Raw genomic sequence first — 57671 nt, forward strand, 5'->3', positions numbered from 1 at the left:
GCTCCATTGTTTAACTCATCGTTTACATCGAAGCCATCGTTGTTGTTCGCTCCTTCGAATCCGTCGTCTAATCCGTCTCCATCAGTGTCTGTTCCACTATAACTTCCTACTCCTGCTTCTGCTTCGTCTGTTAAGCCATCATTGTCACTGTCTAGATCTATATAGTCTGGATTATCTGTCCCATCTGTGTTCTCTGGTACGATCGCTGTTCCTCCATTATCGGTATCATAGCTATCGTCTAATCCATCTCCGTCGGTATCTGTTCCACTTGGGGCTACATAACCTGCTGTGCTCTGTCCTTCTACATTGTCTGGAATTCCGTCATCGTCTGCATCTATGTCTAAGTAGTCTACTCCGCCTGTCCCATCTGTGTTTGGTACTGCTAATGGGCTTCCGCTGGTTACTTCGCCTACGCCACTTCCGCTATCGATATTATCTACATCATCTGATAGTCCGTCTCCATCTGCATCGGTAATCGCTCCTGTTCCTATTACTCCATCTCCGTCTGGGTCTGTCCCCCCTGCTTCGATCACATCTACGATTCCGTCATTATCACTATCTATATCTAAGTGGTTCGCTACTCCGTCTCCATCATAATCATAGATTGATTCTACTGCATTGTTATCGTCTCCAACTCCTGCATCTCCATCGTCATCGTCTAGGTATAATGGTACTCCGTCTCCGTCTGCATCTGTCGTTGGGTCTATTCCACCTGTCTCTACTGTATCTGGTATCCCGTCATTGTCATCGTCTAAGTCTACATTATCGGCTATCCCGTCTAAGTCACTGTCAAAGCCTTCTCTGAAGTCTACTTCTGATGTTGCTGTATTATCGTCATTATTGGTATCATCGGCTCCATTGTTTAACTCATCGTTTACATCGAAGCCATCGTTGTTGTTCGCTCCTTCGAATCCGTCGTCTAATCCGTCTCCATCAGTGTCTGTTCCACTATAACTTCCTACTCCTGCTTCTTCCTCATCTGTTAAACCATCATTGTCACTGTCTAGATCGATATAGTCTGGATTATCTGTCCCATCGGTATTCTCTGGTACGATTGCTGTTCCTCCATTATCGGTATCATAGTTGTCATCTAATCCATCTCCATCCGTATCTGTTCCGCTTGGGGCTACATAGCCTGCTGTGCTCTGTCCTTCTACATTGTCTGGGATTCCGTCATCGTCTGCATCTATGTCTAAATAGTCTACTCCTCCTGTCCCATCTGTGTTTGGTACGCTTAATGGGCTTCCGCTGGTTACTTCGCCTACGCCGCTTCCGCTATCGATATTATCTACATCATCTGATAATCCATCGCCATCTGCATCGGTAATCGCTCCTGTGCCTATTACTCCGTCTCCATCTGGGTCTGTCCCCCCTGCTTCGATCACATCTACAATTCCGTCATTATCACTGTCTATATCTAAGTGATTCGCTACTCCGTCTCCATCATAATCATAGATTGATTCCACTGCATTGTTATCATCGCCAACTCCTGCATCTCCATCGTCATCGTCTAGGTATAATGGAACACCGTCTCCGTCTGCATCTGTCGTTGGGTCTACTCCACCTGTCTCTACTGTATCTGGTATCCCGTCATTGTCATCGTCTAAGTCTACATTGTCCGCTATCCCATCTAAGTCACTGTCGAAGCCTTCTCTGAAGTCTACTTCTGATGTCGCTGCGTTATCGTCATTGTTCGTATCATCGGCTCCATTGTTTAATTCATCGTTTACATCGAAGCCATCGTTATTGTTCGCTCCTTCGAATCCGTCGTCTAATCCGTCTCCGTCAGTGTCTGTTCCACTATAACTTCCTACTCCTGCTTCTGCTTCGTCTGTTAAGCCATCATTGTCACTGTCTAGATCGATATAGTCTGGATTATCTGTCCCATCTGTGTTCTCTGGTACGATCGCTGTTCCTCCATTATCGGTATCATAGCTATCGTCTAATCCATCTCCATCCGTATCTGTTCCGCTTGGGGCTACATAGCCTGCTGTGCTCTGTCCTTCTACATTGTCTGGGATTCCGTCATCGTCTGCATCTATGTCTAAATAGTCTACTCCTCCTGTCCCATCTGTGTTTGGTACGCTTAATGGGCTTCCGCTGGTTACTTCGCCTACGCCGCTTCCGCTATCGATATTATCTACATCATCTGATAACCCATCGCCATCTGCATCCGTAATCGCTCCTGTACCTATCTCTCCGTCTCCATCTGGATCTGTCCCGCCTGCTTCGATTACATCTACGATTCCGTCATTATCACTATCTATGTCTAAGTGATTCGCTACTCCGTCTCCATCATAATCATAGATTGATTCTACTGCATTGTTATCGTCTCCAACTCCTGCATCTCCATCGTCATCGTCTAGGTATAATGGTACTCCGTCTCCGTCTGCATCTGTCGTTGGGTCTACTCCCCCTGTCTCTACTGTATCTGGTATCCCGTCATTGTCATCGTCTAAGTCTACATTATCGGCTATCCCGTCTAAGTCACTGTCAAAGCCTTCTCTGAAGTCTACCTCTGTTGTTGCTGCGTTATCATCATTGTTTGTATCATCTGCTCCATTGTTTAACTCATCGTTTACATCGAAGCCATCGTTATTGTTCGCTCCTTCGAATCCGTCGTCTAATCCGTCTCCGTCAGTGTCTGTTGCACTATAGCTTCCTACTCCTGCTTCTGCTTCGTCTGTTAAGCCATCATTGTCACTGTCTAGATCGATATAATCTGGATTATCTGTCCCATCGGTGTTCTCTGGTACGATCGCTGTTCCTCCATTATCGGTATCATAGCTATCGTCTAATCCGTCTCCGTCGGTATCTGTTCCACTTGGGGCTACATAGCCTGCTGTGCTCTGTCCTTCTACATTGTCTGGAATTCCGTCATCGTCTGCATCTATGTCTAAGTAGTCTACTCCTCCTGTCCCATCTGTGTTTGGTACTGCTAATGGGCTTCCGCTGGTTACTTCGCCTACGCCACTTCCGCTATCGATATTATCTACATCATCTGATAGTCCGTCTCCATCTGCATCGGTAATCGCTCCTGTACCTATTACTCCGTCTCCATCTGGGTCTGTTCCGCCTGCTTCAATCACATCTACGATTCCGTCATTATCACTGTCTATATCTAAGTGATTCGCTACTCCGTCTCCATCATAATCATAGATTGATTCTACTGCATTGTTATCGTCTCCAACTCCTGCATCTCCATCGTCATCGTCTAGGTATAATGGTACTCCGTCTCCGTCTGCATCTGTTGTTGGGTCTACTCCGCCTGTCTCTACTGTATCTGGGATCCCGTCATTGTCATCGTCTAAGTCTACATTGTCCGCTATCCCATCTAAGTCACTGTCGAAGCCTTCTCTGAAGTCTACTTCTGATGTTGCTGCGTTATCATCATTGTCTGTATCACTTGCTCCATTGTTTAACTCATCGTTTACATCGAAGCCATCGTTGTTGTTCGCTCCTTCGAAGCCGTCGTCTAATCCGTCTCCATCTGTGTCTGTTCCGCTATAGCTTCCTACTCCTGCTTCTTCCTCATCTGTTAAACCATCATTGTCACTGTCTAGATCGATATAGTCTAGATTATCTGTCCCATCGGTATTCTCTGGTACGATTGCTGTTCCTCCATTATCGGTATCATAGTTGTCATCTAATCCATCTCCATCGGTATCTGTTCCGCTTGGGGCTACATAGCCTGCCGTGCTCTGTCCTTCTACATTGTCTGGGATTCCGTCATCGTCTGCATCTATGTCTAAGTAGTCTACTCCTCCTGTCCCATCTGTGTTTGGTACTGCTAATGGGCTTCCGCTGGTTACTTCGCCTACGCCACTTCCGCTATCGATATTATCTACATCATCTGATAGTCCGTCGCCATCTGCATCCGTAATCGCTCCTGTGCCTATTACTCCGTCTCCATCTGGGTCTGTTCCCCCTGCTTCAATCACATCTACAATTCCGTCATTATCACTGTCTATGTCTAAGTGATTCGCTACTCCATCTCCATCATAATCATAGATTGATTCTACTGCATTGTTATCATCGCCAACTCCTGCATCTCCATCGTTATCGTCTAGGTATAATGGAACACCGTCTCCGTCTGCATCTGTTGTTGGGTCTACTCCGCCTGTCTCTACTGTATCTGGGATCCCGTCATTGTCATCGTCTAAGTCTACATTATCGGCTATCCCATCTAAGTCACTGTCGAAGCCTTCTCTGAAGTCTACCTCTGTTGTTGCTGCGTTATCATCATTGTTTGTATCATCTGCTCCATTGTTTAACTCATCGTTTACATCGAAACCATCGTTATTGTTCGCTCCTTCGAAGCCGTCGTCTAATCCGTCTCCGTCAGTGTCTGTTCCACTATAACTTCCTACTCCTGCTTCTTCCTCGTCTGTTAAGCCATCATTGTCACTGTCTAGATCGATATAATCTGGATTATCCACTCCATCGGTGTTCTCTGGTGTAAGTCCACCTAAATACGCTGTGTTTACTCCATCATTAACCATATATGTTAATGGATCATCAGGATTAGGTGGAATATATCCTGCTGTTGTTTGAGCTTCTACATTATCAGGTATTCCATCATTATCACTATCTATATCTAAATGGTTTGCTATTCCATCTCCATCAGTATCATAAATTGATTCTACTGCATTATTATCATCTCCTACTCCTGCATCTCCATCGTCATCATCTAGGTATAATGGTACACCATCTCCGTCTGCATCTGTAGATGGATCTACACTACCTGTCTCTACTGTATCTAAAATCCCATCATTATCATCATCTAGATCAGTTATATCATCTACTCCGTCATTATCTGTATCTAATGCTTCTCTAAAATCTACTTCTACACTAAAACTATTATCATCGTTATCGGTGTCGCTCGCTCCATTGTTTAACTCATCGTTTACATCGAAGCCATCGTTATTGTTCGCTCCTTCGAAGCCGTCGTCTAATCCGTCTCCGTCAGTGTCTGTTCCACTATAACTTCCTACTCCTGCTTCTTCCTCGTCTGTTAAGCCATCATTGTCACTGTCTAGATCGATATAATCTGGATTATCCACTCCATCGGTGTTCTCTGGTGTAAGTCCACCTAAATACGCTGTGTTTACTCCATCATTAACCATATATGTTAATGGATCATCAGGATTAGGTGGAATATATCCTGCTGTTGTTTGAGCTTCTACATTATCAGGTATTCCATCATTATCACTATCTATATCTAAATGGTTTGCTATTCCATCTCCATCAGTATCATAAATTGATTCTACTGCATTATTATCATCTCCTACTCCTGCATCTCCATCGTCATCATCTAGGTATAATGGTACACCATCTCCGTCTGCATCTGTAGATGGATCTACACTACCTGTCTCTACTGTATCTAAAATCCCATCATTATCATCATCTAGATCAGTTATATCATCTACTCCGTCATTATCTGTATCTAATGCTTCTCTAAAATCTACTTCTACACTAAAACTATTATCATCGTTATCGGTGTCGCTCGCTCCATTGTTTAACTCATCGTTTACATCGAAGCCATCGTTATTGTTCGCTCCTTCGAAGCCGTCGTCTAATCCGTCTCCGTCAGTGTCTGTTCCACTATAACTTCCTACTCCTGCTTCTTCCTCATCACTAAACGTGTCATTATCACTGTCTAGGTCTATATAGTCTGGATCATCTGTCCCATCGGTGTTTTCTGGTATGATCGCTGTTCCTCCATTATCGGTATCATAACTATCATCTAATCCGTCTCCGTCGGTATCTGTCCCACTTGGTGCTACATAGCCTGCTGTACTTTGACCTTCTACATTGTCTGGGATTCCATCATCGTCTGCATCTATGTCTAAGTAGTCTACTCCGCCTGTCCCATCTGTATTTGGTACTGCTAATGGGCTTCCGCTGGTTACTTCGCCTACTCCACTTCCGCTATCGATATTATCTACATCGTCTGATAGTCCATCGCCATCTGCATCGGTAATCGCTCCTGTGCCTATTATTCCGTCCCCGTCTGGGTCGCTTCCCCCTGCTTCAATTACATCTACGATTCCGTCATTATCACTGTCTATATCTAAGTGATTCGCTACCCCGTCTCCATCATAATCATAAATTGATTCTACCGCATTGTTATTGTCGCCTACTCCTGCATCTCCATCGTCATCGTCTAGGTATAATGGTACTCCGTCTCCGTCTGCATCTGTCGTTGGGTCTACTCCGCCTGTCTCTACTGTATCTGGTATCCCGTCATTGTCATCGTCTAAGTCTACATTGTCCGCTATCCCATCTAAGTCACTGTCGAAACCTTCTCTGAAGTCTACTTCTGATGTTGCTGTATTATCGTCATTGTTCGTATCTGCTGCTCCATTGTTTAACTCATCGTTTACATCGAAGCCATCGTTGTTATTAGCTCCTTCGAAGCCGTCGTCTAATCCGTCTCCGTCAGTATCTGTTCCGCTATAACTTCCTACTCCTGCTTCTTCCTCATCTGTTAAGCCATCATTGTCACTGTCCAAATCGATATAGTCTGGATTATCCACTCCATCTGTGTTCTCTGGTACGATCGCTGTTCCTCCATTATCGGTATCATAACTATCATCTAATCCATCTCCATCGGTATCTGTTCCACTTGGGGCTACATAGCCTGCTGTGCTCTGTCCCTCTACATTGTCTGGGATTCCGTCATCGTCTGCATCTATGTCTAAGTAGTCTACTCCTCCTGTCCCATCTGTATTTGGTACGTTTAATGGGCTTCCGTTGGTTACTTCACCTACGCCACTTCCGCTATCGATATTATCTACATCATCTGATAATCCGTCGCCATCTGCATCGGTAATCGCTCCTGTGCCTATTACTCCGTCTCCGTCTGGATCTGTTCCCCCTGCTTCGATTACATCTACGATTCCGTCATTATCACTGTCTATATCTAAGTGATTCGCTACTCCGTCTCCATCGTAATCATATGCTGACTCTACCGCATTGTTATTGTCTCCTACTCCTGCATCTCCATCGTCATCGTCTAAGTATAATGGTACTCCGTCTCCGTCTGCATCTGTCGTTGGGTCTACTCCCCCTGTCTCTACTGTATCTGGTATCCCGTCATTGTCATCGTCTAAGTCAAATATATCCTCTACTCCGTCATTATCTGTATCTGGTTCACAGACAATGTCTGTATTATCAACTACATCTGCTAGCTGACTGGCATTTGTTGTATAGGTTAATCCTGTTATAGCTCCATTGGCGGTTACTCCTGTATTATTTACTACACCTCCATAAGTCCCATCATTATTACTATCTGCTGGTGATGCTATATAATCTGCATGATTTGTATTATATGCTTCATTGGCATCATTACAATTATCATCATCACTATCTATATTAATATAATCTGGATTAGTACTTCCTACTGTATTTGTTGGTGTAGTTCCTGTATCTGCTCCATTTATAATTTCTACTCCATCTGATAGTCCATCGTTATCGGCGTCGTTTGCTGTAGGATTTAAAGTTATATCATCTATTAATCCGTCATTATTTGTATCTAAACCACCAGCTCCAGATTCTACTACATCATAAATCCCGTCATTATCTGAATCTACGTCTAAATGATTTGGGATTCCATCATTATCACAATCTAAACTTGCTTGAATTACTGCGAAATTAAATTGGGTATTATCCCCTCCTCCTGCATTTGTGTTTGAAATATTTTCGTGTGTAACTGTTAATACCGAGACTGGATCAGAAATGAATGAAAATGTTCCTGCTCCTATAGGTAAATTGCTTCCTGATAAAGTAGGGCTAGCTGGATTTAGTCTTACTCGAATAGATTGTGCTGTATATGTTGTTATTCCGCTTACATAACCGCTTCCTGTATCTATTAATAATTGATCATCTGGATCGCTTAATGTAATTCTTTGTCCTAATGGCACTGAAAATATATATCCCTCATCTAACGTAAAAAATTGACCATTAGGTACTACTCCGTTTGCTGGGGTAGCATATGTTACATTAACTATTGTAGGATTCGAAAATTGTAATTCAAATACATTAACATCATCAAATGGTGGAGTAGGCATAAATCTTGATCGTAACGAGCCTAAGGCGTTACCTGTTAAATTCTGCCCATCATCTGCTGTCACCGATACCAATGAGAATGTTGTTCCGTCACATATTGACCCTATCGCTTGATTTGTTATAACTGCTCCAGTACCATTACCTCCTGTAGAACCTGAAAAATCTAGTGGTCCTGAATATGATTCTACCTCATCTAATATTCCATCATTATCATCATCAAGATCTACAGTATCTACTACACCATCTCCATCTGTATCTGGTACACATACTATTGCTGTAGCATCTATTACATTCCCTAATTGTGTCGTATCGGTTGTATATGTCAGTCCTGTAATTGCTCCGTTAGCTGTTACACCTGTATTATCAACTACACCTCCATAAGTTCCATCACTATTTGTATCTGCTGGTGACGACAAGTAATTTGTATGGTCTGTATTGTATGCTTCGTTAGCATCATTACATCCATCATTATCACTATCTATATTGATATAATCTGGATTGGTACTTCCAATAGTATTTACTGGTGTAGTTCCTGTATCTGCTCCGTTAGTTGTTTCTATCCCATCTGATAATCCATCATTATCTGCATCATTTGCAATAGGGTCTGATGTAATATCATCTACTAATCCGTCATTATTTGTATCCTCTCCTACTGTTCCTACTTCTACTATATCATAAATTCCATCATTATCTGAATCTATATCTAAGTGATTTGGAACACCATCATTATCAAAATCATATGCACTTTCTACTGCATTGTTATTGTTTCCTACTCCTGCATCTCCATCGTCATCGTCTAGATATAATGGTATACCGTCTCCGTCTGCATCTGTCGTTGGATCTACCCCTCCTGTCTCTACTGTATCTAGAATTCCATCATTATCATCATCTAAATCTACATTATCTGCTATCCCGTCTAAATCACTGTCGAAGCCTTCTCTAAAGTCTACTTCTGTTGTTGCTGTATCATCATCATTATCGGTATCACTTGCTCCATTGTTTAACTCATCGTTTACATCGAATCCATCGTTGTTGTTTGCTCCTTCGAAGCCGTCGTCTAATCCGTCTCCATCAGTGTCTGTTCCACTATAACTTCCTACTCCTGCTTCAGCTTCATCTGTTAATCCGTCATTATCACTATCTAAATCGATATAATCTGGATCATCTGCTCCATCTGTGTTCTCTGGTACGATTGCTGTTCCTCCATTATCGGTATCATAGCTATCATCTAATCCGTCTCCGTCGGTATCTGTTCCACTTGGGGCTGTATAACTCGCTGTACTCTGACTTTCTACATTATCTGGAATTCCGTCATCGTCTGCATCAATATCAAAATAGTCTACTCCGCCTGTCCCATCTGTGTTGGGTACACTTAATGGGCTTCCGCTGGTTACTTCGCCTACGCCACTTCCGCTATCGATATTATCTACATCGTCTGATAGTCCATCGCCATCTGCATCGGTAATCGCTCCTGTGCCTATTACTCCGTCTCCGTCTGGATCTGTTCCCCCTGCTTCAATCACATCTACGATTCCGTCATTATCACTGTCTATATCTAAGTGATTCGCTACGCCATCTCCATCATAATCATATGCACTTTCCACTGCATTGTTATCGTCGCCTACTCCTGCATCTCCATCATCATCATCAAGGTATAATGGTACTCCGTCTCCGTCTGCATCTGTCGTTGGGTCTACTCCCCCTGTCTCTACTGTATCTGGGATTCCGTCATTGTCATCGTCTAAATCTAAAATATCCGGAACATTATCATTATCACTATCTGGAGTACATACAATTGCTGCTGCATTGATTACATTTCCTAATTGTGTTGCATTAGTTGTATAAGTCAGTCCTGTAATTGCTCCATTAGTTGTTACTCCTGTATTATCGACAACGCCTCCATAAGTTCCATCTCCATTTGTATCTGCTGGTGATGATTGAAAATCTGCATAGTCAGTATTATACGCTTCATTAGCATCATTACAATTATCATCGTCACTATCTGTATTGATATAATCTGGATCTGTACTTCCTACGGTATTTGTTGGTAGAGTTCCTGTATCTGCTCCGTTAGTCGTCTCTACTCCATCTGATAATCCATCATTATCTGCATCATTTGCAGCAGGATCTGATGTAATATCATCTACTAATCCATCATTATTTGTATCTAATCCTGATGTTCCTGCTTCTACTATATCATAAATTCCATCGTTATCTGAATCTACATCTAAGTGGTTTGGAACACCATCATTATCAAAATCATATCCTGCTTCTATTGCATTATTATCATCTCCTACTCCTGTATCTGTATCGTCATCGTCTAAATATAAAGGTATTCCATCTCCATCTGCGTCGACTGAAGGATCTGTTCCTCCTGTTTCGACTGTATCTAGAATTCCATCATTATCATCGTCCAAATCCAAAGTATCAACTACTCCATCATTATCTGTATCTGGAACACATACTATTGCTGTAGCATCTAGTACATTACTTAATTGTGTTGTGTTGGTTGTATAAGTCAATCCTGTAATTGCTCCGTTAGCTGTTACTCCTGTATTATCGACTACACCTCCATAAGTCCCATCTCCATTTGTATCTGCTGGGGATGATTGATAGTTTGCGTGATCTGTATTGTATGCTTCATTGGCATCATTACATCCATCGTTATCACTATCTGTATTGATATAATCTGGATTTGTACTTCCTATTGTATTTGTCGGTGTAGTTCCTGTATCTGCCCCATTTGTCGTTTCTACTCCATCTGATAATCCATCATTATCTGCATCATTTGCAGCAGGATCTGATGTAATATCATCTACTAACCCATCATTATTTGTATCTAAACTAGCTGTTCCTGCTTCTACAATATCATAGATTCCATCGTTATCGCTATCAATATCTAATCGATTAGGTATTCCATCTCCATCTGTATCTAACAATGCGCCTATTCCAGATATGTTTTCTATACAAACCTCTGATACAGCCGATTGTTGTGCTCCACTTACCACGATATTTCCTCCAACTGCATAAATTAAATATACATCAGTTACAAGGTTTTGTCCAAAACTCCCATTAAATGCACCTGAAGGAGCATCTATAGCTAAATTTCCTCCTTGATCACTTTCTATTACTGGAATTGTTGATAATGGATTTAAAAATCCTGGTGGTGTATTGATTACATTTCTTGTACTTTGTACTAAATCACTTCCAACATTAGTATAAACAGGTGCTACATATGCTCCGTTATTTGCTCCTATTATAGCTGCTATTTCCCAATTATTAGCTGCTCCATCTATATCTGTCATTAAGAATCCATCTTCAACTATAACTGGTTCACTGAAAGTGATACGTTGATAAATGTAATCTGTTAAGTTTGTACTATTTCCATCTATCGTTGATGATCCTGTTGTTTGAATAATTGTATAATCTGGAAATGATGTATTTTGATCTCCATTAGCAGCGTTTAAACTTCCTGTTCCTAGGCCTCCTTCAGAATAAGTTACATCAATTCCATTTATTGTAACTTGATCTCCTACTGCATTTTCTATATCAAAAATATGGGTACATAAAGGATTCATTACAGCTCCTGTTATTAATGCTTCATCTGTATCCAAAATCCCATCATTATCATCATCTAAATCTATATTATCTGCAACTGTATCTCCATCTGAATCTATCGCTGTTCCGTTTATCGTAATGATAATATTTGCTGCATCAGAATTAGATCCATCTGTTAATGTATACGGTATTGTATCTGTAAGTGTATTTCCTAATATTAAGTTTGCTACAGCAGGATTAGTGGTGTCTACTACATAAGTATAAGATCCATCACCATTTACTGTTAATGTCCCATATGTTGTTGCTACTGGCATTCCTACATTAGCTGGTAATCCATTAACCTCTTCTACAGCTACTGCATTACCTCCTTGCCAATAAATATCTGATACTCCTGCAATTTGACCTCCTTGATCTGCATCTGTTGCATGTGGACCGTAATTATATGCTAATTCTAGATGATCTATAGGTTCATCAAAAAATACATTTACATTTCCTGTTGCATCGGATTCTACAGCTCTACCTGTTCCATAAAACGTATTGTTTCCTGCATCAACTACTCCTCCTGTAGTTACATGTTGAAAATGAGCAGGAGCTCCTGCTAAGGTTCCATTAATTCTGATTAAATCTTGCCATGATGTTCCTTGAGAGTAATCTATATCAACAACTAAAAATCCTAAATTATAAACAGGTTCGCTAAAATCTATACTAAGTTTTGTATCTGCGGATGGATTTGTACTAGCATCTACAGAATATCCTAAATATCCTGTATGCCCTCCATTTGTAAATGTTTGATATACTACTAAATTTTGATCAGGTATACCTATATCATCTGGATCATCTTCTGTAAAATTCAAAGTTACACCATCTATAGTTCTCGTCGTACCATCTACTGGTCCTGAAAGACCTACAAAAACTCCACCTGCTGCTGAATACTCGTTTTCCCATATTAATCTAGAAAGAACTCTATCTGCTGCGTCAACTCCATCTCCATCGTCATCTACAATAACATTTCCTGTTGCTGTATTTGTAGTTCCTACTGTTACTGCATTCATATTATTTACAGCATCTGGTGTTTCTGTAATTCCATTAATAGTAATGATTAACATTCCGTAATCAATTATTCCTAGATTATCTACTATCGTATATGAAATAATATCTTCTATTGACTCTCCTCCTTGTAATCCTGTTACTGCTGGATTGTTAGTATCTACTGCATAAGAATACGATCCATCTGATTGTACTGTTATTGATCCAAACAAGGTGGTATATGCTGTTCCTACCGCTGTAGGATATACATCAATTTCACTAACAGCAATACTTGAACCTGTATCGTTTGTTAATATATTTCCTGTAATAGCTACTGTAGCATCTGCATCTATAGTATCTGTATCGTCTGTAGGTACTGGTGGGTTTGTAAAGACACGAATTATAGTTTGTGCACTCCCTGTAGCGTTATTACTATCTGTGATGGTTACATCCATAGTACGTATACCATCTGTATAAGGGCTGGCAAAGTTCCCATAAAAAAAACGAGTCAAAAAAGTCGAGAAGTCTGCATTAGGGATTGGTTGTCCTGTCGCTTCGGTTATATCAAAAACTGTTCCTGCTGTTTGTGTTACTCTAATCGTTGAGCTTCCTATAATATAGTCTGTTGCTGTAGCAATAGTATTAAAACGATAAATATCAAAACTTCCTCCATTATTGATTGCTGCTGCCTCACTAGCCCCACCTGTTAAATCTAATACTCCTGTAAAACTAATCTGAGCACTTATTATATTTCCATCATCTGAAGTTATTGATGGTGATATACTCGTAGTCGTTACTGTAGTTGGTGTAGGTTGCACTTGTAGATCATGATCATTCCCTGCTGTTAAGGTATTTAAGTCAATAGTAGGTGCTGCCATCATCATTCTAGACAACATTGAAGATCTGCCTATATTACTTGTGTTTTCTGTTTCTACTATTGATCCTAACGTTTTATTATTAGGGTTCAACTCATCTTCATTCAAATATCTTTTTTCGTTAAGATCATATATTTGAACTTGATTATTAAAAGGCTCAGTTTGTGCATTTGTGGTCACTATACCTATACATAGAAATACTGTATAGCATATAAGAAGTTGTAACCATTTTTTTGTACAAAAAAATGGTAATAATAGCGGACTTTTTTTCATAAATTCTGGTATTAAACCTTGTAGTCTTAATTAATTTTGAACAGAGTTATTCTTTATAAGATTATCCAGATGTTGATGCCAGATATTCTTATATATAGCAGGCTTGCTTCAAAGCATCTACTTTAATGCAATACTACTTTATGGTTCATTTTAATTTTGCTTATCATACTTGATATGCCCCTTTTAACTTTAGTTATGGTTTGTTGTGTTCTTGTTTTCTCATTCTAGTAGGTTTTTATATTTGGGTGATTTTTTTCTCGTCTTTCGGGGTGATTTTTCAGACGACTTAAATGAGTTTACGTAAAGGGATATTGGGATAATTGTATTGGGGTAAGTATTCTGTAACGCAGGTAGCCCTCCTGCTATAGGAGATTTAATTTTTTTGAAACTGTAGTATGTTAAAGTCATACGTTAGCGATTATCTAATTAAATCTTAATTCTTCTCTTTTATGGTTTGATACCATATCGCTTAACTATATGAATAAATGAGACTTATTTTGTGAGATACAAAGTCTATGGGTATTTTGTTACAGAAATATTCTGTGGTAGGTATTTAAGAGTAAAATGTAATTTTTTGCTATAGTATCTCTTTTTTAATTAATACATCTATTTATTCTGTTAGGCTTTTTTTAACAGTATAAATCTACATATATTTTTTTAAAAAGAGTTTCTATAAACCCGTAAAAAAAATACGTTAAATCCATAAAAAACAAACAGTTACAGATTTAACACATTTCTTAAACGGTGCTTTTGTAATTTTATTTTATATATTATTTTTTAACATTTATTTATGTTTATTTTAATCGAAAACCAAGCCCTATATTATGTGTAATATTATTTAGTTCATTAAGGTTTATTCTATAACTAGCAAACCAATTACTTTTATGATTGTATAACATCCCTATACTAATATTATCAAATTGCGTTTTATTTCCTCCTACTTCTCCAAATGTATATATATGACTTTTGGAAACTGGTGGATAATGAATTGTTTTTCTCTCTGTAATTGTTCTAGGTACTTTGAGCTTATAATTGATTTCACTATCTATCAATTCTCCTTTTATAATGCTTTTTGTATATAGATCAAAATCTTGATTGCTTATAGTATCCTGATATATTCTAGCTTTATCATATAGATATGCATATTGTTCTTCTATGTCTTCTTCTTCATAAACAACTATAGGTTCTTCTTTTTCTACATATTTTGGGATATAAACTGTTTTGTATTTAACCGTTTCAATTTTTATGGTATCTATTTTATTTTGCCAGATAGTATCTCTTATAATTTCAACTTTAGGAGTGGTATCATTTTTTTCTCTTGAACATCTCGTTATACTTAATACATATAATATTAATCCTATAACCAGAATTAATAACACTCTAATAGTATAGTTAGTTTTCATAAGTTATATGTTCGTTTTTTTGATCTTTATTATTAGCATACTGTCCTTTCCCTTTTTAGGAAAGGACAGCTAAAGTTTACCCTATTTTTTTCCATTGATTGCCGTTAAAGCCATAAAAGCTTCCGTTATCAAAAATCATAGTTCCTGCTCCTTGTGATGGCACTGGAGTTGTAGCCCCATCTGTTATTCCTGTATATCCAGAGTTTGTCAATTTAACTGTATTAAAGTTTCCTTCTTCAGCTTCAACAGTTCCTTCTACAATTGCATTTCCTGATTTTACAACTAATTTTGCTTCTGGCTTATAAGCTGCATGTGATCCTATAACAACTCTAGAATTAGGTTTTACCAATTGTACATAAAACTGATCTTCTGAAACTTGACCTGCTTTAAAGAATTCGGTTTGATTTTTATCGTTTAAAGAAAGAAATGATTGTCCGTCTTTTTCTGCATAAAATCTAAAACGTCCTTTATTATTTTGATCTTCTATTCCCAGAAATACAGAGTCTTTTTCATTAAGTACATCCATTGCTGGAAAATCAAAGAAATGTAATAATCGTTGCTGAAAACCATTTTCGTAAGTATCAATGATTCTTCCTAAGGCTAAGCATCCACTATTAAGATTTCGTTCATCATATGAACTCCAACTCTGTGCCTGTGATAAATCTCGATCTATCGCAATTTGAGCATTAAATGTTCCTCCGTCTTTTTTTGATACAAAGCTATCCATAACATTTTCGTATTGATTTTGTGTAGGTTGATCCCCAGTTTCAAAATATGTTTTTAGGGTTTCTATATTTTTCTTCATCTTCTTTTTTTGTTTTTTGATTGAATTGAATTCTTATGCTATGCGCTATTTATCTACCATCACTTCCTGATGTTAAATAATATGTTCCTCTTACTCTTATTGTTCCATTTACGGCACTTAGTTTAGGCATCGTTACATATCTATTATTTGCTTTTACATTAATGTAAAGCACTTCTTGTCCGATTGTCGTCACTCCTGCATAAGCATCAGAAAGATCATAGTTTGTTTCTAATCCTGAGATTTGATCTTGGAATCCTTCTAACTGTACTTGAAATAAAGTTTGATCTACATCTACTATATTTCTCCCAAAGGTTGGTAATCCATAGATGTATAATGATTCTGTAGTTCCTTCTTCTAATGCCAAGCCTGTATACACTATTGAGAAATCCACTCGATTTCCTGTTTTATACGATACTCCTATTCCTTCGACTCCATAAGATGCTCTCCCTGAACTTATTTCTGGTGAAAAACTTTCTCGTTCTGCGATTCCGCTTGTTGTTGTCACCGTTTGTTGAAGACTAATTTGTGTATCATCTGATAAGGTGATGGTTGGTCTTCCTTCTACTTCTTCATATAGTTTAATTACTTTGCCGTCATCTTCATGACGCAAACTATCAATAAGATCTTCATACTGATTTTGTGTAGGTTGATCTCCTGTTTCAAAATACGTTTTAAGTACTTCTTTTGTTCTTTTCATTACTATTGTTTTTTGATTTTTTTATCATTTTTACGGTATCGATACTTTAACAATAGGTCAAAGTATCGATACCGTATTTTATTTATCGGGTACTTGTTTTTTCTTCTTGTGACATGCTTTCTATCACGCCTTTTACTGTTCCTTTTTTAAAATAGCTTATCAATGCTTTAAATGGATTTACTCCATAAATCTTATCAAAGTTTTCTAAAATGGATTTGATTTCTGTAATGGCTATAAATCCTGCTATTACTCGTTGAAACGGAATTTCTTTTACAATAAATTCTTCTAGCAGAAATGCGGATAGAATCACCAGATTATAAATAAAAAATTTTGATACCGTATGTGCTATTCGTGCACTGCGTATGGGGACTTTGTTTTTTACTGAAGCATAGGCTCCTGTAATAAAATCTACCATGATCAAAAATCCTATGGTAAACATTACTGTTTTGATCGGAGATATTAATGTAAGTAACCAAAAGATGTACTGCATGCTTTTATCCATTTTTTAATAGTTTTTTGTAATCTAATACTCGACTCTTAGGATATGCTTTTATACATACGCTATTGTTTTGGTTTCCTCCTAGTATGTATACATATCTAGCAGTTTCTTTAATATAAAACCCTACATGCCCTTTCCAACTTCTTGGAGATTCTCTCCATAATATCACTAGATCTCCTAGTGTAGGCGTATCTGTAGATTGCCCAATAGACAACCAACTACGTGCGTTTAATTTGCCGCTATAAGGATAGTTTGTCGTTTTGGCTACCCAATTGACAAACGCACTACACCATGCAGTTTCGTCATGTAGTTTTGCTCCATCAAAACCAATTTCATCAAAGTATGCTACAATTTGAGGATTATCTTTTGGGCCAATAGTCTCCTTGACGCCATACTGTGTAAGCGCTTTTTGTATTAAATTCATGGGTTGATTTTTTGATGATTTTTTAGTTTTAGAATAGGTAATTATTCTAAAACAAGATTACTGACATTTATTAATGGTTAATTCTAAAGTATTTAACAAATGTCTTTTTGATAATTTCTGTTCGTTTTTTGATTTTCTTTATTTTACATCGTTTATTCGGTATTATGTTTGAATAGAACAATTTATGTTTCTTACTTCGTTTTTTGATTTCTTAACCAGAATGGTTTAAGTTTTGAAAGTAAAATTTCTATCCAACAACGATTGATTATTGTATCATTTCTAACTTAATAGTATTTATCAAAATAGAAATGATGTAAAAACACTGTTTTAAAAAACAAGATTTACTGTGTATTTGAAAGCTTTACAAATATAATATATATTACAGATGTATACAAACATTTTACACAAAAAACATAAATAAAATTGTATTATGTTGCAACTTATGTATTATCACAGTTTTATTTATAAAAAAAACGTTTTATCAGAATAAATGATAAAACGGTTAAGTTCTTTAGTCTACTATAAGATTATTTAAATCGATTCCATTCCTGTTTCTTTAGCTACAATATTGTAATATTCTCTTTGAGAAACCCATCCTTCCGTTATTAATTCACCTTGCTCAGAATATTCTCTAAAAACTACAGAAGTAGCTCCATACATTAACGTTTCTTCCTTTATCATTCCATTAGAAAAATATTCTATTTCCCATCCCATAGTTTGTCCATTAACGTGCTCCTGTTCTAATAATACATTTCCATTATCATAATATTCAAAGATTACAAATCCAGTATATGGTTCTCCTTTATACCAATATTCTTCTCCAATATATTTACCATGACCTTTATCTTCTAGATTTTTATAATATCGTCTTATTATTTCTGGTCTTTTCATTTAAACATCATTCTTAAAAGGAGGTATCCCTATAATCAAAGCACATTCATTATAAAGTTCTTCTGTGGCAACAAGCCCCCCTCTTTCATAATTAATCACTATTAACTTCTTACCCTAGCTAGTCTTAAATCTACACTATCATTAATCATTTCGCTAAAAGTTGGGAAACTTAAGATATCATTATTCCTTTTTTGTCTAAAAATATATCTTTATAATGTTATTCTTTTAAAAATAATTTCCATTCAGTCAAAAGGTTAATAACTTCTCTTAATGGCATTTCTATATCTCTAAAATCAGATACCTTTGATTTTAAATATGCCTTTTTTCTATCACAATTAAAAACACCTATATCTTCACTAATTATCCATTCTGTATTTTCTGTTATTTCATCAATCGTCTTTCTTCCTTGCGCTATTGTTTCCAATTCTTCTATTGTTTCTTCAACATTATATTTCGTATCTGAAATGAAATACGCTAATAAATCATACGATTCATTTATTGCTATAGGCTCTTGTACAATTCTGCCTAGTGAGTCTTTATCTCCAAATCTTATTTTTTTCATGTTTCTAATAAAAAAGTGCCTTAGTAACACTAAGACACTTTCTCTCTTTTATAATTAATCACTATTAACTTCTTACCCTAGCTAGCCTTAAATCTACAAAAGCTTTTATCATTTCACCAAAAGTTGAAAATGGCATTTTCCATATGATTTCTCCATCATCTGAATCATATCCTTTATCTATAGAACAGTTCCATGGTTGTGGATCATCTCCTTCATCTAAATATATTATTCCAAAAATCTTACTATATAATTCTTTTACTATAACTATAGGTCTAGTCATTTCTATTCCTCGTTCTTTTAAATCGTCTTTAAGCATTATAGAAGCTTTTACCAACCATTCATCACTTATTCCTATATCTAATGGAGCATAATTTCCCATTAAAAATAAATATTCCCTAAACGCTTTAGGAAATTGTTTTCCTTCCCCTAAAAGCGCTAACTCCATCTCTTTAATTTTTTCTATGGAAGTAGCTTTTGTTGGTATTCCTTCTTTTTTAATCTCTTCAAAATTCTCTTCTAAATATTTTAAATATTCTATTTGCATGTATACAAACTAATTCAAATGCTTTTCTTTCTTTTTAAGTATTTTTCTACCCAACTATAATCTGTTCCTGTTATAAATCCTAAATGATAATATTGTAAATTCTTCATTTTATTTCTTATCATTTTTTGAGTATCTCTTTCTCTATCTTCATATTCATTATACTCAATATCTAAATGTTCTTCTGGATTATAATTCTCAATACATTCTAAATAAACTATATCTACATATTCTGCATTTAATTCTTTTCCATTATCATAAGTTAAAAAAGTCATATTAATACCATCTTCTGGTACATCATATAATTCTATCTCACAGGTGGGAAACTTTATGATTAATGTATTAAATAACTCATCATCTTCAATAACATCATATGGTAATGGCCATGTAAATTCATTCATTACTTCCTTTACCATCTCTATAGTCATATAACTCTCAGGTATATAATTTTCTTTCTTGTTTATCATTTTATTTTTTAATTTTTGTAGCAATTTCACCTTCTATTTTATATCCATTTTTTAATAAATATTTCACCTCTCTACCAAATATAGTCGGAACTTTTTTTCCGTAAATATCAGTAGCAAACATATCTTTATCTTTCAAAAAAACATATTTAGATTTTTCTAATTTAGGATCTGTAACAAAACGTACATCATCTCCTCTTTTTATTATATCATCTAACCATGGTCTATTAACTTGGTTCCAAAAGTCTTCTGTTACATTTTTCCAATATAATTTAGGGTTAGTTTTTTCAAGGTGTTTATACGTATCTTTTATTTTGAACCAAATAGGAGAAGATAATAAATCTGTACCTCCTATATTTATACCTTGATTCCATAAGTCAGGTGCTTTTTTTCCTAATTCTTTTATTCTTAACACATCATCGACTAAACCAGTTACAGCAACCGTAGCATCAAGCTTTAATCTTATTATTGAATCACCATATATTTTTTTAAAGTTTCTTCCTATTAACTCCAATTCTTTACCTCTTGTAAATTTAGCAATTACTTTTCCTTTAGAGATAATGTTTGTTGTTTTTCCTATACTTGAAACTACTTCATCCAAATACCTCCCTAAATTCCCTTTCTTTAATTCTTCAAGAATCTCTTTAAGCTTTAATTTTGCCTGTGCTTTATCTCCTCTAAAAACCTCTTTTTCTTTAAACAAAAAGACAAACTCATCGTTTTTGTATAAAAACTGTAGTTTATATGTAGCTAATCGACTTAATGTTTCTTTCTTAATAACAAACTTAAAAATACGTGTCAGTTCGCTTAAAGCAATGATCGTAAAACTAGGATAGGCACTTAACAATCGTTGATTTACACTTAATACAGCAGCTACTTGTACGTCTAGAATCTTATCTTGTATCCACAGAAATACATCATCTAAAGCTTTGGGCACATTTTTGGCTATTTTTCGCAATGCTGCAAAAAGGTCTATAATAAGATTTATGCTCAATATAGCTACTTTTCGTGTTGTTTTATAAATTCCGTTTAATAAACTTGTAAACGCATCTGCCATTTTTGTTATGGCTTCGGCTATGGTTTTTGCTCCACCTGTAAGTATACTAAAAATGACTTCTTCTATTAAAAATCCTATAATATAACCATAAGCATAGCCTACTTTATCACTTGTAATTCCTAAAGTTGGATCTTTGGCCAATGCTACTAATATCTTAATTTGAAAATCTAATAGTGCTTTTACATTTTTTAAACTGATCAGATTCCAAACACTATCTAACATGTTTTCTAAGAGTTCTAGAAACAAACTGATCTGTGAAGTCGGACTTGATATGGTTTCTAGTTGTGACTTTCCTATGGCAATAACCAGACGGCATATAAAACTTAGTAACTGAAAAATTCCTGCAACTGCATCTACTAAACTATTGATTATCCCTACCAGAGTAGCATTGATTCTATAATATTGAGCAATGATAAAGTTTACGCCATATTTTAAAACTTGTTTGATAAAGTCTTCTATTAATTGCATCCATTGTTTTAAGGTCTCAAATCGCGCTTTGATCACTGCTTCTAATGATCCTATATTCCAAGCTTCTAAAGCATCATCTATATGTTTCTCGATTTGCTTAAAGATTTCCTGAAATGGCGCAAGCATCTTTGCTTCGTCTATTTCTGCTTTACGTTCTGATGCTTTTTGTGATAACCATTCTTTACCTGGTAATAGTGGATTGTAGTTAGGATCAATATTACCTTCTTCGTTATAAACTTTCCAACGGGTCTCAGGTAATTTTAATGCTTCTGTAATCTCTTTGGCTATAAAATCCATTACATCTGCAACTTCTTCTAATACAAAATGCGAAGGCAAGAGTACTAATCTTAAAGTTTCTGATACTCCTTTTTGTACATAATAATTAAGACTATCGTTATAAGCTATAGCATCTTTTATTAGTTCCTTTAAATCTACTGGAGTGATCTCTACTTCATGGTATTTAAATACTTTGGCTAAATCTTGATACGAAATGTTTACTATTTTAGGTATTTCTGCTCCTATTTTTACTCTAGTAACACTTCCAGCTAAGTTATTTCCTATATCATTTTCTACAAATAATACTATTTCTTTTGCCCGTACCTCATCAATCTGTTGGTATGCTCTTTCGATCTTTGCACCATCATCCGACACGAATGCAAAAATGGAAATGCCTAGCTCGACTAATTGCTCTGGCAATCTAATCAATTCTGGTAGTCGTTTTTGCTTAGCATTCTCTTCTGTATTCTTGTCTATTTTTGAAGTTCCTAAAATGACTACTTCTTCTAGTTCTAATCCTTGCGGAATATAGACTAATTCTTCTTCTCCATAAGAGAATGTCTCATAGTTCCCCGGAACCCCAGGTAATTGTACATTTATATTCTGGGGGATTATTTGTCCTGTAGGGATTAAATAATCTTGTACTATAGCTGCTTTTAAAGGTGTTTTTCTTGTTAATAATTGTACATTATTTCCTTGCTTTTTTATAAAAGCGTAAACACCTTCTGGTAATGGTGGTGTTGTGTGCTGTGTAGCGTTTAATGGGGCTACTATCTCATTAAACACGGTAAGACGTGCTGTATTTTGATACCGTTGCTTAAAGCGCTGCAGCCCATATTCATATGCATGCATAGGCTAATTCGTTTTTTGAAAAATGATTATGAATGGATTGTATTTTATAAGGGCTCATATTTAAGGTATGAGCCCTTATTTCTCTATATTGATACGTATTAATTATCTTATAGAATTGTAGTATCGCCTATAATATCACTACCTACTCCTACAGCGTTAGTATCTGTATCGTTGGTATTTAGGTCTTCTTCTCCTACTTGAGTGATCGGATTATCTCCTGCTCCACCACAATCGGTATTACATGGCAATCCTTCTACATTAAGCCCTATAGTTCCAGCTTGTAAAACAGTTAATGCTGTAGGGATTCTAGATTCCCATGTTTCTTCTACTACACTTTCTGGTTCGCGTAACTCTTCTACAATAGACACAAACTCTGGATCATCTATAGTAGGTACTTGTCCGCCGCTCCAGATTTGTCCTGTAGCCAGATACCAATTTACCATTTCTTCAAAACCAGGTCGTACAGTTACTATAACTCTAGCCATTCCGCTTTGTAAAAAAGCTTTAAACAATGGATCATCGTTTGAAATATTATACTTTGCTACCCAATTGTTTTTATCACTCCAATAGAATGGATAGAAATTATAACTCATGATATCCCATTCAAAAGCTTGTTCAAAAAACTTAACACGAGCTGCATAAGTTTCTAAAGCTTCACTTGTATGATTAGGTACGATTCCAGAAGCTGTAGTTGCTCCATTAAATAAACCAGAAATACCCACTTTTTCGTGTCCTAATAAATAGGTAATGCAATTTTTGCGTAAAACTGTTTTTTCTAATTCTCTATACAATCCAGGATTTACACGTACTTTATCTTTTTGTTCGCTTTCTAATTGACCTTTACGAGCTAAGTAATTTTCTAATTTTTCTTCATAAGCGTCTATGATTGTATTATACGCTTTTAATTTCCATGTTTCTTCTCCTTCTGGAGTTAACTCACATACTACTGAAGTTGTGATATCTCCACTTACGTGATTTCCTAAAGTGTATGAGACAGGAACTTCTGTTGTAAATGGTTTTCTAAAGCTTAAATATTCTCCTCTAGTAGAATATTGTAAGGTATGATGTATTAAACGACCTTTATATGTTTTTACTAAATCTCCTATACTAAGAGATAATAAAACTCCTTGATCATCACCATCTCCCGAAGCATTAAAAACTCCATATGCTTTGGTGGCTTTATATCCTCCTGGAACTTGAATTACACCACTTCCCGAATTAGATTCTGTATGATCCAATGCTCCACCACCACTATGAATAATATGGAATGATTTACCTACGGTAACCATTGCTTCTGGCTTCGCTTCTATTTCTGCGTTATACACACCTGCCCAATACAATAACTGATCTGTAGTTACATTTTTAATTGAATTACTTAAGGTATATCGCTCTGCTTTTCTAGGGTCAATAGGGCGCTCGAGTGTATCTTCTTTGGCAATATTTTGATATTCGCTTTGTGCTAGATTATGAAACATTGCCGGTTCTGGAATCATAAATTCATACATCAAACGCTTTCCATAATTCAGAACTTTATTTTTATACACTTTATCTATCCATCTGTATACTCCAGAAACATGTGTATTCCCTTCTCGATTATCATAACCATGCGCATTATTTTCTTCGTATTCTTCGATGATTTTGGTTACCCTTTCTTCTCGTACTTTTTCTACGATACGTTCTAAGGCTCTTTCTGTCATTTCTTGTGCATGATCTACTGCCTGACTATTAGAGTCTTCTTTACTCGTATTGTTTGCATAACTAGCACTTGTATTAACACTCGTAATCCCATTGGTATATGCAGCGCCTACTCCTGCCCCAAAAGATTGATCTTGGGCTGTTAATGAAGAAATCTCTCTACTCATCTCAAAACGATCTGTAGATGCGGTTTCTGTTAATGACTCTACCTCACGCTCACTAGATATCGTATCTGTAGTATCAGAACGACGTAATCTACGTGTTGATCGTTCTTTATATTCGCGAGCCATAATATTCTCGATATGCGAAACTTCTCCTGGAACATAACAGCATACTTCTTGCTCTACTCTACGATAATCTGCTATCCCTAATCGCTGTAGCCCAAAGGTAACGGATTCATCATCATTAGAAGTTGTTGTTCCTCCACCTTTTATTACTAATTTTCCTAGCGCACATGCTTTTAATGTTAATCCTACAGCATCAAACGTATAGGTTTCTCCATTAGTAAATTTAATTTCGCCTTTAAAACTTTCTATATCACTGTCTATTCTTACACTAGAAGTAAATAATTCTAGCGTAATTGTATTTCCGCTTCTAGTTTGTCTAAATACTCCTGTAGTGTTTGATGAAGGATTTGCACTAAGTTTTAAATGATATACAGTACTTGCTACCTCATAACTGTTATTAGGAACTTCTATTGCAATATTGATCGTATGCATAAAACTGGCTCTACTTCTTCTTGTACAACATTTAAAAGAAAATGGAGCTGCACTTCGCTCTCTTACTGGCAATGTTGTTCCTAATACATTTACTTCTTGAGCTGTTGTTTTTACATTTTGAGTTAAAGTTTCATGGAGTTCTTTAACTTCTTCTGCAATAACATTGTATACTTCTTCAAAATTTTCTATAAGCCTCTCCTCTTGTAATGTTTTCACATATGCCAAGGTATCTTCACTAATGTTTTTACTTAAAGTACTTTCGTCAAGCGGCATTGCCAACTCAAAGGTATATGTTGGTAAGTTTAGATTCTCGTATGCTGTAACCGTAGCTGTTTTTCCTGTTACTTCATCTGTTACTACACGATCTGTTTTTGTAGCTGCGCTATAAGCTTGCTGTACTTCACTTTCGTAAGTTTTATCATAGGCTAATCTCGCTTTTTCTTGCGTTCGCTCATAGGTTTGCGCTGCTATTTTTAATTCTTTTTCATATCGTCGAAGTTCTTCGATTGTTGCTTCGATATCAGCTTTTTCGAGTAGTTGATTAAACTTCTCTTCGGTATTGTCTTTAAGTTTTGCTACAGTATTTTTTGAAGCATCATTTACAATAAAAGCTTTATCCAAAACTACTCTAGCTTGCGCTAGTTTCTGGAAAGCTTCATCTGTTTCGGCTACTTTGTCATATTTTTCTAAGAAAAAATCTCCTACTAAAATAGCTAATAACATATCTCTTACATAAGCAGATCCCTGTGTAAGAATATTGTGTTGTAAATCGTCCCAAATTTGTCGTATTTGAGTAACTGTAGGTCGTTGTACTCCTATATCTGCTATTTGTTCTTTGACTTGAACTACCGCAAGTTTCTTTCTATTTTTTACTAACCATTTAGAAAACCTGTATAATTGAGGATAGCTTGTTCTCAATAATTTATTTGATGCAAAACTAACTGTATATTCGTTTACTGCTGTAGCTACAGCTTGTTTCATAGTTGCTGTACTACTTTCTGGTGCTAGTTCTTGTACTGCATTTACAAAAGGGGAAATTTGACCTTGAGGGTATGTGATAAAATTTTCCTGTTTTGCTTCTTCTTCTATTAATTCTGGGGATCTTAAGGTAACAAATCTATATATAGTATGCTTTAGATTTTGATTCATTAAATTTTGATTTTTAATTACACATAGCTTTAGAGTTGTTTTTTATGTTTTCAACTCTCTGTATAGCTTTCAAATACACAGTTTGAGTTGTTTTTTAAAATCATAAAAAATATACGCGCTATTAAGCTTTGTATAACGTTACCTTATCCAAGCAAATGTTTGAATAATTAACTGTTGTTTGATTGATTTGATTGATGAAATGGACCTCTTTTTTCGATATTTATTACATTTTACAGACATAATTTCTTACATCTGAATTATTTTTAGTATTTTAGCAACAAATTACAATGCAAATATAAATCATTTTACAGATTAAAACAAACATTTAACAGTTGTTTTTGTAAAATGTTTTAAAAACTATAATTATGGAAAGTATTCATGAAAAAATAAGGGAGATTATCTTGTACTTTCATCTTAATAATAATTCATTTTCAAAACGATTAGGGGTTACCAGTACTACTATTGATAGTATTACTAACGGAAGACCTCAACCTGATGGAACTCGTAAACGTACAAAACCAGGATATGATTTATTAACGAGTATCATTAATGAATTTAATATTAATCCTGATTACTTATTTGGTAAAAGTACGGCAATGTTACAATCTGATACCAAAAAGATTCAAACATATGCTGGTATTCCTCAAGTAGTTGCTGTAAATCATCAAGGTGACGAAAATGTAGTCTATGTTCCTATCAAAGCTAGAGCAGGTTATCTAGATGGTTATGGCGATGCCGAATATATTGAAACGCTACCTTCTTTTAATATGCCTCATTTAAACAATGGTACTTATCGTTGTTTTGAGGTACAAGGAAACTCTATGGTACGTACTTTTTTTGATGGAGATTTAGTTTTCGGAAAATATGTAGAAGATCTTAGCGATATTAAAGATGGTCGTGTATATGTAATTGTTAGTCACAATGATGGTATTGTTTTAAAACGTGTTATTAACCGTATCGAAGAACGCGGAAAACTCATCTTAAAATCAGATAATAAAGATGGTAATTATCCTACTTATACTATGAATGTAGAAGACATTATGGAGGTATGGTATGTTACTATGTTTGCTTCAAAACAAATGCCAGAACCAGTTGATGTTTATGATCGTTTGCACGATCTAGAAAGTAAAGTTATCTTTCTTGAAGAAGAATTAAGAAATAAAAATTAGGAAGTTATGTTTATGACTTCCTTTTTTTATATCATTCCCCTTCCTCATTTTTTTTAGATCTTAATACTCGTCTTTTCTTAAATACACTTTTTTAACCGCTCTACAGTTAATTTTGTGCCCACAACGACAATAAAGCATTATTATTGTTTTAGTTTTTACGGTTTTACCATCTTTCTTTTGCGCCGTCAACACACTACAAAACAACGTTTTATACAATTATTTTAGTATTTTCGCCCATATCATAATCACACAAACACATTACAAATCATGAAAAAACCTATTTTAGTATTACAGGTACTATTGGTGGCGTTTCTACTTTTCAGTTGTCAATCTGAGGAGTTAGTACTAGAAGATAACGCTGTTATTACAGAAAAAGAAACTTCTATTGACAAGAAAAAACTAGCTTTTAATTTGATTGATCTTTTACAGGATTCAGGTTTTAAAGCTAATACTTTACAGGGCTTACAAAAGGATCACTCTCCAGGAATCAAACTCTCAACATTATTACAACAAAACAGTACAAAAGCTAATAATCCTGCTTATGCTGCTTTAATGAATTCTATTACTCAGGCTGAAGAAAGGGCTAAATCATTTCCTGATGTAATTGAAATTCCTGAATTATGGTTACAACAACCACTTCAAAAAACTTCTGATTTTTCAAACTTATTAGTTGCTTTTGCTCCTGAAGGAGACGAAAGCGAATGGACTTCTATCGTGGCTTACACATTAGATAAACAAGAAGTAAATTTAGAGGTACACTCTCTTCCTTCTGTTCCTGTTCTTGTTATAGAAACTTCCGGTTTTGAAACTTTAAAAATGGAAGTTGACTATATGAATCAAGAGTTACAAGCTTCTGGTTTACAAAATACGCGTTTTGCTTCTAGTAAAATGGATTTATCTCCTACTTCTAAAGCAAATAGCGGGCTTCAAACTACAAAACTTGACAAGATTCGTTTAAACAATGACGAAGAGCCATGGATTAGTGGTGCAGCAGAAATCTATGCGATTACTTCTGGTATTAAAAACACTAATAAAGAGCCAGAAATTAAGATTATTCCTATGTATTACCTTGATCATGATGGTACTGATTACTACCCTAATCAAGTAATGCTTTTCTGGGATGATTACAGATATCAAGCTGCTAATATTCAGTTATTCGAAAAAGATAGCAACAACAATTATAAAAGTCTTGTTACTGCTATTACTAACGGAGTTTTCCAGATCATAGGTTTAGTTTCTCAACAACCATGGGTTAATGTTTTAGGTGCTGTAGCAGCTGCTATTCTTGAAGCAACTCCAGATGAGTGGTATACTAATGATGATGACTATGTAGATTCTTTTTATACTATCGAGAAAAACAAAAGATATACAAATTATATGGGAGCTAGAGCTAATGCGAAAGTAAATCTTTCTCCTTTTACAATACTTGACAATTAATACCACTCTTTGTGGTACCAATTACTTTTTGTTATAAATTTTGAGTAAGGGAGTCTACGGACTTCCTTATTTTTTTACCAATTGATATGCGGATGCTTTTCTTGTAAATGATTCTTCTTGAATTCTAATTTATGAAGAAATTGCTGGTGCTGACGACTATTTTCTTGAAAAGGTCTATGCTGTAATCCTCTTTGCACTGTAGCTACAGCTTTCATGGTTGCATATGATTCTATAGCTATCCATGATTCCTGAAACTTTTCCCATATATAATCTACTGCAATTGAGCTAGGATGAATCATATCATCTTTATAAAAACGATAATCCCTTAATTCGTCCATCATTAACTCATATGAAGGAAAGTAGTTTAACTCTGGTTGTGCTGCGATTACCTCGTGTATGGCGCTTATTAAATGTGCTTTACTCCTTGTATTCTCGATAAAACCATCTTTTATATGTCGCACTGGTGATACCGTAAAGATTACATTGGCTGCTTTATTTAATTTTTTAATCAAGTATACAATATGGTTTAAACTATCTGTTATATCCTTAATTGATAATAACTCCTTTGTAAACTCATTTTGCGGAATTTTATGGCAATTTGCCACAAGCATATCCAGTGCTTTTAATCGATAAACCCAAGCTGTTCCCAGTGTTATGATCACATGTGTCGTTGAGGTTAACTGTGCTTTTGTCGTTTTAAGCGCTCCGTTAAGACGCTCTAACATTTGTTGTTTATCGACTCCGCTCATGCAGGAATGTGCATCAAAACAATGCCATAATTCATTATGAAAAAAGAGATCTTCTGGTGTATATTCGTCTTCATTACTTACCATCCATAAAAAGGTTTCTATCGCTTTAGGATGAAAGAGAATTCCAAACGGATTTTGTAGGTTCTGGAATTTATAATATTCTAGTTTTTCTCCTACATTTTCTACAAAACAGGAACCTATCAACGTCAATTGAGAATGATAGTCAATTTTAGGTTCTTTTGCCTGTATCGGAATCTGGGTTTGTAATTTCATATTTGAAGATAAAAAATTCCCTCTCGATTATGGAGAGGGAATAAATATATTAAAGTTTTACTTTTTATAAAAGCAATCCTATAGCGATCTATGCTTATTCGTTAAGATAGGCTTTTGCATTTTCTAATGCTTCGGCAATTCCATCTGGATTTTTACCTCCTGCAGTAGCAAAGAACGCTTGTCCTCCACCACCTCCTTGGATATACTTACCAAGTTCTCTTACTACTTTTCCAGCGTTAAGTCCTTTCTCTTCTACTAAGTTTTTAGAGATATAACACGATAATAACGCTTTTCCGTTTTGAGAAGTTCCAAACAATAAGAATAAATTCTCTATTTCTCCTCCTAATTCAAAACATAAGTTCTTTATACCTGCTGCATCAAGATCCACTTCTTTTGCCAAGAATTGTACTCCGTTTACCGTTGTCAACTCATTTTTAAGAGAAGCTTTAAGGTTTTTTGCTTTATCTTTTAATAAGGCTTCTACTTGCTTTTTCAGCTTAGCGTTCTCATCTTGTAATCCTACAATTGCCTTGATTGGATCTTTAGGATTTTTTAAAGCATCTTTTATTTCATAAAATGCTCTATTGTTTTCAAAATAAAACTCTTTTGTCGCATCTGCAGTAATCGCTTCTATACGTCTGATTCCTGAAGCAATAGCGCTTTCTGATTTTATTTTAAAATGCCAAATATCTCCTGTATTCTCTACATGAGTTCCTCCACATAATTCTATAGATTCTCCAAATCGAATTGTACGCACTGCATCACCATATTTCTCACCAAATAAAGCCATAGCTCCTTGTCTTTGCGCTTCGTCCATAGAAACACTACGCTGCTCTACTAATGATAACTTACCTTCGATACGTGCATTTACAAAGTTCTCTACGTCTCTTAATTCTTCTACAGTCAATTTATTATAATGACTAAAATCAAAACGTAAATACTTAGAATGTACCGCAGATCCTTTTTGCTCTACATGCGTTCCTAAAACGCTACGTAATGCCTGATGCAATAAATGCGTTGCAGTATGATTACACGCTGTTCTAAAACGTTGCTTCTCATCTACAACAGCTTTAAACGTTTCGTTTACATTCTTTGGTAAATTCTTAGCAATATGCATTACTAAGCTATTTTCCTTTTTTGTATCAATGATATAAACTACTTCTCCGTTTGCTGCTTCTAGATATCCTTTATCTCCTACTTGTCCTCCTCCTTCTGCATAGAAAGGTGTTAGGTTAAATACCAATTGATATTGCTCTCCTTCTTTTTTAGTCTCTACCTTTCTGTACCTTACGATCTTTACTTGAGATTCTAAAGTATCATATCCTACAAATTCTGTTTCAGTATCATCATCAAGGATTACCCAATCTCCAGTTTCCATAGCTGTAGCTGCACGACCTCCTTCTTTTTGTTTCTGCATTTCTGTATCAAAAACATCTTCTTCATAAGTCATCCCTTTTTCGCTAAGGATTAGCCCTGTTAAATCTTTAGGGAATCCATAAGTATCAAATAATTTGAATACTTTTTTACCAGAAACTACTGTTCCTTTTGTTTCAGCAATAATAGAATCTAGAAGTACTAGTCCTTGCTCTAATGTTCTTAAAAAAGATTGTTCTTCTTCTTTTATTACATTTTGGATCAATTGTTTTTGATCCTTTAATTCTGGGAATGCGTCTCCCATCTTTTTAGACAATACATCTACTAGTCTATAGATAAACGGCTCTTTTGTATTTAAAAATGTAAATCCATAGCGGATTGCTCTACGCAAAATTCTACGAATCACATATCCTGCACCTGTATTACTCGGTAATTGCCCATCTGCTATAGCGAATGCTACTGCTCTCACGTGATCTGCGATTACACGTATAGCTACACTTACTTTTCCATCTTCATCTGTAGGTAAGCTATCTTTATCATACTCTGCTTGAGTAATTGTCTCTATTTCTCTGATTAACGGTGTAAATACATCGGTATCATAATTAGATTTTACATCTTGTAATACCATACATAGACGCTCAAATCCCATACCTGTATCTACATGTTGTGCAGGCAATTTTTCTAGAGAACCATCTGCTTTTCTATTAAATTGCATAAATACCAAGTTCCAGATCTCTACAACTTGTGGATGATCTTGATTTACTAAATCTCTTCCTGGTACTTTTGCTTTTTCTTCTGCCGATCGTATATCTACATGAATTTCTGAACATGGACCACATGGACCTTGGTCTCCCATTTCCCAGAAATTATCTTTCTTATTCCCCATGATGATACGATCTTCTGGTACGATATCCTTCCATAAATCAAATGCTTCTTGATCCATTTCTAGATTATCATCTTTTGCACCTTCAAATACTGATACATAAAGAATGTCCTTATCTATTTTATACACTTCGGTAAGTAATTCCCATGCCCAGTGTATCGCTTCTTTCTTGAAATAATCTCCAAAACTCCAGTTTCCTAGCATTTCAAACATCGTATGGTGATACGTATCCATACCTACTTCTTCAAGATCATTATGTTTACCGCTTACTCTTAAACACTTTTGAGTATCAGAGATACGGTTGCTTTTCGGAGTACTATTTCCTAAAAAATATTCTTTAAACTGGTTCATCCCGGCGTTTGTGAACATCAGGGTTGGGTCATTTTTAATAACCATAGGGGCCGAGGCCACAATACTGTGTTTTTTGGATTCAAAAAATTCTAAAAACTTAGTTCTAATGTCTTGGGATTTCATAGTTTAATTTTCTGCTATATTTAATTTTTTCTCGACTTTACAACATTTTACTATCTTTGTCCGAATTACTTACAAAATAGTATAACGGTTTATAATCGATATTTTGCAAAAATAGCATATTTTAAATTATGTCAAAGGTTAAATATTACTATGATAGTGAGACGCTTTCTTATCGAAAGATTGAACCTAAAAAAGGTCAGAAATTCGGTATAGCTATACTTGTACTTATAGGTTTAACTATAACTAGTGCAGCATTGCTTCTTATCTATCTTAACATACCTCAACTTGAAACGCCAAAAGAAAAGGCATACAAGCGAGAACTAGATAACATGAAGCTCCAATATGAGCTCCTTAATAAACGTATAGAAAGAGATGAACAAATCTTAAAAGAGATCGCAGATAGAGACGATCATATTTATCGACTGTATTTTGGTGCGCCTCCTATTCCGGCAGAGCAACGTAATGCAGGATTTGGTGGAGTAAACCGCTATAAAGATCTTGAAGGGTTTGATCATTCTAACACTATTATTAAAGCTAGTGAGGACATTGATAAACTTACAAAGCAGATTGTAGTTCAATCAAAGTCTCTTGATGAGATTGCCGAATTAGCAAAGAAAAAGGAAGAATTGTTAGCAACTATTCCTGCTATACAACCGATCAAAAACGAAGATTTAAGACGTATGGCATCTGGTTATGGGTGGCGAACAGATCCTTTTACTAAGGCTAGAAAATTTCATTACGGTATGGATTTCTCTGCTAATCGAGGTACGCCTATCTATGCTACCGGTAATGGTGTTGTAACTAGAGCTGATGCTAATTCTATAGGATACGGAAGACATATACGTATCGATCACGGTTTTAACTATGTAAGCCTTTATGCGCATCTTAACAAATACAATGTTAAAAAAGGGCAAAAAGTTAAACGTGGTGATATCATAGGTTTTGTAGGGAGTACAGGAAGATCTGTTGCTCCACACTTGCATTACGAAATCTTTAAAAATGGTAAACGTATCAATCCTCGTAATTTCTACTACGGAAGTTTAACTTCTCAAGAATTTAATGAAATGCTAAAAGCTTCATCTCTAATTAATGAAACCTTGGATTAAATTTTTGTTTTATATCTAAAAAGCTTAATTTCATATTTGAAAAACGCTTGAAAACTTATGTATGTAGATTTACCGAAAAAAATGTATTATGGAATTGGAGAGGTTGCTGATGCATTTGATGTAAATTCTTCTTTAATTCGATTCTGGGAAAAAGAGTTTGATATCCTTAAGCCTAAAAAAAATGCAAAAGGAAATCGAAAGTTCACTAAGGATGATATCAAAAATCTTGAATTGATTTATCACCTTGTTAAAGAACGTGGCTTTACTCTTGAAGGAGCAAAAGTTCATCTTAAAGAACAACGACAACAGGCTTTGGATAGTTTTGATATTATTAGAAAGCTTAACAATATAAAAGCACAACTTATAAAAATTAAAGAGCAATTGTAATTTCATAACTGCTCTTTTTTTTTAATATTATTTTGTCTTTTCTTTTACATTCTAATTCATTTAAGATCAAGAGTGAAGAGTGCTTAGCTACGAAGGATGAGTTGGCTTGAATATAAAACACAAAGAGCTTAATTAGTTCATTTAGTTGTTTTTAAGTTCTGTAGTTGATGATTTTAGAGTAAACAAATCTAAAATCAAAATTTGCAATCGTTATTCTTAATTCTGTATTTGACATTCATAAATATAATATGCACACAACTTTTAACATTGCCCCTTGAATATTGTTTTTTGATCACAGTCATTTTTTCAAAAAACTCGCTATCAGTCAGTAATAAAATACAGCTAAATTTTATACTATATTTTAGCGTATAAACCTCATTGTTTACTCTCAATTCTTTTACGTATTTACCGCAGCCTAACATCACTATATATCTATATCTTTGTTAAAAATTCTAAATGCATTTTTAGACTTTTTTATTCATACTATATAAGCTGTTTTTAAAGAATTTTTCTATTGAGAAATTGCTTTTTTTATCAATTAATTATTTACAAGGGGAGAAAGAGGTTATTCGTTTTGAATAGCCTCTTTCTTATTGTTTTTGTTTTTAATTCTTAAAAAATAACAAGATGAGTTATAATAGAAAGAATACCTAATACAAAATATCCATAACTCTTTTTTCTCGCTTTTAACTTTTGTTCATTATTAATCTCAACTTTTACAGGAACTTTAACTTGTTTCATTCCCTCAAATCGAAGTCCTGTTTTATATCTTCTATCTTTTACATATATTGGTTTATGTTTGATTTTATACATTTTCACAAACTTTTTGTTGAAGTTTATAAATCCACGATAAATTATTATTAAACCTCCTAAAACAGGTAATAACCCAGAAATTATTATCGCCCACAAAAGCTTTACCCAGATATATTCTTTTTCTTTAATCATCTCCATAAATGAATAATTTGTAATTGTTTATTATACATTATTTAATGATATCTAAAATAGTTGTGATTAATAGTTAATCTTATCCTATATAGTGATGGTTTTACTCCTTAGTTCTAAGGATATTTTGGTTTTATTTAGTTTGAGAAATAGCCTTTTACAGTCTTTGGCTACAAATACAATAATCATTATGATTGTGGATACTGAGCTTGTTTGGTCACTGAGCCTGCCGAAGTGACCGTAAACTCAATAACTAAAACATTTTAATTTATCATTTTAGCTTAATTGAGCATATTCTTTTTTACATCAACAAAACAAAATCAAAATAAAATCTTATCGAAAAAAAACATCATCTAAAACTATAGTTTTAGATGATGTTTAATCTATTTAATAACTGTAATCCTTATTTAGGACTAGTCAATGATATATTCGTATTGTGTTGTATTATTCCTTGATAAATCGAGTCGTTTGAATTTCATTATCACTCATCAAATTTATGATATACATTCCTTTAGCTAAGTCACCGATATTTACTCGTACATTTCCAGCTACAATATTAATAGGGAATTCCTTAATGTGTTTCCCATCCATCGTAAAAATCAATAATTGACCATTTACTTTTTCTTCATCGGTTACAAACGAAATGTTAATTTCATTTTGAACAGGATTAGGATACACATTTAATGTTGCCACATCCATTATAACTGTTTGTCCAACCCCAGTTGTATAAACTACTTCAGGGAATTCTTCGTTATTATTAGCAAGGGTACTACTAGTACTAGTTGGTGTTAGAAAAGAATCATCATAACACAACAACTCTTCTATCCAATTAGTTTGATTATTTACTCCATATAACGTCTTGGCACAAGCTGCTGTTGAGTATATTTCCGAATTAGAGAAAATAGATACATTAGGAGCATTATATTGACTCAAGCTAAAGTTGTCGTAAGTGTTAATTGTTCCTGAAGCACTGTAAATATCATATGCATTACTATTTGAGTAGAAAGTATTCATTCCTGGCTCAGTCGCCGAACCAATATTACCACTTAGATTATGATTATAAATACCATAATGCCCATAATTATAGAAGAAATTATTTCTAATTTTTGGCAATTCATCAGAACTGTTTAATCCCCCAACATACATCGCATTAACCGAGTTTAACACACAATTGCTGCTAATTTCATTATTTGTGCTACTGCTATTACCATAATAGCGAATTCCAATTCCCTGATGTATACTTCCCGTAAAATCATCAATGTCAATTTCGTTACAAGCAACTTTTACATGACTGATATAAGGCAATTGAATTCCTCTCAATGATGCTCGTTTAATTGAATTATCAACCACCAAAGAGTTGGTCCCTCGATTTATTGTAATACCATTCGAGGTTTGTGAAATAAAATTAGTTCTATACTCACTTTGATCACAATTGTAGGTATAAATACCATTGTCAATAATTCCATTATTCGAAGAAATTTCGTTTCCGCTTATAACACCATTAACCATATTTCCCATTCGAATTCCATAAATAAGATTTCTATCTATCGCCAGTATTCTGTTATTCGCAATGTGAGCCTCATCATTTGGTGAATCTTCAAATGTACAATAGATACCAGTAGCCGCATTCACAATTTCATTATTATTGATGAAAGCACTATTGGTTCGTTGCATATAAATCCCGTAATTGATAAAAGCAATATCAGAAGTATTTTGCACTGAGTTACCAGCTACTTCTCCTTCGAAATCTGTTCCACTAGAATAGAGAAAAGTAGTACCTGTACTTACATTACAGCTTGCTGCTGAAGGATAATCATTATCGACTACAAACTCGTTGTGTGTAATAGCAGCATTATAAACCCCACATGAAGCGATAATACCATTCAGGCAATTTTTAAATAAAGTACCGTGTACTTCTGCTTCCGATTGATTAGTAAATTCTAATGCAACACGCGCATTTTTAAATGTACATTCGTTTATTCGGTTATCAGTAGATGCATCAAAATCTAAACCATTCCAAACTTCATTGACATCACATGGACGGAATACAGAGTTGTTGGCTCTTAATTTTGCATCATTGATGAAATCAATTTCAGCGCAACTTCCAAATATGACATCTACATTGGTAATATCTAGTGTAGCACCATCTACGGTGACTGTAACATTGTCGGCAATATACACTTTATCATCCCAAATTGTATTTTGAGTAATAGTTAGATTATTTTCGATTATAGTAGAAGATGAAGCCTGTGCACATTCACAAATGCTTTCGGCCTCTCTAATTTCAACCTCATCAATAACTCTACATCCATTGGTAAAATACACTTCAAGCTTATAAATTCCCGGCTCAGAAACTTCTAATGTTGGAAAGGTTTCTCCTGTCAGTAAAACACCGTTTTTATACCATCTGTAACTGTTAACAGTTTGCCCCATTGGATCTAATATAGAATTGAGGATAACTGTGTTTAAATCGGAACATAAAATGTCAGATCCTGAAATTTGAATTTCTGTTTTCCACTGAGGTACTTCAATAAACTCAGGCAAGTTATAGACCTTAACATTTAACATTTGGGAGTGATTATTAAAAACAAATGCTGGAGATGAAGCATCAACATTGGGTGTTACTATATCACTCAAGAAAGATTTGTTCGGAGCGGTTGATTGCTCATGAACCATATAAATTCTGCTTCCATCTGGTGATGTCTCTAATCCACCTCCCCAATGACTTAACCATGTAGCAATGGTTGTTTGGGTACCTGCACTCAAATTGTGTTGAATTAGCTTAGGAGAATGTGTTGCCATAGTATACAAGAATTCTCCGTTTGGAGAAAATTCTAAATCATAAACTTCATTACATTGAACCGTTTTAAAATCATTCGCATCTACAACGTTATTAGAGTCAACATTAACAGTTCCAGTTTCGGTATTGAATTCAAAAATATAGGCTGCATCTCCAATTCGGTCAGAGGCACCAATTATTACAAAAGGCTCCCCTTGAGTTGACCTTGTATTGTAGGTAAATTGCATGATTGAATATCGATCCACATTTACATCTTCTAAATGAAATGTAAAATGTGGTGTTAATGTACTCAATGAATCAATTGTTAAAGCATCAATTCTATATACGTTAAATGTTGAGTGATTTTGTCCTTCTACAGAAGTTGGATCTGAGTCTCTGGTAAACAACCAAAAAACCATTGGATCAACAAGTGATGGAACAATCATCAATCCTTCTCCTATCTTGTTACCTATATCTACAGGTGTGCTAATGGTTCCATCAGTGGAATAGACAGCTACACTTAACGGGCCTCTGCTCCATGTACCATTTTGTTTTCCTGTAGGATTCGAAAAAATAAAGTAATCGTCCCTCATCGGACATATAGGAACTGGACAAACAGCAACAGGTTGAGCAGAAGAGGGGTTCCCTTTTAGGTTAGAGTCCTGTTGAACATGATTCTCATCATACACGAATTTCCCGTCAGTAAAAAACATTAAGTCACCTGTTTCGAGATTATTAGCAATAAAAGTTGCTTCAAAACCAAAATCAGGGCTTACTGTAGGCCCTGGTAAAACAGGGGTTAAAAGACCACTAGAACCGTCGAATTGATAAGTGGAGTTTGGAACACCATAGGGTCTTCCAAAAAACCAGTTGGATTTTTCATTTTGTGCGAATGTGATGAATACAACACAATTTAGTAATACTGTTAATAGTTTTTTCATTTTGATTAGTTATTTAAGTTACTCTTATAATCACAAAACTATTAAGTATCAAAACTGAAAAAGTCTCAAACAGGTATTCGACCTGTTAAAGGTGACAAACTACAAACAAAAGCGATTAATCTGCAAAAATGAATTAAGCGCAAATAATTAAAACAATAACATTAAAGTTATTAGAAAGTGTTGACAGATTTTTATGCTAAGCATTATGCTTATATCTAATTTATATTCATTATGCCATTTCGCGGAGATAATTCATGAATTTTTCTTTAAAGCTTCTAGAAATAGGAATAGTACTTTGATCTTTCATCACGATGTAACTACCATCTTTTCTGTCTACATGATCTATGAATTTCATGTTAATTATATGCGATTGATGAACTCGAATAAATTGAAGTTTATTTTTGAGTATGCTTTCGTATTCTTTAAGGGCTTTGGGAGAAGTTACTTTCTTGTCCAGCGTATATATGTCAACATATTTTTTTTCAGAATGTAAACGAACAACGTTATTAATTTCAATAAGATCTATTTTGAAACGTCCAATAACAGCGAGCGTTTCTTGATCTGGATTCGATAAATTATGAGAAAGATTTTCTTCAAGTACTTTTAAATCATTTCGACGAAAAGGCCTTTCAATTACTTTTTGTATTGCATTAATAACGTCATTAATCAACACTGGTTTGCACAAATAATCAATGGCACTTACTTTAAATGCTTGGATAGCAAATTGATTAAACCCTGTAGCAAAAACAACATCAAAATTGCGATCTGGAAATTGTTCCAACAAATCAAACCCTGTTCCATCTGGCATGAGAATATCTACGAAAACAATATCTGGCTGCTGACTTTGAATAACTTGATACCCCTCTCTCACACCTCTTGCTTCTCCTACTACTGCTACACCTTTACAATAGTTTGTTATAATTTTCTGAAGCTGGTTTCTAGCTTGTTCTTCATCGTCAATAATCACTATTCTCATGACTCTATTTTTTTATTAATTATAGGAAGTATAACAACTGCTTCAGTTCCTGGAAGTTCTGAATCTTCCAATAAATCTTTATAATAGAAAGAAGTAGGATCTCCATAAAGGGATTGGATTAAAAATAAACGTTCTTTGATGATCGTTTGCCCTAAAGAGCTCTTATCTTCTACTAAAAAATCATGTTGTTTGATTGAATCATTTCTTCCAACTCCGTTATCTATAACACTGCATTTGATATAATTATCTATCAATTCAATTACTAAAGCGATGTGTCCTCCATTTTCGAGACTCCCAACTCCATGAATAATTGCGTTTTCCATTAAAGGTTGAAGAAGGAACGGAGGAATCATCGTTGTTGATTGATGAATTCTATCGTCACATTGAATACTGAATGTAATCTTATCATTAAATCGAACAACTTCAATCTCCATATACATTTTGATGTACTCCATTTCTTCTTCGATCGAGATTAGAATTTCACGAGAACTTTCAAGATTAGAACGCATCAATTGAGAGAATTTACCTAAATATTCATGAGATTTAAGAATGTTATTTTCTAAAATATAATTTTGAATTGCATTTAATGCATTAAATATAAAATGAGGGCTCATTTGTCTATTGAGTCCATCCAATTGACTTGTAGAAAGAGCTTGTTGAAGTTTTAACCTTTTTTGAGCGACTCGTCTTTGATAACTAAACACAAATAATACAACACCCAAAATTAAACCTATTACAGATAGTTTGAACCAAACAGTTTGCCAGAAGGGAGGAAGGATATTAAAAGTAAATCCAGCTTTTGAAGTCCATAAATGATTTTCGCCTTGTGCCTGAACAATGAATTGATAATTTCCGGGAGCAATTTTGGGAAATGAGACTAAATTTGAAGAGGAATAATGCCACGAATAATCCAACCCTTCTATTTTATACCGATACCGCAATTCTCCTTGCAGAATAGGATTGATGTTTGTAAAACCAATCTTCAGATAATTTTGATCATAATTCAATTCATAATGCTTTTCTAAAATAGTATCTCTATCATTAATGAAAATATTAGTAATGTAAAGAGGTGAGGTATTTTCGGTACTTATTATTTCTTCTGGTTTAAAACGAAATAACCCGCTTTCACTTCCACAATACACATAATCTTGAAATACTGCTAAATCAAAAATATAATCCGAAGGAAGTCCATTATGCTTGTCATATTGTCGAATAGTGTACCCAGTCAATGATGGAATTAGCTCGAAAATACCATGAGATGTGGCTGCCCATATATGACCATTTTCACTTTTTTCCAGAGCATTGACACTATATTCTATTCTGCCATTAAGGGGTAATGTATATGACGAGTCATCTTCGTAAACAATCAGCCCTTGATTTTCTGATCCAATCAGAATCAATTCATCTAACGGAAGAAAGCAATTGGCTTTACAATTTAATATTGAATCCTCAAGCCCCATATTGATCAGCTTTTTATCGGGAGTCCATTTCCATATACTACTTAATCCTGAAATCCAAATATTTCCTTCTTTGTCTAGAGTTAAGTTCGAAAAACGATGTTGACCAACATCTTCCTCACTATAATAAATAGCATTTCCGCTTTGATCAAGTTGTGTTAATCCATATTGATGACTTAACCAAAATGTGCTATCTACTTTAATGGTTTGGTATCCATAAAGAATTTTTCCATAAGCAAATGGAACATTTTTTATAAAAGAAGATCTTATAATTGTTTGATCTTTGGATCTTTTAAGCTGTTTTTTATTGATAAACTTCGTTGAAGAGGTTACATCAGCATTTACTATTAATTCCTTGTTGTCAAAACCCAAATTCACATTTTTAATTCTATATATGTCATTGGTAAACGGTGTGAAATCAATTTTATTTAAATAACTGTTTTGATCTAACTTATAAAGTGTATTCCAATCGGAATCAAAATATAGCTGATCTTTCATGACTGTCACCAACCTAGTAATATAATTACTGTTTGATAGTTGAAGGGTTTCGACAGATTGATGTGGCATATAAAAAATACCATTATCAATAGTAGAAAACCAATGACCTCCATTTTTATCATGGAAAATGTGAGAGATACTATGACCATTTAGAAAGTTAATGGGTGATTTAAAGGTGGAATCGCTCTCTCTGTATAGATACACTCCTTCTCCCCTCATTCCAAACCAAATATTTTTTTCCCGATCTGAATAAATATCAAGTACTTCCCCTTTAATACTAAGAGGTATTTCATTCGACTTTTTTTCATCAACTTGAAAGAAACCGGAGGGCGTTATAGCAAAAATGTTTTCTTCACGTCGTAACCACTTAGCACAAGAATGATTATGAATTTTGTGCACAGTACTTCCTTTAAATTCTTTCAAAGAATATTTACTTACTGATTTGCTTTTATTATCGATATGGGTAAGAAAGTACAATTGAGTTCTTCCTTTAGGATCATATTTTCGAAAATTAAGCCAGGAACCAGAGTCGGTTTCAATACCAACATATCCATAATCTAATACTTGCTCATTAATGGAGTCTTTTGTAATTACTCCTTCTGAGTTGATCTGGTATAATCCCTTATTAGTTCCGAGAGAGACATTACTTTCTTCATCTACATAAAATGAATGTAATAACGTACTGTCATCAATTTCACTGTTAATGACAGCGTTATAAACATAAGGTTTGAACTTCATGGTAGCTCGATCCAAATAAAACAGCTGACTATTTAAAGTTGCTACCCATAAAACTTGCTGATGGTCTTCCTGAATTCCCACAACATTATTAAACCGAAGTCCATGTTTTGAATTGAATGTCTCAAATGTTTTTCCATCAAATTTTGAGATACCATTATCGGTTCCAAACCAGAGATAATGGTCATGATCCTGAAATATATAATATACTTCATTACTCGGCAGTCCATCATGAACAGTATAATTAATCGTATGTGGCACAAAAGATTCCTGAGCAAATGACAGACTGAAAAGTAGCCATAAGAAAAGGAAAATTAATGTTTTTAAATACTTATTCAACTTTCTCAATTTATCTTATTAAACTATAAAAATCAATGATACCTGACGGCGCTAAAAAAGAAAATTATAGCAGCAAAAAACAGAAAACTTAATAATTGAAAAATTCTTTTTTGAATTATTATCATTTTGATTTTACTGGTATAATGCTTGTCTTTTATTATACCAAAAAAATTATATTATTCATAGGAAAGGATTTAGATTTTTTAGTAGAAAAGCTATCCGTTCCGACTACTACGGTTACTACCTATATTGAGTTAAAACTATTGATAGAGGAAGAATCAGCTGAGATTGTTTCTTATTTTGTACTCTACACTCATTGTAGATGTAAGCATAAATCCAAATTGAAAGTGATTCAAAAGTCCCATTATAAGAAAAGATCCTAAAGCTGAAGAGCTTTTTAAAAAGCCTTGAAGATTTTAGCAAACATAAGTCTTAGGAATTTAAAATATTAGTAATAGACAATGTAGCTTTTCATGCCACAAAAAAAATAATCTTACCAGAAAATATAGTATTACTTAATATTCTCATAAGTATTCAATTAACACAACGATAGACTCAATATATAAACACTATAACTTAAAAAACCTTTACACTTATTATTTTCATTTTTGATTCAGCTAATCTCTTTTCTCTAAAAGCCAAAAGCGAGTTACATTATTGTAACTCGCTTTTGGCTTTTGATATCTTATTAACTATTTTATTTCTTTCTAAAATATACTGATACTGGTACTCCGTTAAAGTCAAATTCCTTTCTCAACTGGTTTTCTATATATCGCTTATATGGATCTCTTACATATTGTGGTAAGTTACAGAAAAACGCAAATTGTGGTTGAGGTGTAGGTAATTGCATACAGTACTTAATCTTTACATATTTTCCTTTGTATGCTGGTGGTGGATAATGTTCTACAATAGGTAACATAGTATCGTTCATCACACTTGTCTTGATCTTTTTTGACCTGTTTTTATATACCTCTACAGCTGTTTCTATAGCCTTATAGATACGTTGTTTTGTCAAAGCAGAGATAAACACTATAGGCACATCTGTAAATGGTTCTATTTGTTTTTTGATGTGTTTCTCAAAGTCTTTTAAGGTATTGCTTTGCTTATTCTCTACCAGATCCCATTTATTGACTAAGATCACGATTCCTTTACGGTTACGCTCTGCCAACCAAAATATATTTTGTACCTGAGCATCAAACCCTCTTGTTGCATCTACTACTAATAGACATACATCACTATGTTCTATAGCTCTTACAGATCGCATTACTGAGTAAAATTCTAGATCTTCTTTTACCTTTGATTTACGACGAATACCTGCAGTATCTACAAGGTTAAATTCAAATCCAAAACGATTGTATTTTGTATCTATCGCATCACGTGTTGTTCCTGCAATATTGGTTACGATATAACGATCTTCACCTATTAACGCATTAATAAAAGAAGATTTCCCTGCATTAGGTCGCCCTACTACTGCAAATCGCGGTAAGTTATCATCTATTACTTCCTCTTTTTCTGGTAGTACTTCTACTAGCGCATCTAGTAATTCTCCTGTTCCGCTTCCGTTAATACTGGCTATAGTGTAATATTCTCCTAATCCCAGGTTATAAAACTCTACTGCATCTGCTTCTCGCTTTGCATTATCAACTTTATTTACCGCTAATAATACTGGCTTTTTTACTTTTCGCAATAGCTTAGCTACATCCTCATCCATTCCTGTGATTCCTGATTCTGCATCTACCATAAAAATAATAGCATCTGCTTCGTCTATAGCTAATTCTACTTGCTTATCTATTTCTTCTTCAAATATATCATCACTTCCTACAACATATCCTCCTGTATCTATCAACGAAAATTCTCTTCCGTTCCAGTCACTCTTTCCATAATGGCGATCTCTAGTCACCCCACTCACGGCATCTACTATCGCCTCTCTTCTTTTAATCAATCGATTAAAAAAAGTTGATTTTCCTACATTAGGTCGCCCTACAATCGCTACAATATTACTCATCGTACTAGATTCTATATTTTTTTGCAAAATTATACTTTTTATTCTAGGAGCAATACATTTAGGTTTTATATTTTTATTTTTCTATTTTGTGAAGCTTTTTCTTTTTGCTAAGTCTTGCTTAAAACAGGCTACCATCATTTTATATAATTCTGGGTGTTTTCGTTTTAATAGTTTAGGTCTACTAAAAAAATATTCTGAAGCTACAGCAAGAAACTCAGTTTCTGATGTCCCTCCATAGTTTCGTATATCTGATTTATCTTTATTTATAGCTTCCATTTTATGATGCATCAATTGCAACCATGGTATGTATTGATGATTTTCTAATAATGCCTTTGGAATTCCGTCTATTGCGCCATCACTTTTATCTAATAAGTGTACAAACTCATGTATCGCTGTATTTAATTTATCTGAGTTGTTATCAAATCCATGATGCAATGCTTTTTTTGACAATATCATTTGATTTTCAAAACGTCCTGTTCCTACTAATCCTGCAATAGCTGCTATCCCTTCTGGATTTTCGAAGTTGAGGTTTTGATCAAAATAATCTGGATAAATCAATACGGTTTTTAGATTCGTATATTTCCAACTCTCAAAACCAAAAATAGGTATGACTGCACTAGCTGCTATTAATACCTTATCCTCGTCTGTAATTTCTGTTTTTACACCTTCTATTACTATTTCGCTCAAAAATCGCATTACCTCATCTTCAAATCGTCTTTGATCTAGCGATAATAATCTTCTATAGAATACAACTTTTTGTTCTAAGATTTTTCTCCACGCTTCGGGTATTGGCGCTATTACGGTTTTTTCTTGTTTCTTTTTTAATACTAAAAATAGGAGAATTGTTATGCATACTATTCCTATAATAATCAGTTGTAATTGCATTATCGTTTTTTTGCTTTAATGAATCACTATCATTTTTTTGATAGCCGGCACAAAAATACTAGTTCTTAAAAATAACAGCCTACACTTTAGCCTTTGCTATTTTTCGTAAGCGTGTGAAAACAAAATTTTATTATGGTTGTTATTGCTCTTATTCACCTAAGTATTTCTAAAACAGCATTTAGTATCCTACCATTTTTGTTGTGATAGTTTTTCTATTTAAACGAAAAAAGGTCAACTGCTTTTGTATAGCAGCTGAACCTTTTTCATAATTGATAGTTAGTCAGTGAAATAATTTCTAGTCGCAAATATAGAATACTCCGTTTCTATGTTGTCTGTGGCTTTTCCACATTGTTTTTACGGATGTTTATGCTCTTTATACAAACAAAAACGGTAAGTTTCAAAAGATGAAAAACTTACCGTTTTTATATTAAACATTTATTGTATGCTATTTTTTTTGATAACCAAATCGTCTTAATTGACGTTCGTTACTTCTCCAGTTTTTATTGACTTTCACATACAATTCTATATGTATTTGTTTTCCAAAGAATTGCTCTAAATCTTTACGTGCTTCCATTCCTACTCGTTTAAGCGCGCTTCCTTTATGTCCTATAATGATTCCTTTTTGAGAATCTCTTTCTACCATAATCACCGATCTAATTCGTATGATCTCCTCATCTTCTATAAACTCTTCTGTTTCTACTTCTACTGCATACGGAATTTCTTTTTTATAATGCAATAGAATTTTTTCTCTTATCGTTTCATTTACAAAGAAGCGTTCAGGTTTATCTGTTAATTGATCTTTTGGATAAAATGGTGGTGATGCTGGTAATAACGATACGATACGTTCAAACACTTCTTTTACATTAAAGTTCTCTAATGCCGATATAGGATAAATCTCTGCATTAGGTACTTTTTCTCTCCATAGCAACATTTGTTCTTCTAGATGTTCTTGATTAGATGTATCGATCTTATTTAGTAATAAAAGTACTGGAATCTTTGCATTGGTAATTTTATTAAAAAAAGCTTCATCTTTTAATGCTTTTTCTCCTATTTCTACCATATAGATGAGTACATCTGCATCTTCAAATGCAGATTTCACAAAATCCATCATTGAGGATTGTAATTCATAGGCTGGTTTAATGATTCCCGGGGTATCGGATAATACCATCTGAAAATCATCTCCGTTTACAATTCCTAATATTCTATGTCGTGTTGTTTGTGCTTTTGAAGTGATTATTGATAATTTTTCTCCTACAAAAGCATTCATTAAAGTAGACTTACCTACATTAGGGTTTCCTATAATATTAACAAAACCTGCTTTATGCTCCATATACTTACTTTTTACTTTGCAAAGGTAGCTATTATTTAATGCGCTGTAAAAAAATCCCTATCGTTTCTATACTTATCCTTTCTCAATCTCTTTTTATGAGTATTCTATAGTCACTTTATCACTCATAGGTACGCTTTGACAACTCAATATATATCCTGCTGCAACTTCTTCTTCATCTAGACTTAAATTGTTATGCATATGCACTTTGCCTTCTTTTAACTTACATTTACATGTAGAACAAACACCTCCTTCACAAGAATATGGCGGATTGTATTTTTGATCTATTAATGCTCTTAAAATTGTTTTTCCTTGAGGTATTGTAGTTGTAATACTTTTACCATTTAAACGTGCATTAAGTGCCGCATTTGCTATTGCTGCTACTTCTTGTTGTACTACCTTACCACCAAAGCTTTCTTTGTAAATACGACTTGAGGGTACATCTATTTGCTGTAATGCTTTTTCTGTATTAGCAATCATTGCTCCTGGTCCGCATATATAATACTCTGCATTTTGAGCATATAAAGGATATTCATTAATAAACCATGTAATCGATTTCTCATCTACTCTTCCTTTTCTGTATTCTTCTTGTTTTGTATTCCATAGGTCAGACCATTTTGCTTTTGGTCTACTCAATGTATGCTCTAGTATAAATCGATCTCCATAATCTTGTAACAGCGTGTCCAATTCTTTTTTAAACATAATCGTTTCTTCGCTCTTGTTACCATAAAACATATAGACATAGCTTCTTTCTTCTGTAACTAATACTGTACGTAAAATTGAGAGTATAGGTGTAATACCACTTCCTGCAGCAAATAAGTAGTATGTCTTATAGTTTGACTTTTTAACATCTGCATAAAAACGTCCATCAGCAGGCATTACTTCTATAAAATCTCCTGGTCGTATATTATCATTGATATAATTTGAAACTAGACCATCTTTTACTCGTTTTACTCCTATTCTTAGTGGTTCTTCTAGTACTGGACTACTGCATAAAGAATAGGATCTCCTCACTTCTTCTCCGTTGATATTAAATTTTAAAGTAACATATTGTCCTGGCTTATAATCAAATGTTTCATACAGTTCATATGGCACATCAAATGCAATAACTACCGATTCTGATGTTTCTTGAACAACATCAATTACTTTTAGGTTATAGAATGTACTCATATGCTATCTTATTTATCTTGATGTTTTTCCATCCATTCTTTTACTACACTTTGAAATTTATAAATTGCATATTCTCCTCTTTGGGCTTGTGCTCCTACACTAAATAGTGGTGATTGTAATGATTTTTGTTGCTGCTCGCATGCATAAACATCTTCTGCCATAAAATCTCCAGATGCCATAGGGTCTGTTTCTGGATCACCTTCGTATTTTCCTTTATTACCATAATGTTTCCATACTTTATGCATTGAAGATTTTGTGTATTGCTTTGTGAATTCCCATTCGCTTACATTCATCACTTTTGAGCGAATCACAACTAGCGTTCTATCTGGGGCTAACGGTGTAACATGAAAGGTACTCCATGTACTTTCTCCTTCAGAAAGTCCTATATTAGGAAACAACCACGGGACATAAGCACCTATCTTATCTTCTGGAACTGAATCTATCAACGGTTGAGGTGATGCATTTTTTACATCTGCGGCATATTCTGGTACTAATGGCTCATAAAACCAATAGTGTGGTCCTATCCATCCAAATTCTGCTTTGGCATGGTCATACATATTTAAGGTTCCTTCGTGTAAATGCGCCAAGTGGTAATGATCGATATAATTTTCTACTATAATTTTCCAATTTGCATTAATCTCTTTGGCATATACGGGTTCTGTTTCAGACTCAGAATATTCGACCAATTCTTCAACAATATGTGGTCCCAAATAAGGTTCTACTTCTCCAAAATACTCCATAATGGAAGGCGCATCTTTATCTGGATGTACAAATAACATTCCTTTAAAAATATCAACAGAAGCTTCATGTAAATTAAGATCGCATTGATGTAGCTCTCCTTTTAGCTGAGGAAATTCTTCTTCTTTTTTGGGTATGCTTATCAGTTTTCCTTCTAAGTCATATGTCCAATCGTGATATGGGCAAGTAATTGCTTTTTTTCCTTTTCCTATAGCTCTTAATAATTGTGTTCCTCTATGTCTACACATATTGTGAAATGCTCTTAATCGCCCATCTCTTCCTTTTATAATAAAAATATTATTTAGCCCTGCTTGCACACTGATATAATCTCCTGCTTCTGCCACATCTTCGATAAATCCAGCAAATTGCCAAGTTTTACTAAAAATGAGCTCCATTTCCTTATCAAACCATTCTTGCGACGTATATGCTGCTACGGGTAAAGCATGCATCATTTTTGTATTTTTCGTTGTTGACATATCTTTTTCTGAATTTATCGTATTAATGTGCTCCACTTAAATTTAAACCTACAATACCGGCTATGATCAAAGCTATTGAAACTATTTTTGCAGTTGAAAACTCATCTTTAAACACCAGATAACCAATCAATGCTAGTATAGTAATTCCTATACCTGACCATATTGCATATACAGTTCCTAGCTCAAAATACTTCATAGCATATTGCAAAAGACCAAAACAGAGAATATAGGCTACCCATACGGTAATATTCCAGTATATAGCATTTTTGCCTCCCTGTGCTCCTAATTTCATTGCTGTTGTGCCTAATACTTCAAAGGCTATAGAAAGTAGTAATATGATCCACTTCATATCTTTATTGTTTTTTGGTTATTAAGAATTTAAGCAAACCATCTTGCTTTTATTCTTCTCAAACAAAGATATTTAGCACCTCATTATTTTCTTTTGACTTAAGTCAAAATCGTTATTTGTTTTTTGAAGTTCTGTTTAATTGAGTATATACTCATATACTGCAAATATGACTATCCCTACCCAGATGATGATAAGTATCCAATAGTGTAACGGAGATTCTTTACGTGATGTTTCTTCTACAAAGTGTATGGTTTTGGTTTTTAAGGCATGAAGTATTCCTAATACAATTAAAGCGATCCAAAACCATTGCCAATCAAATACAATGGCAAATACCATCATGATTAATGCGGTGGTTGTCTTCCACTTTTTCATAAGTTTTTCTCTACTTATTCTTAATAATCAATAATCAAAACCGAAAATGAAAATAAGGCCATCCATATCCACGAGATTACAATAATCCAGTACAACCATGGATTTTCTTCTTTATCTATAGGTTCTATAAAATATGTTTTTCCTCTAAAAATATCTGGTATAACCCAAAATAAAAACAAGATTCCCCATGCCCATTGCCAATCCATTATGGTCACAACATATAGCATAATTAACCCAATAATTGTCCTCCACTTTATAGAGTTTCTATTATGTTGTTTATTTGCAGTTATAGCCTTACGTTTTTGCATTTGTTCTGTTAATTTAGATGTACTCATGAGTCTATTTCTTAATGTTATTCGAAATTGCTGAAGGTTAAACATAAGCGTACCTCATCCCTTTTTGATTAAAATACAAACTGTTAATCAAAGTATTACACTTAAATTTAAAAAAATTACTGCTTAAAAATCGAATTTAAATCTCAAATAAGATTTATTTTAATATTCTGAATCTCTTGAGCATTTTCTTTTCCATATTCCAGAAAAATGCATGCTGCCCAAATAACCATCCAAATGAAACCAAAAATATTTGATAAAAAATGAAGCTTGCTAGTATAAATAAAGGCCAATAAACTATGGCTGGTAAATTTTCTGTATTTAAACCTATAGCTTTTAAAATAGGTCTACCTACCATAACAGAAGTTGAACCTGTGATAGAAAACACAATAAAGATCACAATCATCTCCCACCTGTACTGCACTTGCCAGCGTTGTTCTACTTTATCAAATATTTTCAAGGTTATTTTTAATAAAGCATACGCTATAATGATTGTTACTACAGTTACTATCGCATAATTATACGCTGGTGTACTTAATACTGGAATAATAAGGTTTGCTAACTTATAGCCTATATATACTAATGCTGCTACTCCTATAATTAACCATAAGTATTGCCATGTTTTTTCTATCTGCCAATATGCTCTCAACTGCTTCATACTCTTCTTATCTTTAATCGCTTCCCTCTATTTTATTTCTACTATAAACTATAAAACCTAAGCTTGTCTATTTTTTTTAAAGATACACTACTTATATATCTTTTAAAAAGGGGCGCAATATACCTCAAAAAATCATATTTCTACTTACTGCTATAAACAAACTTAGGTTCTTAATAATCACTGCTGCAAATGTACTTCCTCTTTTTACTTTTTTCTTTTGACATATGTCAAAAAAACTGCTTTTGATAGATTTTGATTTATGTCAAAAAAAAGCCCTTCAACTTCTTCTAATTTTGCACAAAACCCATACAAATAACTAACAATGAAATTATTAACAACACTAATCTTTTCTTTATTCTTTTTTGTCTCTTGTACTAAGAAAGAAACAAGTATTGTAGGTAAATGGAATGTTATTAGTCCATTTTATAAAGCCACCTATGAAATAAGTAACAGGGAAAGAACGTTTTATGGCAAAGCTCTTTATTATAACGATGGCACCACTCAATATACTATAGCCGATGGTGATCCTGGGTATTTTTTTACTGATCTTGTTACTGAAGATGGGAAAACATATCATAAAAAAAAGACCTCTAATACTCATAAACGGCATTCCCCCTCTATTATTATTGATCAAATCCATCAAGACACCTTAAAAGTCACCTCTATGGTAATGCATCAACCACTTACAGAAAAGTGGGTAAGAACAAAATAATAAAACATCTGATACTATTTAAAAACAACATCAAAAATGAATAATTTTATTAAACTCCTTTATACTTTCTGTTTTCTATTGGCATTAACTAGTTGCGAAGAAAATATAGAAGAAAGTGCTATCAATATTGTCAATACTGATCCTGATCCTACCCCTACTGGTACAGTAACTATTAATCCTGTTGACATTAACGAAAAAGGGTTCGATTTACTCGAAAAAATGCAAGGACATTGGATCGGTATGAATCGCGTAATTAATATTGACTACCCATGGTTTTCTTTTGATTATAGAGCCATATCTCCTTCTCATATACACGGTATTTATGAAGGTGGTACTCAAGGAAACTTACTTACTTCTTTCTTTGTTTCTGAGTTTAAAGGTAAACGTACTATCATGGCGCGTAATGGTGGCGATCTTAACGGTATTTATCGTGCTAGCTATTTTGTACTTGATAGTGTAAATCAAAATACTAATGGTGATTATTACCGCTTAGTCGATGCTGTAGGAGGTATAGGAACTATGTCTATGGAATTGCGATTTAAAAATGATAGCTTGTATTTTAATGCCTATACTAGTAAACTAGGTGCTGCAATCCCTCCTACTAGACATATGACTTTTAAAGCAAAAAAGTTTAATCTCGATTTGGCCAATACTGCTGCAACTGCTGTAAACTTTCCTCAAAACATTATCGAAAAAGATTTTTCTAATGGTTTTGTTCAAGAAAACTTATGGGTTAATACTGGAGATACTCAACCTAGGTCTGCTACCTTTTTAGAGTTTGATAAAGATCCGTTTACTATTCTAGAACATCCCTATCTAGGATATCTCAATGTAAAAGTAATCCGTAATCCTGCTATTACCGACAAAGTATTATTTGTATACCTATCAAAAGAATCTTTAACCGATGCTAATGGGTTTTTACAGGCAGATGCTTTGCAAAATTCTTTACTCAAGTTTCCTGAAATTATTAAAACTCAAAATGAATTCTTGTTTACCTATTTACATCCAGGAACTTACTATGTAACTATCATAGCAGATGTTAATGAGAATGGTTTTATAGACACTGGTGACATTACTCATGTAAGTCAAACAGTTACTATCACACCAGAACAGCAACAAGAAATCACCATAGATAATATCACTATACAAAACTAACTATCCATACTTAATTCTATTGCACTATGAAAAGATCTAATTTTATTAAATCGACTCTTCTCTTTTTGACATGCATTGCTTTATGGAGCTGCTCTCATGCTGATATTATTCAAGAGTCTACAGATGATTTACCTCCTTTACAAACCGATGTCAAATACAATCCTGAGGTACAAAACATCATGTTTAACAATTGTATCACTTGCCATGGAGGTCCTAGTCCTAGTGCTGGTCTGGATTTGACAACTTATCAAAATGTAAGAGCTTCGGCAGAGAGCAGTAATATGATTCAGCGCATGAACGACATTGCGAATCCTATGCCTCCTTCTGGAGTATTATCTGCACAAATACGTCAACAAATGGATAAATGGGTTGCCGATGGTTTCCCAGAAAACTAAACAACAACATCTTATGAAAAATTTAATTCTATTTGCGCTTTTGCTTTCACAAGTTTGCTTTGCGCAAAAGTACTACACAAAAACTGGTCTTACAGAGTTTAGCGCTTCTGTTCAAGCGTTTGAGGAAGTTGCTGCAAAAAATAACAGTTCGTCTGCTGTATTAAAAACAGAAACAGGTGATTTTGCTGCCTTGTTATTTATAAAAGGTTTTCGATTTAAAGTTGCTTTAATGGAAGAGCATTTTAATGAAAATTATATGGATTCTGATCAGTTTCCTAAAGCTACTTTTAAAGGAAAACTTCTCGGTTTTAATAACAATAATTTAAGTGATACGTCTACTGAAGTTCCTCTTGAAGGTGTTTTAACAGTAAGAGGTGTTGAAAAAGATATTAAGACTATTGCTCAACTAAGTAAGAAAGACGATAAACTGATTCTAAAAACTACATTTAAAGTAACTCCTGGTGATTTTAATATTAAAATCCCAAGTATTGTACGTAAAAAAATCGCTGAAGAAATTATAATAACTGCTCATTATGAACTTATCAAAAAATAGCCTTAAGGTTTTACTTTTTTTAGGAATAGCACTGCTTATATGTGGATTCATAGGTTATCGTTATGCTTATAAACCTCATCAACAGATTGAAGATTTAGAAGCTAAATTTAACGGTCAGGCAACTGTTTTACTTGATAATATCAAAACAAATCCTGATGTATGGCAAAATAGTATTGTAATTATAGAGGGAACTATATCTAGTATAGATGCTAATGGGGTAACTCTTGATTCTTCTATCTATTGCCAGTTTAAAACTACAGATCAACTCAAAACCATATCTGTGAATGATCGTATCCAACTTAAAGGACGTGTTATGGGATATGATGATCTTCTTGAAGAATTAAAATTAGATCAATCTATATGGATCAAAACACTTCAATGATTTATCTGTAGTATTTATTTCTCAACTATTTTTAGCTCTTTTATAAATGCTTATTGGGTTTATAAATAGGGTTAAATACACTATGCAATCTAGTTATAAATACCATCATCAATGCCTTATTAAACAACTTATACTAATGAAATATTATTATTTATTTTTATGTTTTTTCTGTAGTCTTTGCACACTTCAAGCTCAAGATGACTTGCTTGACGAACTCAATGATACTACTCAATCTGAAGTTTTTGAAGCACCTGCTTTTAAAGCTATGAAAATTGCCAATTTACAATCGACCAAAATAGCTGCAAAAGGTGATTTTTATCTTTATGTTTCTCATCGTTTTGGGACACTTAAGGATGGATTGTCTACCTTTTTTGGACTAGATAATGCCAATACAAAAATTCAATTATTATATGGATTATTTGATGGTTTACAAATAAGTATAAGTAGAGAGTCTTTAAGAAAGACCTATGCAGGAGCTGCCAAAATACGATTAGCTAGACAATCTTCTAAGTTTCCTGTTAATCTGGTAGGATATACTACTGTAAACGTCAATACCGCTTTGCGAAAAGAACGTTATCCTTTATTAGAGTTTGAAGATCGTTTTAGTTATGCTACTCAATTATTAGTCTCTAGACGTTTTTCTAAAGCACTTTCTTTGGAAATAGCTCCGACTTATATCCGCCAAAACTTAGAGTTTACAGATGGGCATGATCACGATCAATTTGCTATAGGTGTAGGAGGTAGATTAAAGTTAAGTAAACGTATCTCGATCAATGCTGATTATGCTTATAATTTTGTGAGACATGAGAGTTCGATTTATACGAATCCGTTATCTATAGGTATGGATATTGAAACTGGAGGACATGTTTTTCAATTACTATTTTCTAATGCACAATCGACTAACGAACCTGGTTTTTTTAGTAATGCAGAAGGAGATTGGGGTGATGGAGATATCTTTTTTGGATTCAATATCGTAAGAGTTTTTTAATACCCTTTGTTATTTATCGATTACACTATATAACAGGTATTAACCCACGTTATGTTTACCTTAATTTAATTATGACACCTAGTTTAATGATTTTAAACTAGGTGTTTTTTAATGTAATTATAGACATTAGCACTCTCTGTTTTATTTAATTTTATTTCAATTTTTCTATCCTTAGTTTTTATATAAAGATGCTCTCCTTCTGGATCTGCAGTTTCTATAATATCTTTTATTAAGATTCCTTTTTTTAAGATCGAAGATCTATACAAAGTATTATCTTCTATTAATATGTTCCACCTTAATATTGGGAATATTATTTCAACAATATTGGTTAGAATCAGTATTCCAAATATCTTCATATTCTCATTAGGGTTCACAAATACCATCAAAAAAATAATCAGAGTTGCTAGAATTTCTCCATAAGATATACCTTTTGAATATTCAACAAACTGAATACTATTTTGCTTTTTTTTATCATATATATTTTTCAAATGATACAATTTCAATAGTAAGATACTACTAATAAAGCTCAGATAAATTGGGTTATACCATGTTAACTCTTCTTTTCTATACAAAATCATACTACCTATTATGCATAATATCAATATGATTCTTAAGACCTCTGTTATTCGGTAAACTTTATAATACATTAAAAAATTTGATGAATGTTTTTGATCTACCAATATATAACTTTTTTATTCCACCAGCTTATTTATCATCCCTTTAAATACAATTTCATGAAAAGGCAATACACTGTACCAATACAATCGTCCTAGCACTCCTTTAGGTCTAAATGTTGCTGTTTGATATAAAGTATCCTCTTCTATTTTAAATTCAAGCCAAGCTTCGCCTGGTAGTTTCATTTCTGCAAAAAGTAATAATCTTCCTTCATCTTTATTTGCATATAATACCCTCCAGAAATCAATAGCATCTCCCATAGTTACTTGATCAGGTTGTGTTCGCCCTCTACGTAACCCTACTCCTCCCACGCATTTATCAAGAAATCCTCTTATTTTCCATAATCTAGTGGCATAATACCATCCTTTATCACCTCCTATACTCCATATACGGCCTAAACAATTGCTTTTATTCTTGACTTTTCTTACTCGTTTATCTGTAAAACAGCCATATGTAGGGACTTTTACAAAATCTGATAGCTTAAAATTAAAGCGTCCGCTTATCAAGGAGTCTTTCCAGCTGGAAATGATTTGATTTGCTTCTATCTTTCTAAACGTTCTACTTAAAGTCGTTTGATAATCTGCTGGGACTACTCCTACAATTTTATTAATATTATGATTTCTACATATCACTTCAACCTTCATACTATTTACTAGTGCTATTGCCAATTTGTAACTTGTTGAGGTAACAAAGTATAACCAATATGAAGAAAGTCTAGGTGTCATTACTGGTACAATAAATATCTTTCGCTGTAGTCCTCTTGCTTTGGCAAAACCTAATAACATTTGTTTATAAGTCAAAATATCTGGCCCTCCTATATCAAAATTCTTATCATAAGTTTCTTTATGAAATAAGCTCTTCATTAAAAAATCGATCACATCTCTAATACCTATTGGTTGACATTTTGTATGTAACCATTTGGGAGCTACCATAACGGGTAATTTTTCTACAAGATCTCTTATTATTTCAAAAGAGGCACTACCTGATCCTATAATGATTCCTGCTCTAAGTGTTGTTAAATGATATGTTCCTTGTGCCAAAGTTTCTTCAACTATTTTACGAGAGGTTAAATGTTTTGATAATGTCGTTTCATTGATAATTCCGCTTAAATAAATAACTTGCTTTATAGCTGATTTTTTTACTGCTTCTCTAAAATTCTTTGCTGCTCTTTCTTCTAATTCTTGGTAATTTGAAGTTGTAGACATTGAATGCATTAAATAATATGCTGCATCTATATCTTGAGGTATATTTATCAGTGTTTCTTTCTTTAAGAAATCTACTTCTATTACTTCTATCAATGCTTGTATTGATGATGGCACATAAAATCTATTGCGGTCTCTTACACAACAAATTACAGTATACCCTTTTTCTATCAAGGCTGGTAATAGTCGTTTACCTATATATCCCGTTGCTCCTGTTAATAATATCTTCATGAATCACCCTTTTCTTAAAGTTACAAAAAAAGAGCTATCCAAATATTGAATAGCTCTCTATAATTATATGATATGTAGTTAGTTCCTATCAGGTTTTAGCATTTCACCCCCAAATTTATTTTATCGGTAAAACCCTTTAGATAAGCCCTCTATCTTCTGCCAAAAAGATTTGTGTAACATATATATAATTACAATTTCTTTATATTAAAGATAACTGTTTTTATCTCAAATATTGTTAAGAAA

At 34.1% G+C, this 57671-nt stretch carries 39 protein-coding genes; 10 read left to right on the top strand and 29 right to left on the bottom strand.

All coding sequences use genetic code 11. From position 1 onward, the window contains the following. The 12 genes from ACYEKI_RS11875 to ACYEKI_RS11930 form a co-directional block, all read right to left on the bottom strand. On the bottom strand, positions 1 to 13802 hold a 13802-nt coding region (locus ACYEKI_RS11875; protein ID WP_459211411.1), incomplete at its 3' end, for a beta strand repeat-containing protein. A 794-nt stretch (positions 13803 to 14596) separates the two neighbouring features. Continuing rightward, positions 14597 to 15205: a hypothetical protein gene (locus ACYEKI_RS11880; protein WP_459211412.1), complete on the bottom strand. Its 609-nt coding sequence runs from the start codon at positions 15203 to 15205 to the stop codon at positions 14597 to 14599. Between the two features lie 76 nt (positions 15206 to 15281). Beyond that, positions 15282 to 16010, bottom strand: coding sequence for a hypothetical protein (locus ACYEKI_RS11885; RefSeq protein ID WP_459211413.1), 729 nt, complete (start codon positions 16008 to 16010; stop codon positions 15282 to 15284). 49 nt (positions 16011 to 16059) lie between these two features. After that, the gene (locus ACYEKI_RS11890) at positions 16060 to 16707 is read right to left on the bottom strand and encodes a hypothetical protein (protein WP_459211414.1); all 648 of its coding nucleotides are present in this window, start codon (positions 16705 to 16707) and stop codon (positions 16060 to 16062) included. 82 nt (positions 16708 to 16789) lie between these two features. After that, a complete protein-coding gene (locus ACYEKI_RS11895) occupies positions 16790 to 17209 on the bottom strand; it encodes a phage holin family protein (RefSeq protein WP_459211415.1) in 420 nt (139 codons plus the stop codon). Further along, entirely contained in the window at positions 17202 to 17630 is a 429-nt protein-coding gene (locus ACYEKI_RS11900; RefSeq protein WP_459211416.1) for a TIGR02594 family protein, read from the bottom strand. Before ACYEKI_RS11900 ends, ACYEKI_RS11895 begins: the two co-directional genes overlap by 8 nt. Positions 17631 to 18161: 531 nt before the next feature. Then, positions 18162 to 18521, bottom strand: coding sequence for a hypothetical protein (locus ACYEKI_RS11905; protein WP_459211417.1), 360 nt, complete (start codon positions 18519 to 18521; stop codon positions 18162 to 18164). 217 nt (positions 18522 to 18738) lie between these two features. Then, complete coding sequence (locus ACYEKI_RS11910; RefSeq protein WP_459211418.1) at positions 18739 to 19083, bottom strand: hypothetical protein; 345 nt, start codon at positions 19081 to 19083, stop codon at positions 18739 to 18741. A 64-nt stretch (positions 19084 to 19147) separates the two neighbouring features. Beyond that, the gene (locus tag ACYEKI_RS11915; protein WP_459211419.1) at positions 19148 to 19627 is read right to left on the bottom strand and encodes a hypothetical protein; all 480 of its coding nucleotides are present in this window, start codon (positions 19625 to 19627) and stop codon (positions 19148 to 19150) included. Positions 19628 to 19641: 14 nt separating this feature from the next. Beyond that, complete coding sequence (locus ACYEKI_RS11920; protein WP_459211420.1) at positions 19642 to 20091, bottom strand: hypothetical protein; 450 nt, start codon at positions 20089 to 20091, stop codon at positions 19642 to 19644. A 1-nt stretch (position 20092) separates the two neighbouring features. Then, complete coding sequence (locus ACYEKI_RS11925) at positions 20093 to 22741, bottom strand: HAD family hydrolase (RefSeq protein WP_459211421.1); 2649 nt, start codon at positions 22739 to 22741, stop codon at positions 20093 to 20095. A 107-nt stretch (positions 22742 to 22848) separates the two neighbouring features. Next, positions 22849 to 26304 (bottom strand): hypothetical protein, encoded by a 3456-nt coding sequence (locus ACYEKI_RS11930; RefSeq protein WP_459211422.1) that lies wholly within the window; start codon positions 26302 to 26304, stop codon positions 22849 to 22851. Between the two features lie 365 nt (positions 26305 to 26669). On the opposite strand from ACYEKI_RS11930, the gene ACYEKI_RS11935 reads away from it, so the two are divergent. Together ACYEKI_RS11935 and ACYEKI_RS11940 are read left to right on the top strand one after the other, a co-directional pair. Continuing rightward, entirely contained in the window at positions 26670 to 27473 is an 804-nt protein-coding gene (locus ACYEKI_RS11935) for a S24 family peptidase (RefSeq protein ID WP_459211423.1), read from the top strand. A gap of 267 nt (positions 27474 to 27740) precedes the next feature. Beyond that, positions 27741 to 28910, top strand: a complete 1170-nt coding sequence (locus ACYEKI_RS11940) for a DUF3103 family protein (protein WP_459211424.1) — start codon at positions 27741 to 27743, stop codon at positions 28908 to 28910. A gap of 74 nt (positions 28911 to 28984) precedes the next feature. Here the strand turns inward: ACYEKI_RS11940 and ACYEKI_RS11945 are convergent, their stop codons facing one another. Both ACYEKI_RS11945 and alaS read right to left on the bottom strand, forming a co-directional pair. Beyond that, a complete protein-coding gene (locus tag ACYEKI_RS11945) occupies positions 28985 to 29932 on the bottom strand; it encodes a GSCFA domain-containing protein (protein ID WP_459211425.1) in 948 nt (315 codons plus the stop codon). A gap of 94 nt (positions 29933 to 30026) precedes the next feature. Beyond that, the gene (gene alaS, locus ACYEKI_RS11950) at positions 30027 to 32663 is read right to left on the bottom strand and encodes an alanine--tRNA ligase (protein ID WP_459211426.1); all 2637 of its coding nucleotides are present in this window, start codon (positions 32661 to 32663) and stop codon (positions 30027 to 30029) included. A 128-nt stretch (positions 32664 to 32791) separates the two neighbouring features. On the opposite strand from alaS, the gene ACYEKI_RS11955 reads away from it, so the two are divergent. Together ACYEKI_RS11955 and ACYEKI_RS11960 are read left to right on the top strand one after the other, a co-directional pair. Next, on the top strand, positions 32792 to 33769 hold the full coding sequence (locus ACYEKI_RS11955; RefSeq protein ID WP_459211427.1) for a M23 family metallopeptidase: 978 nt from the start codon (positions 32792 to 32794) through the stop codon (positions 33767 to 33769). A gap of 57 nt (positions 33770 to 33826) precedes the next feature. Then, positions 33827 to 34156 (top strand): MerR family transcriptional regulator, encoded by a 330-nt coding sequence (locus ACYEKI_RS11960; protein WP_459211428.1) that lies wholly within the window; start codon positions 33827 to 33829, stop codon positions 34154 to 34156. Between the two features lie 612 nt (positions 34157 to 34768). Here the strand turns inward: ACYEKI_RS11960 and ACYEKI_RS11965 are convergent. The 13 genes from ACYEKI_RS11965 to ACYEKI_RS12025 form a co-directional block, all read right to left on the bottom strand. Further along, the gene (locus ACYEKI_RS11965) at positions 34769 to 35107 is read right to left on the bottom strand and encodes a hypothetical protein (protein ID WP_459211429.1); all 339 of its coding nucleotides are present in this window, start codon (positions 35105 to 35107) and stop codon (positions 34769 to 34771) included. 435 nt (positions 35108 to 35542) lie between these two features. Beyond that, the gene (locus ACYEKI_RS11970; protein ID WP_459211430.1) at positions 35543 to 38818 is read right to left on the bottom strand and encodes a T9SS type A sorting domain-containing protein; all 3276 of its coding nucleotides are present in this window, start codon (positions 38816 to 38818) and stop codon (positions 35543 to 35545) included. A 229-nt stretch (positions 38819 to 39047) separates the two neighbouring features. Then, the gene (locus ACYEKI_RS11975) at positions 39048 to 39794 is read right to left on the bottom strand and encodes a LytR/AlgR family response regulator transcription factor (protein WP_459211431.1); all 747 of its coding nucleotides are present in this window, start codon (positions 39792 to 39794) and stop codon (positions 39048 to 39050) included. Then, the gene (locus ACYEKI_RS11980; protein WP_459211432.1) at positions 39791 to 42823 is read right to left on the bottom strand and encodes a sensor histidine kinase; all 3033 of its coding nucleotides are present in this window, start codon (positions 42821 to 42823) and stop codon (positions 39791 to 39793) included. The genes ACYEKI_RS11975 and ACYEKI_RS11980 overlap by 4 nt, the downstream gene beginning before the upstream one ends. Positions 42824 to 43520: 697 nt before the next feature. Further along, entirely contained in the window at positions 43521 to 44828 is a 1308-nt protein-coding gene (gene der, locus ACYEKI_RS11985) for a ribosome biogenesis GTPase Der (RefSeq protein ID WP_459211584.1), read from the bottom strand. Positions 44829 to 44909: 81 nt separating this feature from the next. Further along, positions 44910 to 45713 carry a M90 family metallopeptidase gene (locus tag ACYEKI_RS11990; RefSeq protein WP_459211433.1) on the bottom strand — a complete coding sequence of 268 codons (804 nt, stop codon included), beginning with the start codon at positions 45711 to 45713 and terminating at the stop codon, positions 44910 to 44912. Positions 45714 to 46158: 445 nt separating this feature from the next. Further along, a complete protein-coding gene (gene era / locus ACYEKI_RS11995; RefSeq protein ID WP_459211434.1) occupies positions 46159 to 47043 on the bottom strand; it encodes a GTPase Era in 885 nt (294 codons plus the stop codon). Between the two features lie 93 nt (positions 47044 to 47136). Continuing rightward, positions 47137 to 48210, bottom strand: a complete 1074-nt coding sequence (locus tag ACYEKI_RS12000) for a 2Fe-2S iron-sulfur cluster-binding protein (RefSeq protein ID WP_459211435.1) — start codon at positions 48208 to 48210, stop codon at positions 47137 to 47139. 8 nt (positions 48211 to 48218) lie between these two features. Beyond that, positions 48219 to 49424, bottom strand: a complete 1206-nt coding sequence (locus ACYEKI_RS12005; RefSeq protein WP_459211436.1) for an aromatic ring-hydroxylating oxygenase subunit alpha — start codon at positions 49422 to 49424, stop codon at positions 48219 to 48221. 22 nt (positions 49425 to 49446) lie between these two features. After that, complete coding sequence (locus ACYEKI_RS12010) at positions 49447 to 49773, bottom strand: DMT family transporter (protein WP_459211437.1); 327 nt, start codon at positions 49771 to 49773, stop codon at positions 49447 to 49449. A gap of 135 nt (positions 49774 to 49908) precedes the next feature. Next, complete coding sequence (locus ACYEKI_RS12015; RefSeq protein WP_459211438.1) at positions 49909 to 50145, bottom strand: hypothetical protein; 237 nt, start codon at positions 50143 to 50145, stop codon at positions 49909 to 49911. Between the two features lie 20 nt (positions 50146 to 50165). Continuing rightward, positions 50166 to 50480, bottom strand: a complete 315-nt coding sequence (locus tag ACYEKI_RS12020; protein WP_459211439.1) for a hypothetical protein — start codon at positions 50478 to 50480, stop codon at positions 50166 to 50168. Between the two features lie 154 nt (positions 50481 to 50634). Beyond that, the gene (locus tag ACYEKI_RS12025) at positions 50635 to 51135 is read right to left on the bottom strand and encodes a DUF6787 family protein (protein WP_459211440.1); all 501 of its coding nucleotides are present in this window, start codon (positions 51133 to 51135) and stop codon (positions 50635 to 50637) included. A 322-nt stretch (positions 51136 to 51457) separates the two neighbouring features. Here ACYEKI_RS12025 and ACYEKI_RS12030 point away from each other — a divergent pair, with 322 nt between their 5' ends. The 6 genes from ACYEKI_RS12030 to ACYEKI_RS12055 all read left to right on the top strand — a co-directional run bounded on the left by ACYEKI_RS12030 (position 51458) and on the right by ACYEKI_RS12055 (position 55320). Then, complete coding sequence (locus ACYEKI_RS12030) at positions 51458 to 51847, top strand: hypothetical protein (protein WP_459211441.1); 390 nt, start codon at positions 51458 to 51460, stop codon at positions 51845 to 51847. 36 nt (positions 51848 to 51883) lie between these two features. Next, the gene (locus tag ACYEKI_RS12035) at positions 51884 to 53002 is read left to right on the top strand and encodes a hypothetical protein (RefSeq protein ID WP_459211442.1); all 1119 of its coding nucleotides are present in this window, start codon (positions 51884 to 51886) and stop codon (positions 53000 to 53002) included. Between the two features lie 26 nt (positions 53003 to 53028). After that, the gene (locus tag ACYEKI_RS12040; RefSeq protein WP_459211443.1) at positions 53029 to 53397 is read left to right on the top strand and encodes a c-type cytochrome domain-containing protein; all 369 of its coding nucleotides are present in this window, start codon (positions 53029 to 53031) and stop codon (positions 53395 to 53397) included. Positions 53398 to 53410: 13 nt separating this feature from the next. Further along, positions 53411 to 53950, top strand: coding sequence for a YceI family protein (locus tag ACYEKI_RS12045; protein ID WP_459211444.1), 540 nt, complete (start codon positions 53411 to 53413; stop codon positions 53948 to 53950). Continuing rightward, on the top strand, positions 53931 to 54332 hold the full coding sequence (locus ACYEKI_RS12050; protein ID WP_459211445.1) for a hypothetical protein: 402 nt from the start codon (positions 53931 to 53933) through the stop codon (positions 54330 to 54332). Before ACYEKI_RS12045 ends, ACYEKI_RS12050 begins: the two co-directional genes overlap by 20 nt. A 136-nt stretch (positions 54333 to 54468) precedes the next feature. After that, positions 54469 to 55320, top strand: a complete 852-nt coding sequence (locus ACYEKI_RS12055; RefSeq protein WP_459211446.1) for a DUF5777 family beta-barrel protein — start codon at positions 54469 to 54471, stop codon at positions 55318 to 55320. Positions 55321 to 55412: 92 nt separating this feature from the next. On the opposite strand, the gene ACYEKI_RS12060 is transcribed toward ACYEKI_RS12055, so the two are convergent. Beyond that, positions 55413 to 55808: a hypothetical protein gene (locus ACYEKI_RS12060; RefSeq protein ID WP_459211447.1), complete on the bottom strand. Its 396-nt coding sequence runs from the start codon at positions 55806 to 55808 to the stop codon at positions 55413 to 55415. A 204-nt stretch (positions 55809 to 56012) separates the two neighbouring features. Further along, positions 56013 to 57428 (bottom strand): SDR family oxidoreductase, encoded by a 1416-nt coding sequence (locus ACYEKI_RS12065; RefSeq protein WP_459211448.1) that lies wholly within the window; start codon positions 57426 to 57428, stop codon positions 56013 to 56015. Positions 57429 to 57671 lie beyond the last annotated feature (243 nt).

It is taken from the genome of Aquimarina rhabdastrellae (assembly GCA_947387485.1).
Taxonomy (GTDB): Bacteria; Bacteroidota; Bacteroidia; order Flavobacteriales; family Flavobacteriaceae; genus Aquimarina.

What these genes read in the sequence shown, in the direction of transcription:
- ACYEKI_RS11880 (WP_459211412.1), bottom strand. Translation starts at nt 15,205, where the DNA reads ATGAAAACTAACTATACTATTAGAGTGTTATTAATTCTGGTTATAGGA.
- ACYEKI_RS11885 (WP_459211413.1), bottom strand. Translation starts at nt 16,010, where the DNA reads ATGAAGAAAAATATAGAAACCCTAAAAACATATTTTGAAACTGGGGAT.
- ACYEKI_RS11890 (WP_459211414.1), bottom strand. Translation starts at nt 16,707, where the DNA reads ATGAAAAGAACAAAAGAAGTACTTAAAACGTATTTTGAAACAGGAGAT.
- ACYEKI_RS11895 (WP_459211415.1), bottom strand. Translation starts at nt 17,209, where the DNA reads ATGGATAAAAGCATGCAGTACATCTTTTGGTTACTTACATTAATATCT.
- ACYEKI_RS11900 (WP_459211416.1), bottom strand. Translation starts at nt 17,630, where the DNA reads ATGAATTTAATACAAAAAGCGCTTACACAGTATGGCGTCAAGGAGACT.
- ACYEKI_RS11905 (WP_459211417.1), bottom strand. Translation starts at nt 18,521, where the DNA reads ATGAAAAGACCAGAAATAATAAGACGATATTATAAAAATCTAGAAGAT.
- ACYEKI_RS11910 (WP_459211418.1), bottom strand. Translation starts at nt 19,083, where the DNA reads ATGAAAAAAATAAGATTTGGAGATAAAGACTCACTAGGCAGAATTGTA.
- ACYEKI_RS11915 (WP_459211419.1), bottom strand. Translation starts at nt 19,627, where the DNA reads ATGCAAATAGAATATTTAAAATATTTAGAAGAGAATTTTGAAGAGATT.
- ACYEKI_RS11920 (WP_459211420.1), bottom strand. Translation starts at nt 20,091, where the DNA reads ATGATAAACAAGAAAGAAAATTATATACCTGAGAGTTATATGACTATA.
- ACYEKI_RS11925 (WP_459211421.1), bottom strand. Translation starts at nt 22,741, where the DNA reads ATGCATGCATATGAATATGGGCTGCAGCGCTTTAAGCAACGGTATCAA.
- ACYEKI_RS11930 (WP_459211422.1), bottom strand. Translation starts at nt 26,304, where the DNA reads ATGAATCAAAATCTAAAGCATACTATATATAGATTTGTTACCTTAAGA.
- ACYEKI_RS11935 (WP_459211423.1), top strand. Translation starts at nt 26,670, where the DNA reads ATGGAAAGTATTCATGAAAAAATAAGGGAGATTATCTTGTACTTTCAT.
- ACYEKI_RS11940 (WP_459211424.1), top strand. Translation starts at nt 27,741, where the DNA reads ATGAAAAAACCTATTTTAGTATTACAGGTACTATTGGTGGCGTTTCTA.
- ACYEKI_RS11945 (WP_459211425.1), bottom strand. Translation starts at nt 29,932, where the DNA reads ATGAAATTACAAACCCAGATTCCGATACAGGCAAAAGAACCTAAAATT.
- alaS (WP_459211426.1), bottom strand. Translation starts at nt 32,663, where the DNA reads ATGAAATCCCAAGACATTAGAACTAAGTTTTTAGAATTTTTTGAATCC.
- ACYEKI_RS11955 (WP_459211427.1), top strand. Translation starts at nt 32,792, where the DNA reads ATGTCAAAGGTTAAATATTACTATGATAGTGAGACGCTTTCTTATCGA.
- ACYEKI_RS11960 (WP_459211428.1), top strand. Translation starts at nt 33,827, where the DNA reads ATGTATGTAGATTTACCGAAAAAAATGTATTATGGAATTGGAGAGGTT.
- ACYEKI_RS11965 (WP_459211429.1), bottom strand. Translation starts at nt 35,107, where the DNA reads ATGGAGATGATTAAAGAAAAAGAATATATCTGGGTAAAGCTTTTGTGG.
- ACYEKI_RS11970 (WP_459211430.1), bottom strand. Translation starts at nt 38,818, where the DNA reads ATGAAAAAACTATTAACAGTATTACTAAATTGTGTTGTATTCATCACA.
- ACYEKI_RS11975 (WP_459211431.1), bottom strand. Translation starts at nt 39,794, where the DNA reads ATGAGAATAGTGATTATTGACGATGAAGAACAAGCTAGAAACCAGCTT.
- der (WP_459211584.1), bottom strand. Translation starts at nt 44,828, where the DNA reads ATGAGTAATATTGTAGCGATTGTAGGGCGACCTAATGTAGGAAAATCA.
- ACYEKI_RS11990 (WP_459211433.1), bottom strand. Translation starts at nt 45,713, where the DNA reads ATGCAATTACAACTGATTATTATAGGAATAGTATGCATAACAATTCTC.
- era (WP_459211434.1), bottom strand. Translation starts at nt 47,043, where the DNA reads ATGGAGCATAAAGCAGGTTTTGTTAATATTATAGGAAACCCTAATGTA.
- ACYEKI_RS12000 (WP_459211435.1), bottom strand. Translation starts at nt 48,210, where the DNA reads ATGAGTACATTCTATAACCTAAAAGTAATTGATGTTGTTCAAGAAACA.
- ACYEKI_RS12005 (WP_459211436.1), bottom strand. Translation starts at nt 49,424, where the DNA reads ATGTCAACAACGAAAAATACAAAAATGATGCATGCTTTACCCGTAGCA.
- ACYEKI_RS12010 (WP_459211437.1), bottom strand. Translation starts at nt 49,773, where the DNA reads ATGAAGTGGATCATATTACTACTTTCTATAGCCTTTGAAGTATTAGGC.
- ACYEKI_RS12015 (WP_459211438.1), bottom strand. Translation starts at nt 50,145, where the DNA reads ATGAAAAAGTGGAAGACAACCACCGCATTAATCATGATGGTATTTGCC.
- ACYEKI_RS12020 (WP_459211439.1), bottom strand. Translation starts at nt 50,480, where the DNA reads ATGAGTACATCTAAATTAACAGAACAAATGCAAAAACGTAAGGCTATA.
- ACYEKI_RS12025 (WP_459211440.1), bottom strand. Translation starts at nt 51,135, where the DNA reads ATGAAGCAGTTGAGAGCATATTGGCAGATAGAAAAAACATGGCAATAC.
- ACYEKI_RS12030 (WP_459211441.1), top strand. Translation starts at nt 51,458, where the DNA reads ATGAAATTATTAACAACACTAATCTTTTCTTTATTCTTTTTTGTCTCT.
- ACYEKI_RS12035 (WP_459211442.1), top strand. Translation starts at nt 51,884, where the DNA reads ATGAATAATTTTATTAAACTCCTTTATACTTTCTGTTTTCTATTGGCA.
- ACYEKI_RS12040 (WP_459211443.1), top strand. Translation starts at nt 53,029, where the DNA reads ATGAAAAGATCTAATTTTATTAAATCGACTCTTCTCTTTTTGACATGC.
- ACYEKI_RS12045 (WP_459211444.1), top strand. Translation starts at nt 53,411, where the DNA reads ATGAAAAATTTAATTCTATTTGCGCTTTTGCTTTCACAAGTTTGCTTT.
- ACYEKI_RS12050 (WP_459211445.1), top strand. Translation starts at nt 53,931, where the DNA reads ATGAACTTATCAAAAAATAGCCTTAAGGTTTTACTTTTTTTAGGAATA.
- ACYEKI_RS12055 (WP_459211446.1), top strand. Translation starts at nt 54,469, where the DNA reads ATGAAATATTATTATTTATTTTTATGTTTTTTCTGTAGTCTTTGCACA.
- ACYEKI_RS12065 (WP_459211448.1), bottom strand. Translation starts at nt 57,428, where the DNA reads ATGAAGATATTATTAACAGGAGCAACGGGATATATAGGTAAACGACTA.